Origin of the sequence: Parabacteroides sp. PFB2-10 (assembly GCF_029893085.1) — a bacterium.
Classification (GTDB): Bacteria; Bacteroidota; Bacteroidia; order Bacteroidales; family Tannerellaceae; genus QVMG01.
Genome location: NZ_JARXWI010000021.1, coordinates 1 through 46,495 on the forward strand (window position 1 = coordinate 1; position 46,495 = coordinate 46,495).

The window sequence follows — 46,495 nt, forward strand, 5'->3', positions numbered from 1 at the left end:
AAAACTAATTTCAAAAATATCAAAGAACGAAGCGGTTCAAGTGAACCAAATTTATTTAATTTTTAATCGTCCATTTTTTAGTGGACAGTAGTGAAAATGTGTTTCTGGTTTTAGATTATGTTTTGGCTTGTTGATAGCTGTCTTTGTCGGTTGAATTATCCTTCAGATCCAACACAATGACAAACGGTTGATCGGATGTGTATTTCTCCGGGATGGAGATATAGAAGATCCGCTCGTTTTGTTTGTTGCGTCCGCCGTCGATGATAGGCATCTCCTTTTGGCCATCCAGAAAGTAAGCCTTCTCGGGAATGGATCCGCCACGCGGGAAGACTGTTTTTAGCTTTTTGCTGATGGAAGGGTTAAAGACAAGCATATAGACTTTATTGCCCTTCTGGGTGTAATAGCCCCAACCTTGCTTTTCGAGGCCTGCATGCCCGGCGCCATAGATTGCTTCGTAGTTAATCTTCATCCATTCGCCAATCTCTTTCGCCAAGAGAGTCTCTTCGGGGCGGATATTTCCTTTCCCGTCGGGACCGAAGTTTAAGACAAAGTTGCCATCCATCGATACGGAATGAGCCATCATCTCGATCAAATCGTAGGATGTCTTCACATAGCCCTTCCAATCGGAATGGTATCCCCATTGATTTTCCGGTACGGTCATCACACAATCCCAATCGACCCCGTTCAGGTCCGCCATGCTTTTAGGCAGGTCACGTTCCCAGGTCTGGTCGTAATCGTCGATCAGGTCGCCATTGGTGTCGTAATGGCGCTTGCCATTCTCGTCGGCGCGGAAGCGACTACCGATCACTAAGCCGGGTTTCATAGCCCGAAGCTCTTTCCCCAGTTCATCGACCCAGGCTGCCTCTTCGATCCAGGCCTTATCCCAGGAGCCATCGAACCATAAACCTTTTACCGTGGGGTAGTTGGTCAGAAGTTCTTTTAATTGATTGGCGGTGAAGGTAAGGAACTGCCCATAGTTGTCTTTGTCGTGCTTTGTTAAGGGAGCGGCCGAGCGATAGCCCGGATGATTCCAGTCGATAATAGAAAAGTAAAGATGCACATCGATCCCCTCCGCATTGTAGGCATCGACGATCTCTTTGACGATATCCTTTTTGTAGGGACTGTTAGCGATGGTATAATCGGTGTATTTGCTTGGCCAAAGACAGAAACCATCATGGTGTTTGGTAGTAAAGATCAAGTATTTCACCCCCATCTCTTTGGCCATCTTAGCCCATGCTTTCGCATCAAAGCTGGTTGGGTTAAACTCTTTGTAGAGATTGTCGTAAGCCTCTTTGGGCATCTCTTTCCAGGAACGGATCCATTCGGCTGCCCCCGTATAGAATTTGCCCTCCCAATGGCCACCGGGAATGGCATATACACCCCAATGGATAAACTGCCCCAGGCCATGTTCGCGCCATTGTTGCATATCCGCATCCACACGTTTTCCGATACGGTGCGCCCCATGTTCCAACGCCGTGGAGGCACGACGCTGCTGGGCAAAGCTATCTGCGGTTCCCCAGATAAACAGGGAAGCGATTAATAATAAGAAATATCTCTTTTTCATTCAGATGTGTGTTATGATATTATTTTACAAGTTGATACATTTCACAGGCAGCCATCAGGAAGGCGCCGGTGCCATAGAGTTCGGTCATATCCCGGGTTACTTTGCGCGGATCGGCGCCCACCGGTTGCACCCAACCCAGTTTGCCGTCGCTCTCAACAGCGGCAGTCAATGCCTTCCAGCCTTTTTCGACCACAGGCAAATAGGCCTCTGCCGAAAGATATCCGTTGTTTATGCCATAGGCCAGTCCATAGACGATGAAACCCGTGGCGCTTGTTTCCGGTGACGGATAGCTATCGGGATCCAACAGACTGGCATGCCAGTATCCGTCGGGGCATTGCAATTCGGCCAGGCGGGTAGCCAGTTTAACGAACAATTCTTCATAAAATGGGCGGTAGGTCATGTCGGCGGCAGGCAGTGTTTTCAATATCTCCGCCAGGCCTCCGATGACCCAGCCGTTGCCTCGTCCCCAAAATACCTTTTGACCATTCGCCTCTTGTTGATTAAAATAGCGGCTGTCGCGGAAAAAGAGTCCCTCTTTCACATCAAAAAGATGATAATAGGTCGCTTTAAACTCTCTGTCGGCAAAGGCCATGTATTTATCATCACCCGTAAAAGCATACAGGCGGCTATAAACCGGAGGCGCCATAAACAGCGCATCGCACCACGACCAGCGTTCATAGGTCGAGGGTTGAGCATAATCAATATTCAAACTGCCCAGCGAAGGGTGTTCGATCACCCAGTCGATCCGTGCCAAGGTCGGGAGAATCATCTTCTCTTCTCCGAATTTATGGAACATATCGATATAGGTTTGCGACACACAGATGTCGTCTGCATGATACATCCGGTCGTCGACCTGCCAGTATTGACGATTGAAAACTTTCTTCAACCAATCGAAATAGGGTTCATCGCCGGATAATTCCGCCCAGTCGAACATGCCAAGATAGAGCGCTCCGGCAATCCAACCCTTGGGATCATTTTTGCCATAACGGTTTTCGGCGAAGTGTTCGATTTGCCAATCGGCCACTTTGCGGGCTATTTCTTTTATCTCTTCCTGCCGGGGATTGGGTGTCTGCACAGCTTGCTGCCCGGAAGTGAAAGGAGCAGCCGTTCCCTTTAGGGCCGGAAAGAGAAGAGTGATAGTCAGTAAATAAATGGAAAACAATCTTTGATTCATAAAAAACAGTTTATTTAATGAAGTATAGAGAGGGGACTATCTCTGTGACAGGAATAGTCCCCTTCTGACAAAATAACGAGTTTTTTTAATCTATTTTAGATACAAGGCCCAAAAACAGAATTAATATCCCGGGTTCTGCGGGAACTCAGCTCCTGTATTCGAATCGATAATGGTCTGCGGGATCGGCCACAGGGCATGATGGTCGTCCATGTTCTGCGTTTTGGTGTTATACTTCAACGTGCGTTCTTTTAACTTTCCAAAACGAACCAGGGTGAAGCGACGCAATTCTTCTCCCAACAACTCACGGATGCGTTCGTCGAGCAGGAAGTCTACAGTTGCTTCTGCGGCAGTGATCGGCGTTGCTCCGGCACGTTCGCGCACCACATTGATGGCGGCTGCGGCGTCGGCAGTCTTACCCTGACGGATCAATGCTTCGGCAAGGAGCAGATAGGTTTCAGACAAACGGATTTTCGTACGGTCTTTGTTTGAACCCGAATAAGCCAGGTCGTCCACTTTTCCGTAGAAGAATTTAGTAGGAGCAGGATACAACTGACCCGTATTCCATCTTGTTTCTGTTATTTCAGCCAATTCGCCTTTCTTATCAGATTTCTCGTTGTTATAATACCAGTCGCGTTTGATATTATAAGGAGAGTTACGCATATCGTTCGGAGCCAGGAATTCATCGTTTTCGATCCACCATTTGAGCGGAACAATCTGTGCCAGTCCTCTACCGCCCATAGAATCAGCCAGGGCAAAGTCGGCAATTTCCCAGTATTTCGGTACCCAGGCACGGCGTGACCAGTCATCATTGGCGCCACCACCACCGGTTGTTTTGTATTCATACGGCATGATCCAGATGGTTTCTTTGTTGCCGTTCGGTCTACGCTGGTTGTATTCGATGAACAGGTCAGAGAAAGCATCACCCGGTTTGTCTTTAGCCACCCCGAAACGATCTTTCATCAGGCTGAATTGACCGCTGTTGATCACATTCTTAGCCGATGCTTCTGCTTCTGTATTCTTGCCTGCCAACAGATAAACTTCTGTCAAGATATGTTCCGCAGCCCATTTGGTCAGACGGCCGGCTACTACCTTATCGGGATCACCCGGCAGGTTGGCCACAGCAAACTTCAGGTCTTCAATCATTTTATCCAACACTTCTGCTTTGGGTGTCCGTGTGTAGTCGAGACGGAAATTCGGTTCGATTTTGTCTACATAGGGAACATCGCCATAGAGATATACCAGATAACGATAGGCATAGGCACGGAAGAAACGAGCTTCCGCCTGATAAAAGGCTTTGTCGCCTGCGTTATCCCATTTCACGCCATCCTTTTCGGAATAGGTCAGGATCTCATTCGCAGAAGCGATCATGCCGTACGCATAGTTCCAATAAGAGGTAACGAAGGTAGTACTCGGCGTATAAGAAAGATTCTCGAAAGGCATTAACGAGCCATCTTTATGGCCGGCAAAAACAATATCGGTACCGATCTGTAACGCTTCGTAAGGACAAGCCTGTCCGTGTGAGGCAAACGCTCCGCCCCAAGTATTGAACTCAGAACGCGCCAGGCCGTACAACCCTGTGACACCTACTTCAAACCCATAACTGGAGGTATAGGTATTACTCGGAGCCAGGGAACTTTTCAACTCTTCATCCAGGAAGCCAGAGCATCCTGTATTCAGTAATAATAAAGCTGTAGCAGCTAAAGCAAATATTTTTTTCATGTTATTTATCTGTTTTAATTTAGAAAGTAAGATTTAAACCTAAGATGTAAGAACGGGCAGAAGGATAGGTCGTGATCATATTACGGTATGTTCCGTCGATATCATTCGTGCCATAGTTCAAGACATGTTTCACATTGCTAAATGTATAGAGGTTGTTTACACTTACATTGACACCCAATCCGGCTATACCGATCTTGTTCAGGAAGTTCTTGTCGAACGTATAACCCACCGTAATGTTCTTGATCTGCACATAATTCATTTTCTTATAATAGGTGTGCTTGTCGTAAGGAACATAAGCCGGTGAAGACATCTCGTTTGTCGGGTTCTCCGGTGTCCAGTAGTTCATGCCGCTGATGTAGTTGAAACGAGGCATCCAACGGTCCATGTTCATTTCATGCAGTTCTTTCCATTGCCCGAATACACCATTCAATTGGAAAGAGGCATAGAGTCTTTTATAGCTAAACTGGTTACCCATGGAGAGCAGGAAGCTCGGCAGTTTAGAACCGATCACCACCTTGTCGGCAGCAGAGATAATACCATCAGGTTCTCCATCCTTACCACCCGCGATATCGGCCAATTTAGAAGATCCGGGAACCGCTCCCTTCTGTTGTTTGGCAGCCTGTTCTTCTTCTCCGATTTGCCAGGTTCCGATCACTTTATAGTCATAGAACGCGCGCAAAGGTTTACCGATAAACCATTTGTTAGTGATATCGTCTTTTCCGTCGCCGCGGAGTTCAATGATCTTGTCGCGGTTAAGCGAGAAGTTTACGTTTGTTGACCATTCGAAGTCGTTGGTTTGTACGTTGATCGTATTCAATGCGATTTCGATACCGGTATTTCTTGTCTGACCGATGTTGTCCATAATGGTACGGTAACCGTTCATGATAGGCACAGTGCGGCTCATCAACAGGTCTTTGGTGTTAACAACATAAAAGTCAACATTCCCTGAAATACGACCGTAGTAAAGGCTGAAGTCAACCCCTGCATTGAAGGTATAAGATGTTTCCCATTTCAGGTTCGGGTTACCCACACCGTTTGAAGGAATATACACCCCATTTACAATCGAACCATCGCCCCAGGTATATTTCGCCAGGCTCAGGCGGTTCAATGTCTGATAAGCATTGATGGCCTGGTTACCATTGGCACCGTAAGAGGCACGTATTTTCAACATATCGACAGCCGATACTTCAAAGAAATCTTCGGATGAAAGATTCCATGCCAATGCGGCAGAGGGGAAGAAGGCATATTTGTTGTTGGCGCCAAAAGCGGAATAACCGTCGGAACGAGCCGTCAGGGTCACCATATATTTATTGGCATACGAATAGTTCACACGTCCCATGTAAGAGAGCAATGCTGTTTCCGTAATTTTAGAGGTAACGGTCTGGTTCTTTTCGCCACCTGCCATATTATGGTAGCCAGCATCGTCGTTTACGAAGCTTTCAGCCTTTTGCTCTGCTTCACGCTGGCTGGTTTCCTGCATACTGAAGAGGGCTGTTGCATCGATCTTATGCTTGCCAAACGTATTGGTATACTTCAGGATGTTTTCCCAGGTATAATCATAATAATGCGTGTTGCTGATGCTTGCCGATCCGCCAGCCAGCTTTCCGGTTCTTGTGTCGCGTCCGTAATAGGTACCCGTAAACGAGTTGCGGTAGTTATACCCGAAGTTGGTACGGAAAGTAAGTCCTTTCACAGGCAGCAATACATCCGCGAAGGTAGATACAAAGATATTCCGGCGTGTCTTGTCCTGTTCGGCGTTGATATTAGCCAACGGATGGGCAAACAAGGTTTCATCCATCGGGAACTCATAGTATCCGCCATTCTCGTCGCGGTCGATTCCGTACGGACTCATCTTCAGTCCGTTTTCAAAGCTTGGAGCGATACCGCCCGTTTCGGTTTGAGTCGCTTGCGTACCCATACCCACGGTCAGCCACTTATTCAGAATCTGTGTAATATTCAATGTGATATTCGTACGTTCCATACCGGTGTTCACGGCAATCCCGTCTTCACTTGTATGAGAGATAGAAGCCATGTAGGTAGTGAAATCAGTACCTCCCGACACGCTCAACTGATGGCTGTGCGTCAGTGCGTTGCGGAACATCAGGTCCTGCCAGTCGGTTTCGATGCCGGCTTTATAGTTATCCAACTCACTCGGGTTAAGCACATTCAGCGGATTCAACTGATCGCCAGAGAGTCCGTTTTTCAATCGTTTGTAGTCCTGCACATAGGTCACATACTCCGGTCCTTTCATCACGTCTAAGCGACGTTCAGGCTGTGACATACCGATTTTCCCTTTATAGGCTACAGACGGCGTTCCTTTTTTCCCTTTTTTCGTCTGGATCAGGATCACCCCGTTCGAACCACGTGAACCGTAGATAGCCGCAGCCGAGGCATCTTTCAAGACACTCAAGGTTTCAATAATATCCGGATCGATATCGCCCAACGAACCGTTGTAAGGAATACCATCCAATACGATCAGCGGTGAGTTGTTGGCAGAAAGCGAGTTCTCACCGCGTACGCGGATTGTCTGGCTGTCGCCCGGACGTGCCGTCGTGGCCGTAATGTTCAAACCGGGCACTTGTCCGGCCAACTTATCCAACAGGTTGTTGGTCGATACTCTTTCCAGTTTGCTGGCATCCACCGCCACAATCCCCCCTGTCAGGTCGGACTTGCGCTGTGAACCATACCCGATAACAACAACGTCTTCCAGTCCTACGGCGTCTTCCTGCAATACAATATTGAAGGTACGTTCAGCACCCACTTTAAAAGATTGCGCAATAAAACCAATGTAAGATACTGTGATGGTCGCGTTCTGCGGCACTTCAAAGGCAAAATTGCCATCATAGTCGGTAATGGTTCCGGTGGTGGTTCCTTCAACAAAAACATTGGCGCCGATAACAGGTTCTTTATCAGAGCCAGAGATAATGTTACCAGAGATCTGGACGTTTTGTCCCCAGGCGTTTACAGAAACAAAAGCAAAAAGAATTAGTAAGGTCGAAAGAAACTTTGTCTTTCTTTTTTCTACACTCCCGGCTGGAGGTAGGTTTTCGCAAAGATGCTTTTTCATGCTTTTTGAATTTAATGTTTGACAAATATTAAATGAGTTTTTTTGCAAATAAACCTAAATAGACCTCCGTGCGCGGACACGATCGTCTCATTTGGGAGAATATTTGTCTCAAAGCATGAAAAAATGCAATTTTTATGAAGTAAAATTAACAATTCGATCAGCGAGCATTTTTTGACCGAATAGGTTACAAACAAGAGAGGCCTTGAAGCTGTTGGGGTGTATCTATGTTAAAACGAAAAGTTACTTTGTATAGCTTATTCCAGCCTTAACAAATGTTAATATTCCCGCTTTCAACGAAACCCCCAATTTACGATTTGTAATTTCGGCGGGACTTTGCGCGCAAAAAAGCGGGACTTTGTAGACAAACCCCCGGGAGAAACACTTTTTAACGTATGGATTTGTAAGTAAAACGCCCGTTTTGCTTACAATCGCGATTTTAACATTTCTCTATTCGTTCTTTCTGTATTTCTCCTGATACTCGGAGGGAGACAAGCCGTAGAGCGCTTTAAAATTTTTGGCGAAATAGGAGCGGCTGCTGAATCCAACCTTCTGAGCAACCTCCGATATGTTCATGTCGGCTTCTTTGAGTAGTTGCGCGCCGACTTCAAGTCGGATATTGCGTATCAGGTCGATGGGAGAAAGACCGGTGGCTGCTTTTACTTTTCGGTAGAAGTTTGCCCGACTCAAGCCCAACGACTCGTATATCATGGATATATCTAATTCCTGATTGGAGATATTGGCTTTCACAAAATCGACATATTGGCTGAGGAAGCTGCCCTTGTCGGTCGCCGTGTCGATCTTTATAGTGGCCAGGGTGTTCGATTGGGTTGGCTTCTCTTCATGAAGATGGCGGTTTTTCAACAGGTTCTTGATCCTTGCTTTCACCAGTGTTATCTGGAAGGGTTTGACGATATAGTCGTCGGCTCCGGCCTCGAGTCCCTCTTCAATCTGGGCTATCATCGATTTGCCCGTCAACAGGATCACCGGGATCTGCTGGTAGGGATCGGTTGTTTTTATATATTTACACAGCTCTATCCCGCTCATTTCAGGCATAACCACGTCGCTGATCACCATATCCGGCATTTTTTCCAATGCCGTAAGCGCCTCTTTTCCGTTGGTCGCCAGGATAACTTTGTAATCATCTTCCAGTTGATGCTTCATGTACTCAATGATTTCCGGATCGTCGTCGGCCAGCAACACCGACTGTTTCTGCATCGTTTCCACCTTATCGAGCAACAGATTGATCTTCTTCTGCGTCTCAGGGTTCGATTGGGGAGCGATCAGTTCCTCTTTAAGCGGGGAACTTTGATTATCCGTATCGGGCAACAGAATAATAAAGCGGCTCCCCTGGCTTCCCGAGCTATCGGCCCAGATATAGCCTTCGTGCTGATTGATGATCGACCGGGTCAGGCTCAGTCCGATACCTGTGCCCGGTGATTGCTGATGCAGGTCGTCTTTGAAGCGGTAGAAGGGTTCGAATATTTTCTTTCCCTCTTCTTGTGTAAAGCCTTTGCCGGTGTCGATCACCTCTACCAACAGATAGTCGTTCCGGCCGATCTCCTCTCCGATTGTCTCACGGCCAGGCGGAACAACCGGATTGTCCAGCTGGCTTGTCCGGGAAATACGCAGGCAGACGCTTTCATCGGAAGGGGTGAATTTGAAGGCGTTCGACAATAGATTATAAAACACTTTCTCTATTTCGGCTTCGTCATAGGTGACATAATATATATCGGGGAGGTGGTTCTCCAACAGGAAGGTTATGTTTCTCTTGTTGGCTACGCTTTCAAACGAGAGGTATATTTCACGCACAAAAGCGGAGAAGTTGAATTTTTTCTTGTTGAGCACCGTTTTCCCTGCTTCATACTTTTGTATGTCCATCAGGTTGTTCACCAGGTGGAGCATCCTTTTGCTGTTTTTATTCATCAGGTTCAACGATTGCTTTACCTCCGTCGAAAAGGAGATGTATTGCAAGAGATCTTCCAATGGGTTGATGATGAGTGTCAGCGGTGTTCGAAGCTCATGCGCGAAGTTCGTAAACATGCGGATGCGTTCTTCATTCAACTCTTTCATTCTATCCTGTTCCTTTTGTTTGAAACGCATTTCACGTTCGCGCTCATGCTTCCGGTGCTGATATTGATAGATTAATATGGCAGTAATCAATAAAATCAAGGCGTATAGACTATAGGCCCACCAACTCCTGTAGAAAGGTGGCTTCACTAAAATATGCAAAACGGTTTCATGCGGATTCCATATCCCGTCATTATTGGAAGCCCGGACACGGAAGATATAGTTGCCCGACCGGAGTTTGCTGTAATAGGCCTCCCGTCGGTTGCCGACCATGTGCCAGTCGTCGTCCGCTCCTTCCAGTTTATACATGTATTGGTTGCTTTCCGGATGTATGTAGTTCAAGGCGGAATAGGTAATGGCTATGTTGTTTTGCCTGGCATTCAGGGTGATGGAATAGTCGGTCGGGTAGTTGGCTTTCGGATTGGTTCTCTTCAGTTGATGAATGATGTCCTCATGGTTATTGGTAACTAAGGAGGTAATATATAATGGCGGAATGGTCGGATTCTGTTTGATCTGTTGCGGATTGAAGGCCAATATGCCCTTGCTTGCCGGGAAATAGATGGTACCGTTGGAGGAGACCGAGCCGGCATGGATGGTAAACTCCTGCGTGGGCACCGTGGCTGACTTAACGGGGTAGAACAGATCGTCGTTCCTGTTTAACCGAAAGATATCACTCCCACTGGCCACCCAAAGCTCCCGGTTGTTGTCTAATACGAGTGAGGTGATATTGCTGCTCGTGAGCCCCTCTTCCCGTTGATAGTGTTTTACGAAGGAGAACTGCCGGTCTAATTTGAATAAACCTCCCTTTGTCGTGGCTATCCATATCATGCCGGAGTCCTGGATGATGGAGGATATGATGCCCAGTCGGTCGTACTTGCCTAACGGCGGAAGCTTTTCGTTCAGTGTTTCAACGGTTTGCCGCTTTCTGTCATACCGAAAAATCTCTCCCCGGAAGGTGCCGAAGAGGAATACCTCGGGCTGCAACTCCAGGATGGTGGTCACATAAGGGAACGATCGCTTGTCGCCGTTTGCCTCAAATTCATTTATTATTCGTCCCTTCCGGTCGATCATCACCAGGTTGCTGGTGTTGCTTGTCGGGATCCACAGGTTTTTTTGGTTGTCGACATACAGGGTGAAGATATCATTCTCTTTCGAATCGAAAAGAAGGCTGTATTTTCCTGTGCGCATTGAGAAGGAATAGACGGAACCAAAGTGCGTGCCGCAGTAAATTGTCTCGTCTTCAATCCATATCGATTTAATGATATTCAGTTCATAGTTTCCCTCTTCCGGGTCGGTGATCGGGAAGAGTTTTTGTTTTCGTGTGCGGGGATCATAGAACAATAATCCGGCGCCTTCGGTGGCAAACCACATATTTCCGTTTTTATCTTCCTGCCCTAACCCCATAATACCCGCATATTCATCGGGGGTTATATAATAGATAGATTTGTGGTATGCGCTGTAGTAATTGATGCCTGCCGAGTAGGTACCGATCCAGAGTGTCTGGTCTTTGTCGACAAGCATGGAGTGGATAGAGTAATGACTCAACCCGCCCTGCCCTTCGATATTCATATAAACAGATGAAATCCGGTCGTTGGTGCGATCGAATATGTACAATCCGCTGAAGGTTCCTATCAATAGCGAATCCGGATTCAGGAACACAAGCGAACGCACCCGGTCGTTGCCCAAGCCGGAGTTTTGCTTTGTGTAGTGCGTGAATGTTTTGGTTTCCCGGTGATACCGGCATAGTCCATCCTCTTCGCTTGCCAGCCAAATGTATTCCCGGTCGAAGCAGATCTGGGTGATATAGTTGGCCGGTAGCGAGGTGTTGTTGCCTGCCTCCGGCAGCCATTGCTCGCGCAACTGCCAGTCTTTCGTATAGACGAAAACCCCTTCCGCGCTTGTTCCGATATAAATATCTCCGTTGGCGTCCTGCGAAACGGAGGATATCGACGAGGTTATCTCCGGCAGGTGCATAAAGTAATCGGCTGTTTGGTCGGAACTGCATCGATAAATATGGGAATAGGAAAAGATATAAAGCTCTCCATCGGCATGCGAAAGAAGGTGACTGGTCGCTTTATACGGATTCTCCGGGTGGATATCCGAAGGAAGGAAGCGGGTGATCTGCCCGGAAACATAGTCGATGCAGTTAAAGCCATAGGTAGTTGCCACCCATATATTCTTATTCCTGTCTTGCGCAATGGCCTGGATATAGCTGTCGGATAACGAAAGAGAATCATTCACCTCATTGCGATACACTTTGAATTCGTAGCCATTGTATTTGTTCAATCCGTCGCGGGTACCAAACCAAAGGTATCCGTCTGCGTCCTGAAAGATGCGCCTGACCGATACTTGCGACAACCCATGTTCGACTCCCAGATGAGAAAAAAAGAAATTTATGCTTCCCCACATAGGAAAGCTACACAATAGGAAAAGGGATAGGTAGTAAAACTTACATTGCTTACCCATATTATTTTAGATCAGATTGGCATTCTGATTACAAAGATAGTGAATATGAGATAATTCTATCCTGTTTTGAGATGTTTTTATCCGCAAATAATGGCTCGAACGGGTAGTTTTGTCTCAGAAAATATCTAAATGTCAATACTATGATCAAACGAATGATTTTTTATTTCCTTACAGGACTTTTCTGTATTACAACTCTTTCCGCCCAGGGGCGTGTGGTCGAACCATTCAATAACGGATGGTCGTTTAAGAAGGCGCCCGCAACGACCGAGTTGAGTGTAAACGCCCGAACATGGGATGCCGGATGGCAAGCGGTGGAACTGCCACACACCTGGAACGCCAAAGACATGCAGGTGGTAGCAGCCAATTTCTATGAAGGAGCCGGCTATTATAAGAAGATGTACACACTTCCTGAAGCGATGGAAGGGAAACGCCTGTTTCTGCACTTTGAAGGCGTCGGAGCCTGTGCGGAAGTGTATGTAAACGGCGAACTGGCAACTGCCCACAAAGGCGGCTATTCCGCTTTTGCCTGCGAGATCACCAAACTGCTTAAGGCGGGAGAAGAGAATGAGATTATGGTGAAGGCCGATAATAAAGCGCGCCCCGATGTGATTCCGGTTAATCACCACCTGTTTGGTGTCTATGGCGGGATCTATCGTCCGGTCTGGCTGGTGGCTACCGATCCCTATGCGATCTGTGTAACCGACCATGCCTCTTCGGGTGTCTATATCACGCAAAAGAATGTATCGCGCAAGCAGGCAGAGGTTGAGGTGAAGGTCAAACTCGATAACGGCAGTCTGCAACCGGCACCCGTTACATTGAAAAACACAATCTACGACCAATCGGGCAAATTGATCAAAACGCACAGCCAGTCTTTTGATCTCTCTCCACAAGGCATTCGCAGCTTTACCTCTTCATTTACTATCAAGCATCCGCATCTCTGGCATGGGCGTAAAGATCCTTATCTCTATAAGGTGGTTAGCCAGCTGATTCAGGAAGGAAAAGTGATCGACGAAGTGGTTGAACCGCTGGGACTCCGCCATTACGAAGCCAGAGCAGGCGAAGGATTCTTCCTGAACGGTGAGAAATATCCTATGTATGGTGTGTGTCGCCATCAGGATTGGTGGGGATTAGGCAGCGCTTTGCAAAACGAACACCATGATGCCGACCTGGCAACGATTATGGATCTGGGTGCAACCACCGTACGCTTTGCCCACTATCAGCAGTCGAGCTATCTCTATTCCCGCTGTGATACCTTGGGATTGATCATCTGGGCGGAAATACCTTTTGTGAACCGTGTCACCGGACAGGAGGCCGAGAATGCACGGAATCAGTTGCGTGAGATGATTCGTCAGAACTTCAACCACCCCTCTATCTATGTGTGGGGATTGCACAACGAGGTGTATCGTCCGCATGAATACACCCGCGAGTTGACCCAATCGCTTCACGACCTGGCCAAAACAGAAGACCCCGATCGCTATACCGTTTCGGTCAATGGCTACGGACATATGGAGCATCCGGTCAATATGGTGGCTGATATACAAGGCATGAACCGCTATTTTGGCTGGTATGAAAAACAGTTGCAGGATATCGAACCCTGGGTAGAAGGCCTGGAAAAGAACTATCCGCATCAGAAACTGATGCTTACGGAATATGGGGCGGATGCCAATATCGCCCACCAAACGGAATACCTGGGCGAATCGCTTAACTGGACCAAAGAGTTTTATCCCGAGACCTTCCAAACCAAAACGCACGAATACCATTGGAGTGTGATAGCAAACCACCCCTACATCCTGGCCTCTTATCTATGGAATACGTTCGACTTCGCCGTGCCCATGTGGGAACGTGGAGGAGTACCTGCCCGCAATATGAAAGGGTTGGTCACCTTCGATCGCAAGATAAAGAAAGATTCCTATTTCTGGTATAAAGCGAACTGGAGCGAAGAACCGGTGCTCTACCTGACACAACGCCGTAACCCCGACCGCGAGAAAAAGATCACTTCTGTCACGGTCTATTCCAATATCGGCACTCCTCAGGTCTACCTGAACGGGGTGGAACTGACGGGCATCCGACAGGGCTATACCGAGGTGCATTACGTTTTCGATGAAGTTACCCTGCACGATGGCGTGAATGTATTGAAAGCAGTGGTCACCCATAAGGGCGAGACCCATGAGGATCAGATCGAATGGAACTACAACGGTGAAAAGAAACGCGAAGCAGACACCTACTCGATCAAAGGCGAGCACTGGGGATTCTAACGTGCAGGGTAATTTGCTGTCAATTTAATAATCGCTTAGCAAGCGAAGCGCAAAGCAAAATGTCAATCGAAGATCGCTTAGCCGAAGGCGCAGAGCAAACAGCGATTCACGCTTTTTTCTCTATCGGAAGTATCTGTTTCTTGTAATAAATTCTTTATATTTACCCCGTTATCCAAAGAGAAACAACCCATACACGAAAAAAAATGAAGCATTTTTATTATATCCTGTTTACGCTGCTGGTTGCCGGTTCGGTAATGGCACAGAATAAGAACCAACTACAAAAAGATTCGCTTCGTCGGGTTATTCCACAGACGGAAGGAGTAGAGAAGCTGAAAAACTACAGGAGTTTAGTCACTTTGTATACGGCGGAAGTGCGTAATCCGCATGTATTGGATACGGCATGTGTGCTTCTGGATGAAATGAATGCCGAAGCAGAAAAAATGTCAAACACAGATTATCAGGTAATCAGCAGATACACGAAGCTCTTATTCCTGTCCAATGCCTATAAATATGATGAAGTGATCAAGCAGGCTCCTGCTATTTTGGATTTTATACGGAAACAGAAAAGTTGGAACTCATATTATCATTTGCATACTATATTAGTTTCCGCTTATCTGCGTATAGGCAAAACTGAACAAGCGCTTCAAACGGCACAGGAAATACATGAACAGGCCAAAGAGCAGAATCATGCAGGGGGAATGGCATATATGTTACGTTCTATGTCCAGCATTTATGCAAATCAAAGTCGATTGGAAGAATCAGAAAAATGCTTGAAAGAGTGTATTGAGCTAATACGGGATAGTGTCACCTATTCAGGTGTATTATCGGATATTTACATTAGCTTGATGAAAAATTATACAGTACAAAGGCGCTACGACGAAGCGCTGCGTACGGCCGAGGAAGCGACAGAAATTAATCGGCAATATGAGAAACAATCAGAAAGGGCACAACCGGGAGCATGGGCCAATTTGTACGATGCGTATACTAATATATATATGCAGACAGAGAAGTATGACCTGGCTGAGGTTTATCTGAATAAATATGATAGTATCACGGGGAGAAGCGATATTCGCTATAGCAAAATGGCCCAAATCCTTTACGGTAATAAGCAATACGACAAAGCGCTGGAAATGGTAGATAAAGCGATAGAGATCTCTCGCTCTCCACTACAAGACAAGGGTGTGAAACTAATGATCCTCATCGAAAAAGGAGAGGCGCGGGAAGGCTATCTTTTATTCAAGGATGTCGTTACCGAACTGGAGTCCACGCATAATAAAGAATACAACGCCCAAGTCGATGAGATCCGCACGCAATACGAAGTCGACCGCCATATCCTGGAAAAGGAACGCAACCGCAATTACGCCTATCTGGCGTTGATCGGCCTGGGACTGGCGTTGTTGGCATTGGGTATCTGGATTATTTACTCCCGCCGCCTGTTGGAAAAGAACCGTAACCTGGTACGTCGCCTGCGCGAACAGGACGAACTCGCCCGCCAGCTCGAAGAGGAACGCGCTTCCCTGTCCAAGCTACGACTCGACATAAAAGAGACAGATTTATTGCCCGGAGAAACACCTCTCCCCCCTCCTGCCGATCCGCTCTACGAGCGGCTGATCGAGTTGGTCAACGAACAGGTCTATACCGATCCCGAGCTGAATCGTGCCTCACTGGCTGTCCGGGCAGGAACCAACGAGCGCTACCTCAGCGACCTGATCAAACAGTACTTCAATCAAACCGTATCCAGTTATATCACAACCCACCGCCTGCGCCATGCCCGCCAGCTACTGGGCGATCCGAACACAGAATACACCATTGAGGCAATCGCGCTGGATTCAGGCTTCGGTAGCCGTACCAATTTCCACAAGCTATTCCGCAAAGCGTATGGCCTCTCTCCGTCGGAGTTCCGCCGGCTGGCATTGGAAGAAACGGCTCTTTCCTGAGAGTAAAAAAAGCATTTTTTCCAGATTTAGGACATTCTTTTCCAGATGTAAGACAAGTGTTATAATGCTTTTCTTCACTTTTGCTCCTATCAAAACAGATATGGAGATGAACGATTATTGTTGGATATATATTACACGGGATCCCCAAGCAGGAAACAAGCTGCAGGTGGCTATGGCTATCGATCTGCCTCAATTGCTACGCGAAAGCAGTGGACGGGAAGTAATCTATTACCGGCAGTTCAATACCACCCTCGACGCAATTGCCCATAAACTGCTGCTTATGAATGTAGAAAATGAGACGCTCTATTATATCATTCGGCAGATGAACCCGGCGATGCAGGACTTACGGAAAGACTTTGATACACTAACACTATATAATATATAAAAGAAAAGGAGTAAAGCTAACCCCAATTACATACTTATTTAAAAGTACTCCTTTAAACGCCCTCTTTCTTATATTACCTCCCCCGCTTTGGCGGGTGGAGGTAATTTGGCGCTCAGTGTCTCTCTTTAATGAAAGGCTTTATACCAGGTACTTAAAAAAAGAAAAAAAGAAATAGTTATTCGTTGATTTTCTTGATATGATAGAGTAGTTATTGTTTTATTCTTTACCTTTGCTTTCGTTTGATAAAATCTACTACTCAATAATATTACTCTAATTTAAACACCATGAAATCATGAAACAATCCCTATTTCTATCGTGGGCGCTCGCCCTGGTGACACTGTGTGCATTTACACAATGTAGTTCTACACAAAGCGATGCCGGTGGAAACATGGCCGTAATGGCTACCGCTACCATCTCCCGGCCGGATCTGACGGCAAACGGACAACTTATCGCCTCTTTAAACGATGGTATAACAAACATCGAAACTGGCCCAACAAGAATGCGACAGGGGCAGACGACACCTCCATTGCAGGATCAATGGGTTGAGTACGAATGGGCGCAACCTGTTAAGACAAGCGAAATCGAAGTGTTCTGGTGGAACTGGGAAGGAACGATCACGCTTCCCAAAGCTTATCGGATAAGCTATTGGAACGGAACGGAATTTGTTCCAGTGAGCAATGCCGAAGGGCTAGGCCTTACGGTTGCGGAATACAACAAAACGACCTTCGACGAAGTGGAAACAACCAAGCTACGCTTGGAAGCCGATGCGGCTCAACAGCTACGAGCCTCTCTCCTGGAGTGGAAAGTAATCCAATCGCCGAACTCTCCCAACCTGTCTCCGATTGTAAAAACCAACGGCGACCGTACCGTGATGCGGGGTGGAACCACTTATCTGACGGCCAATATAACCTCTGTTTCTCCCGTTGAGAATACGAGTTGGACAAAGGTGTCAGGACCCGGAGCAGTGACCTTTACGGATAAAGATAAACTGAATGCGACGGCAGTATTCTCCGAAGTAGGTGAGTATGTATTGGCCTTCACTGCTAAAAAAGGGAAAGACAAGGTGACAACAAACCTACAGGTGACAGTTTCCGAACCTCCGGCAGAGGGACGTTTGGATGTTGTCTATACCAAAAACTATTCGATCGACAGCCCACTCTGGGACGACAGAGCCAAAGCGATGATCGTAAACTGGATACCCTGGTGTATCGATCAGTGTGAGAACTCAAGCCTATCCACCGGCGGATTGGATAACTTTATCGAAGCAGCCAAGGCGCTTAATGGCAAGCCTTACGCGGCCCATAAAGGCTATGTGTTCGCCAATGCCTGGGTACACCAGACCATCGAATCGATCTGTATTGCCTTGATGATCGACCCGAAAGGGGATAAAGAGATTATCGCCGCACAGGAAAAGATGAAAAAGACATTGGAGAAATGGATTCCGATCATTCTAGCGGCACAGGAACCCGACGGTTACCTGCAAACGGCCTATACATTGCGCGACCCCGAACGTTGGGAAAAGAGATGGGAAGACCGAAACAGAAGCGCCCACGAAGGGTATGTATCAGGATACTTCATCGAATCGGCCATCAATCACCATACACTCACCAACGGAACAGACCTGCGCCTCTACAACGCTGCCAAGAAACTGGCCGACTGCTGGGCGGATAATATCGGCCCCAACCCCGGACAGATCGTATGGTGGGATGAACATCAGGAAATGGAACAGGCCTTGGTGCGCTTCGGTCGCTTTGTGAATGATATGGAAGGCAACGGAAAGGGCGATCGCTACATTGCATTGGCCAAATTCCTTATGGACAGCCGTATGGGTGGCAACGAATACAGCCAATCACATGTGCCGGTACAACAGCAGTACGAAGCGGTGGGACATGCCGTGCGTGCGGTTTATCTCTATTCGGCTATGTCGGATATTGCTGCCGAAACACAGGATCCTGACTATCAGAGTGCGGTTATGTCGTTGTGGGATAATATGGTGAACAAGAAATATTATGTGACCGGTGGTGTTGGCAGCGGTGAAACCTCTGAAGGTTTCGGCCCGAACTACTCCCTGCGACATAATGCCTATTGTGAGTCGTGCTCGTCGTGTGCCCTGATTTTCTTCCAGCACAAACTAAATCTGGCCTATCACGATGCGAAATATGCCGATTTGTATGAAGAGACCATGTACAACGCCCTGTTAGGCTCGTTGGATATGGAAGCCAAAAAGTTCTATTACCCGAATCCGTTGAACTCCGTGACCGAAAGAACCCCATGGCATGGTTGTCCCTGTTGCGTGGGCAATATTCCCCGGACGCTGTTGATGATCCCGACATGGACTTATGTCACTTCGGAGAAAGGCCTCTACGTGAATCTGTTTGTTGGCAGTACGATCAACGTGGAAAGAGTGGTCGGAACGGATGTGGAAATGGTTCAGAAAACAGACTATCCCTGGGATGGAAAGGTATCTATCACCGTGAATCCGAAAGAAGAGAAAGAATTCACCCTCTTCGTACGCGTTCCGGATCGCAAGACCAGCGAACTGTATGACTCAGAACCGGCTCTCAGCGGCCTGTTATCCTTGTCTGTCAATGGCAAAGCGGTGACTCCTACTATCAATAAGGGCTATGCGGAAATCACAAAGAAGTGGAATAAAGGCGATAAAGTAGAGTTTGTTTTACCCATGGAAGTACAGAAGATCACGGCAGACGAAAAGATCGAAGCCACAAAAGGCCAGGTGGCCTTGCGCTACGGCCCGATGATCTATAACTTCGAAGAGGTAGACAATGGTGCCCACATCAACGAGGGACATCTCGGTACAGGCGTCCTGAAAGCGGAATGGGATCCGAATTTCTATAACGGCATGATGCTTATCAAAGGTACTTGGGCAGATGGCAAACCAATGGTTGCTATCCCCAACTTCGCTCGTATGAACAGGAATGAGCCGCGTGATCCGCAGATCCGCACCTCCAGATCCAATGTGTGGGTGAAGCAATAATCCGTTTCATAACGAACCTATATAACAGAGAGGCTATCCCAAACGTGGGATAGCCTCTCTTGTTCGTATAGCTACTTCCAGCCTTAACAATTCTTCTTTATTCTCTTCCGGCTTTCCGGCGGCTTGTTCAATCGCTTCTCCATGTTCCGGGCTCCCTCTTCTTCCGAGAGCCAATTGTCGCTTTGTTCAATCAGTAAGTCGCAATAACGCTTTGTCTTTTTGGCTAAAGAGATAATATCTTTTTTGTCGGGTTGCTTTGTTACCATAATTCATTGGTTTTATAAAGACAAAGTTCGATACCGAAAAGAGACGGGTCAATAAGTAAAACTACTCAATCTATCTAAGTAATATTACTCATTTCTATATTAACCTTCTAATCGGCCACCTCAGCCCTCAATCGGGTCGGTTCGCAGGTATACCGGTACGAATGGAGGGCATTCAGCCCTACCTTTACCAAAAAATTAGTAAAGGCAATTAGTATGTTTGATAAAATAATACGTTTTTCGGTTAAGCGGAAGCTCTTGATCGGATTTATGACGCTGATACTCCTGGTAGCGGGTATTTATGCCATGCTGACCCTTCCTGTAGATGCTGTCCCGGATATTACCAACAACCAGGTGCAAATTGTGACTGTGTCGCCTACGCTTGCCCCGCAGGAGGTGGAGCAATTGATTACATTCCCCATCGAGGTGGCGATGAGTAACATTATGAATGTGGTGGAGATACGCTCTGTGTCTCGCTTTGGGCTTTCGCTGGTGACGGTGGTTTTCAAGGAAAATGTGCCTACGTTGGATGCCCGGCAACTAATCAATGAACAGATTCAAACCGTTTCGGGTGAGATACCCGCGGACCTTGGCGTACCCGAACTCATGCCTATCACTACCGGATTGGGCGAGATCTACCAATATGTATTGGAGGTGGCGCCGGGGTATGAAGACCGGTATGACGCTATGGAACTGCGGACGATACAGGACTGGATTGTCAAACGGCAGCTTTCGGGTATTCCCGGTATTGTGGAGATAAACAGCTTTGGCGGATACCTGAAACAATATGAGGTGGCAGTTGACCCCGATGCCCTTTATTCCTTGAATATCACCATCGGTGAAGTGTTCGAAGCCCTGCATAAAAACAACCAGAACACCGGTGGAAGTTATATCGAAAAAGAGGGCAAAGCCTATTATATACGTTCCGAAGGGATGATAAAAAGCCTGGCGGATATAGAACAGGTCGTTATCACCAACCGCGGCGGCATCCCTATTCATATCGATGATATCGGCGTTGTGCGTTACGGTTCTCCCAAACGTTTCGGGGCGATGACAAAAGATGGGCAGGGCGAATGTGTGGGCGGCATTGCGATGATGCTGAAAGGTGCCAATGCCAATGTGGTGACTGCCGAACTGGAGAAAAGGGTGGAGCTTGTGCAGAAAATGCTTCCAGAAGGGGTGAGTATAGAGCCTTACCTGAACCGTTCCGAATTGGTCGACCGCAATATATCTACCGTGATCCGCAACCTGGTGGAGGGTGCCTTGATTGTTTTTCTGGTGTTGATTATCTTCCTTGGCAATCTCAGGGCGGGGTTGATCGTAGCCTCCGTCATTCCATTGTCGATGTTGTTTGGTTTTATTATGATGCGTCTGTTTGGCGTATCGGCCAACCTAATGAGTTTGGGGGCGATCGACTTCGGCATTGTGGTCGACGGCTCCATTGTGATTGTCGAGGGCATACTGGCTCACCTCTACACCAAGCAATTCTACGGGCAAAAACTGTCGCCCCAATCCATGGATAATGAAATTGTGAACGGTACGAAAGGGGTGGTACATTCCGCTACTTTTGCTGTGTTGATTATCCTGTTGGTGTTCTTCCCGATCCTGATGTTGCAAGGCATCGAGGGGAAATACTTCACCCCGATGGCGCAGACATTGGTGTTCTGTATTATCGGTGCGTTGATCTTGTCGCTCACCTATGTGCCAATGATGGCATCTCTCTTCCTGAAGAAAACGATCAAGCAAACACGTACCTTCGCCGATCGCTTTTTCGACGGGTTGAACAAACTATATCGCAGGCTGTTGCAACAATGTCTGCGTTTCAGCCTGACCACGCTGGCTATCGCCTTCCTGGCATTGGGTGGCAGTATATTACTATTCACCAAACTGGGAGCCGAATTTATCCCGACCCTCGACGAAGGCGACTTTGCCATGCAGATGACACTGCCTGCCGGTAGTTCGCTCACCCGAAGTATTGAAGCATCGGATCAGGCAGAAAAGATATTGATGGATCAGTTTCCTGAAATCAAACATGTGGTAGCAAAGATCGGTACGGCGGAGGTGCCTACCGACCCGATGGCGATCGAAGATGCAGACATTATGATTGTGATGAAGCCTTTTAAGGAATGGACAAGTGCCGATTCGCGTGCTGAGATGGTGGAGAAGATGAAAGCGGCATTGGATACAATTGCGGATGTCGAGTTCAACTTCAGCCAACCCATTCAGCTTCGTTTCAATGAATTGATGACCGGTGCCAAAGCAGATATCGCTATCAAATTGTATGGCGAAGATATGGAAGAGCTTTACGCTAAAGCCCGCGAAGCATCCCAATATATCAAACAGGTGCCGGGCGCCGACGATGTATTGGTGGAACAGACCATGGGCTTGCCGCAATTGGTGGTAAACTACGACCGAAGCAAGTTGGCGCGCTACGGTGTGGATGTGGAAGAACTCAATAACATTATCCGCACGGCTTATGCCGGAGAGGTTGCCGGAACCGTTTTCGAAAACGAACGCCGCTTTGACCTTGTTGTGCGCCTCGACCACGAGAAGGTGGAGGATTTCAACCTCAATAAATTCTTTGTCCGCACAGCCGATGGTATACAAATCCCCGTGACCGAACTGGCAGAAGTGGAGCTTATCAGCGGTCCTCTGCAAATAAACCGCGATGCCACCAAACGGCGTATCGTGATTGGCGTGAATGTGCGCGATGCCGATATTCAACAAGTGGTAGGAAAGATACAAACCGTATTGGATGAAAACATTAAACTACAACCCGGCTACTATTTCGAGTATGGCGGACAGTTTGAGAATCTGCAAAATGCAATCGACACTCTGTTGGTTGTTATTCCAATCGCCTTGTTGCTTATCCTGTTGTTATTGTTCTTTGCCTTCCGCAGCCTCACCAATACGTTGGTGGTATTCAGCACCGTGCCCCTGTCGATGATAGGCGGTGTATTGGCCCTTTGGATCAGAGGATTGCCTTTCAGTATCTCGGCGGGCGTAGGGTTTATTGCACTGTTTGGCGTCTCAGTGCTCAACGGTATCCTTATGTTGAACCATTTCAAGGCATTATCGAAAGGAACTACTTATAAAATGGCAACAGATAAAATCATAAAGAAAGGAACTCCGCACCTATTGCGCCCCGTATTCCTGACAGGCCTGGTTGCTTCGCTCGGTTTTGTACCGATGGCGATAGCCACTTCGGCAGGGGCTGAGGTACAGCGTCCATTGGCAACGGTTGTTATCGGCGGATTATTGGTGTCGACATTCCTTACGCTTATTATCATTCCGGTGTTTTACCGGCTTATCGGCGTGTTCAATGTATGCATGCGTAAATGGAAGAAAAGAAAGACTCTGCTCGTTGCGGGTCTGATTATTTTCCTGTTGATGCTGTCCGGAGGCGTACAGGCACAACAGACTGTCACGCTGGAGGAGGTGATCAGTATGGCAAAACAAAACAATCCCCGCTTGAAAGCGGCGGCGATGGATATTGAACGCAACAAAGCGGCTCGGGGCGAGTCTTGGGATTTGGGGGTTACCTCGTTCGACTACTCCTGGGGACAGCTCAACGGTACCAACCGCAACGACCGCGAACTGGGCATCTCGCAATCGATCGGTTCGCTTGTCACTCCTTTCTATAAGAACTCGCTTGTAAAACATCAGGTAAACAGCGCTACTTTCTATCGCAATATGGTAGAGAAAGAGGTGACAGCCGAAGCGAAACGCGCTTGGGCATACTACCAGTATGCCTACCACAAAAAGCAAATGTTGGGCGAACAAAACCAATTGGCGGAACTTCTTCTGCGCACCGGCGACCTGCGCTATCAGCAAGGGGAGATCACCTTGTTGGAAAAGAATATGACTGCGGCACAGGCTGCCTCGATGAAGAACAAGGTTTTCCAGGCGGAAGAAGAGTGTAAGGTCGCTGCTGCCCGTTTGCAATGGGTTTGTTTTTCCGATGTTCCGGTTGTTCCGACTGATACCTTATTACATAAATATGAGGCGGATATCATGCAGGCGGAGCTTTCTTATGATCATCTCTCTTACTTCAACAGTAAACAATCCGAATCCGCAGCGCAGGTCCGTGTCGAAAGGAGTCGCTACTTCCCCGAGTTTTCGGTGGGTTACCAGCGACAAAATATCCTGCCCGATAAAGGATTACACTCCTGGACGGTGGGTGTATCTCTTCCGCTTGTGTTCAACGCGCAGTCGAGCCGGGTGAAACAGGCCAAACTCGATGCCCGTATCGCTGGGTATGAAGCGGAGGATAATGTGCGTCAATTGAATAATAAAGTATATGAACTAAAAGCGGAATTGCGTAAGTACGACGAGAGCATCCGTTTCTTCGAAACCTCCGCCCTGCCCGAAGCAGAGGCTATGATACGCGCTGCCGAACTGCAACTGAAACATAGTGAGACGGATATCAGCGATTTTATACAGAGCATGAACAGTGCTTTGGAGATAAAGCAGTCGTATATAGAGATGATTTATCAATACAATGTATCAGCGTTGGAATATGAATTATATAATAATTAATTGAATAAGTGATGAAAACGATTTATATACCTGTAGTAGCTACCCTGTTGTTGACCGTGGGATGCAGTAGTGGCGGAAATAAAAAAGCCGAAGAGGTAAATGAAGTAAGAGCGGAAGTCATTTCGATTGAACCCGAAGTGAACGATGAAGTGATAACAGACGCTGCCACATCCGCCACATCATTGGCGAAAGATGTTACATTCAACGGCACCTTTGTACTTTCGCCACAACGACATGCCTCCGTGACCCTGTCGATCGATGGCATAGTAAAGAACATCTCCCTGTTGCCCGGCCAATATGTACGCAAAGGCGAATTGTTGGCAACGCTTGAAAACCCGGAATTTATCAATTTGCAGCATAACTATCTCGATGCGGCCGCCCAATGCGACTATCTGGAGGCGGAATACAAACGACAGGAGCTGCTCTCCCGCGAAGCGGCCGCCTCACAAAAGAAATTCCAGCAAAGCAAAGCCGATTACCTGTCGATGAAAAGCCGGAAAGAGGCAGCAGCGGCACAATTGAGTATATTTGGTGTATCGACGCAGGCGTTGCAGACAAACGGCATATCGCCTCTACTTGAAGTATATGCGCCCATAAGCGGTTATATCTCCAATCTGCAGATGAATCTCGGGAGACATATCTCGGCGGGAGAACCACTCTGTGAGATCATCGACAAGAACAATACGTTGATCAAACTGATGGCCTATGAAAAAGACCTGGGGAAAATAAAGATAGGGCATCGCATTGAGTTCCGGGTGAACGGTATGGGCGATGAGATGTTTGAAGGTGAGATTATCTCTGTCGGACAGGCTGTCGATAACGTCAACCGCTCACTTGAGGTGTATGCCAAGGTGATGGAAAACAACGAATTGTTTCGTCCGGGTATGTACATTAACGCAAGGATTGTGCAAAAATAACTACTTTTGTCTCTCATGGTCGATGCCGGAAAGAAATACGGAAGTAAATACAGGTTGTCGCTGGTTGTTATATCGGTGGCGGTGAGCTTCCTGATTCATATTCCTGAGATCATCAATTTGTTGGGGGATCTCGAATACCATAATGTTTTTCCAGGCATTCAAACACTGGAAGTGATCAATGAAATATTCTTTTCTTTCATGGCGCTTCTTTTTCTGTTCTGGTTGACTACGGTTGTTTTCCGGTTCAACGAAACAACGGCAAAGATCAGTTGGCAAAAGCTCGTACTTTCCTTTCTACTCTGTTGGCTGGCGAGCACGATATTGAGCAATCTATTCTATCATTTGCATGAATCGTTTGATATACTGGCGGTGCAATCTACCGCGCACCACTATCTGCATCCTATCCGCGATTTTATTATTTCGGGCGTAGTGACCGGTAGCTGTTATATCATTTATATCACCCGCCGGCAACAAAAAATCCTGTTGGAAAATCAGCAACTGAAGCTCGAAAATATCCTAAGCCAGTATGAATCGCTCAAAAGCCAGTTAAATCCGCACATGCTTTTCAACTCGCTCAATACCCTGAGGTCGCTTATACGCGAGGAGCCCGTGAAGGCACAAAACTATACTCAGGAGTTATCTAATGTACTTCGGTATATGCTCCAGGAGAACGACTCAAAGCATACCACGCTTGCCCGGGAACTTGAATTTACCGAAGGCTACACCTTCCTATTGGAGATGCGTTATGAAGACAACCTTGTCTTTGAAATAGAGACCGATAAACATTTTAACAGCTACCTGCTTCCACCAATGTCGTTGCAGGTATTGATAGAAAATGCCGTCAAGCATAATGAGATCAGTAATCGCCATCCGCTGAAAGTCAATATATACACTACCGACGATGGCCTGTTATATGTCTGCAATCTCAGACAACCCAAGCTGACCGATAGTTCGGGCACGGGCATCGGATTAGATAACCTGGTGAAGCGTTACCGCCTGCTTTTTGATAAAGAGATAACGATTGATATGAGTGAAAACAAGTTTTGCGTCAGCATTCCTTTAATACATCCGGGAAACCTATGAGAACACTGATTATTGAAGATGAAAAGGCGGCGGTAAACAACCTGAAAGCCTTGTTAAGCGATGTGGCTCCTCAGTGCCATATCGTGGGCACCACCGATTCGATCGTTGAAAGTATAAAATGGCTACAGGCGAACCCTATGCCGGAGCTTATTTTTATGGACATTCACCTGGCTGATGGTTCCGCTTTCGAGATATTTGAACATGTCAATATAAGCTGTCCAATCATCTTTACTACCGCTTACGACGAATATGCGCTCCGTGCTTTCAAGGTAAACAGCATCGACTATCTATTAAAACCCATTGGCGAGAAAGAGATGATGCGCGCCTTTGATAAATTACGCGTACTCACAGAAACTAACCCACCGGAGAGTCACTCGTTATCGGAACTGATCCAATCGATGAACCGGCAAAAGCAATACAAAAACTACTTTCTTATCCCCAATAAAGGAAGTAAACTCCTGCCACTGTCGACCGCTTCTATCGCCTGCTTCTATATCGACAACGGAGTGGTGAAGGCGCTTACCCAAAAGAACGACTCATTCATTATCCCCCATACCCTCGAAGACTTGACAGACAGCCTGGATCCTGACCATTTTTTCCGTGCCAACCGGCAATATATTATCGCCAAAGAGGCGGTGAAAGATATGGATTACTGGTTCAATGGACGCCTGGCGATCAACCTTATCGTACCCACAAAAGATAAAATCCTGGTGACCAAATCGCGGGTAAGCGAGTTTAAGGAGTGGTTCGGCAGGTAATCTCAGCCTCAATTCTTATTCATCCTGAACCCATGAAATCACATAAGGCAGGCTCTCATTCTCCGGAAACTCTCTGAGAATCTCATACTGTCCACCCACGCCCAGTTCCCGGCAACTAAGTTCAAAGTGACAAAGGGCAATGCCAAGGTCGATAGAATCGAATAAAGGGTAGGGCTTTTTGTAGAAGTGCAAGGCCTGCTCTTCGAGTAAGACACGCCATTCCTGCTTATTATTGGCCGAAGGCGCCAGGCGAACCATTTCAAGGGGTTGAGCGAAAACACCAGCCTGGGCAGCGGTCAACGGATGATCGAAATCTTTCTCAAAGAAAAGCTCCCCAAAAGACTTTCGGGAGTTATGATTCTTATCTGCCCGGACGATGTATTTTTCCAGAAACCGTTTCGCATCAGCCGGGTAACCGACTGGTGAAACAATCCTTAGTTTTTCATTAGCCTCGAGGCGAACCTGCTTTTTGAAGTCGCCCCGACTGAAAGAACCGCCCAGCCAACAGGTGCCTAATCCCAGATCCGTACAAAACAAAACAGCCTCTTCAAACATATAAGCCGCCGCCGTTTCGGCAAAAGGCGCTTCTTCGTATATCAACACCAAATAATCGCACGCCCCTTTCACCCATCCGTAGGTGCCTAATTTAATGGGTTCCGCTTCGGGATTTGCATGTATCAATTCAATCCTCGTCTTCACGCCAAACGGGGCTTGCAGCTGATCTATATATTGCCGGATCGAAATAAGATGCTCCTCGCGCAAAGGCTCACCGGTATATGTGCGAACAGAACGCCGCTTCTGAATGGTTTCTATAATTTGCATATTTTACCTGTTGCGACTGCCGGCATTCCCCAACTCTGAAAGCACATACCGCAGCCATTGTTTGATTTTCAGAACCAAAGATAAGAATAAAAAAAGGAAAATAGAGCGTACGCAAATTATACTATTACGCCAATACATACACCTTATGCGACCTAATACCTGAAGCCACAATCACCCCCTCTTCCACAAAACCCTTTATGTCCTTTCGAGCCTGGTGTCGGGAGCAATCATTCAATAACGCATAGCGGGAGAGGTTGACGAATCCATATTTCTCTAAGTAGCTTATCATCTGATCTTTGCGCTTTATGAGGGATGTTTGCACAGGAGATTGTTCGATCTGTTCCAACTCGGCCTCTTCCACCTTTTCTTTCAGATACTTAACCGGTCGGAAATTCACTCCGTTCGCCTCTACCCGCACAATTCCCTCGGAAGCTTTATCCGCCATCGAGCAATGCAATGACAAAGAGAATGTTCCGATATCTTCCAATTCAAAATTATATCCGTCGACCAATGACTTAGCCATATATTTAGCGACAGCATCCAATACGGCCTTGATCTGCGCGGAGTTGACACCTAAATCGCGCAACTCGTCGCAAATATTCTGTAAACGGATGGTTCCTTTCGATTGTACACGTGCCTGCGGGCGGCTTGTTTCCGACTGTTCCCCGGGAAGAGGAATCTCATAAAGACTAAACTTTACTTTCATAGTTAATTGTTTTGAATGTTAAACTGTACGGATTATTCTATCGTCCATGCGCCTCGACAGTACTGTCCATGCCCTTCGACAGTTCTGTCCATGCGCTTCGACAGTACTGTCGAGGCGCATGGACGATAGAATTTCCGCTACAAATATAAAATATATATGCACAAAAAAAATGGCTTTTTAGCAAAACTCGAAAAAAAGTGAAGCATAAATAGTTGAGATTCCATATCTGTTTTCAAAACAAAACGTAATGTTTACTTTACATTTTGTCAATTTACTTTGTTTAATTGTAAAATACACTTTACATTTGCAATCTCATTTATTTACACCTTAAAACGACTTGCATATGAAAGCGAACTTATTATTTCCGAATAAATTCAAGCTGATCGGCTGGATTTTGTTAGTACCTGCAGCTTTGCTGGGCTATTTTGTGATCTTCCATGACTTTGAGTTTTCTTTTCTGGACATTTCGGTATTAAGTCTGTTTCCAGGGAAATTCAACGCAACACCGGGAATTCCTTCGGCAGAAACGTCGGTATTCTGGGCGATAACAAAAAACAATCTCACTAACGAAATAGTGGGCATATTGTTTATTGTAGCCGCTTTGTTTGTGGCATTTGCTAAAGAGAAACATGAAGATGAATACATCGCGAAGATAAGACTTGACTCTTTATTATGGGCGACCTATGCCACTTACGGAATTCTACTATTTAGCCTGTTGTTCATCTACGACTTCTCTTTTCTCTATGTCATGGTGATAAATATGTTCACTCTGCTGATCGTCTTTATTTTCCGGTTTAATTACCTCCTTTTAAAAATCAAACGACAAAACAATGAAAAATAACCTGAAAGTAGAACGTGCCATTAACAACCTGACACAGGAAGAACTGGCCAAAGCAATAGGCGTCAGCCGGCAAACAATCAATGCCATCGAAGCCAACAAGTATGTACCTTCCACCCTACTCGCCCTTAAGATCGCCCGTATCTGCAAGAAACCGGTCGAAGAAATATTTATATTGGAGGAAACAGATTAACCTGCTATTACGAATATGAAACAATAATTTCCGGACAGACTGATTCCGTGGATTGAAATCATAGTTAAAAAATGTAAGTTATTTTATCTATTTTGTTCGATATATAAGCGATAATTGTATAATTGCACACGATTTGTAAGACAAAACACCGAATCATTTAGAAAATATTTCTTAAATCCCTTGATTCTCTTGCAACAACTACAATATCGCCTTATATTTGCCGTTCTGAATGTAATCTAATGACTACTACATTGCGCAGATGAGCATATCTATAAAAGGGTTGAACAAAGTCTATCCGAACGGCAATCATGCATTGAAAGATATAAACCTGGAAATACCAACCGGCATGTTTGGTTTATTGGGGCCTAACGGAGCCGGGAAATCTACGTTGATGCGTATCCTTGTTGCCCTGATGGAACCCAGTTCAGGGGAAGTCAATATTTTCGGGCATGATCTGTTGAAAGAGCGCCAGGAGATTCGTAGCCTGTTGGGATACCTGCCACAGGATTTCCGTTTCTTCGCCAAGTATAAAACCTATGAATTTCTGGACTATGCCGCCCGCCTTTCGGGTATGAACAATCGCCGCAAACGCAAGGAGGCGGTCGATGCTATGCTGGAAAGCGTTGGTTTGTTTGATGTGCGCGAGCGTTATGCCAACAAACTGTCCGGGGGGATGAAACGTCGCTTGGGTATCGCGCAGGCGCTGATCCATAATCCCAAAGTTATTATTGTGGATGAGCCTACCACCGGATTGGATCCGGAGGAGCGTATCCGTTTTCGCAATCTATTGACGGCCGTCAGCGAACAGGATGTAACGATCATCCTTTCGACCCATATCGTAGGGGATATCTCGAGTAGTTGTAAATGTATGGCTTTGATGAACAAAGGAGAGGTGGCTTATTACGGTTCTCCGGAAGATATGCTCAAACAGGCTGAGGGCAAGGTATGGCGCATCCAGATCAATGGCGACCAGCTGCACGATGTAGACAAAAAATATCCGGTTATCTCCACCATTCCATCCGGTACGGGCTGGGAGGTACAGGTCGTGGCCGATGAGATCAAAGGCTATGATGCCGAACCCTTTCCTCCCAACCTGGAGCACGCCTATGTTTATTATATGGAAAGTAAATTAAACCGGTGGACGAATGACTAATTTCATACATAACATAGGATCCGTATCGAAATATGAAAGCAAACTGCTGCTTAGGAGTTGGTTTTTTAAGATATTTACCATACTGGTACTCTTCATTCTTACCATCTGGAACCTGGCGATCTTTGTCTTTCCCGATGGTGGAGGAGTATGGGCGATAACAGCCATTCCTTCCAATATTCCCTACCTGAACCTGCTTATGCTCAATATGGGTCAGGCGGTGATCGCCATCTTCCTGGCGTCCGACTTCCTGAAAAGGGATAAAAAACTCGACACATCGGAAGTCTTCTATGTACGCCCGCTCAGTAATGCGGAATATGTGATCGGCAAGATTTGGGGCAACCTGCGGGTATTCCTAGTTCTCAACCTCATTGTCATGGGCTTGGCTCTGTTCTTTTCTTTTATCGGAGGGGTAACAACGGATTGGGAAAGCTATCTCATTTACTTCTTTTTCATAAGCATACCTACCTTAATTTATATTATAGGCCTGTCGATCTTTCTGATGTTATTATTGGGAAATCAGGCATTGACCTTTATCCTGCTTCTGGGATATGTAGGACTGTCTCTTTTTTATATAAATGATAAATTCTATTACCTCTTTGATTACATGGCTTTCTACCTGCCACTCATGAAATCATCGATTGTAGGATTTACCAACCTGGATGCCATTCTCACGCATCGTTCGATCTATTTGTTTGCCGGCTTGGGATTCATCTGCATTACTATCTCCCAGTTCCGCCGGTTGCCAAACTCCTCCCGGAGTCATTATCCCTGGTTGATTCTGGCTGCGCTATTGTTAGGAGGCACAGGCTATTCCGGCTACAAGCATGTACAAAACATACTGGATCAAAATGATATCCGGAAAGTCTATGTAGAGATTAACAACCAATATGTAAACAGCCCCAAGATGGTGGTCGACGAATACCAGATCGATGTAGAGCAACATCCACAGACTATCTCCTCGTCGGTCACTATGCAGGCCATGGCATTGGAAGAATCATCGGTGTTTGCTTTCTGCTTGAATCCGGGACTTCAGGTCAAAGAAATCCGCGCCCTTGACCAATCGCTTTCCTATGAACGCGAAGAGCAGATCTTATTGATAGACTTCGGACGCAAACTATCAGCAGGAGAAAAAGTATCTTTACAGATCACCTACGAAGGAACGGTAGAGAATTCTTTCTGTTATCTCGACATACCGGAAGAGGATATGCAAAAAGAAAATCGCACATTTCTATTCAGTGCCGACAAAAAATATACTTTCCAGACACCTACTTACCTATTGTTTACTCCGGAATCGTACTGGTATCCCCGTCCAGGCACAGCGTACAGCGATCAGGATCCCAACTGGCAACAAAGCTATTTCAGCCGTTTCCAATTGCGTGTAAAACCCTTACCCGGTCTCACGCCTATCTCTCAGGGTGCGGGAGTAGCCGAAGAAGACGGCAGTTTCACCTTCCAACCCGAATACCCTGTGCAGGCAATCACTTTGCTTGCCGGACGTTATGAGCAGAAAAGTGTGGTGGCTTCCGACAGCATCGAATACAGTGTCTGGCATTTGGAAAAACAGGACTATTTCGTAGCCGTATTCGATTCTATCCGTGATACGATTCCACATTTATTGGTCGATTTCAAAGAAAACATGGAGCGGCAATACAAATTGCAATATCCCTTCTCGCGTTTCTCACTGATTGAAGTGCCGGCTCAATTCTCTACCTACCCGCATGCCTGGTCGGAAGCGCAGGAAACTATTCATCCGGAAATGATCCTGATGGTAGAAAAGAACTGGAAAAATGATAGTTTTGATTTCAAAAAACGGGTAGATCTCCAGAAACAAATGGCCAAAAGACGTGGTCAGGAGATCAACGACGAAGAGGCACAAATACGCACAGTGAACAATGTATTTTATTCATTTTCACGGGCAGAAGGCACTTATAGCTACCAATCCAGTGGACGAGGCGAAATGAATATTACTTCGGAGGCCAATCCCTATTTCCTCTTTCCTTTGTTATATAATTTCCGGTATAATATTTACTCGCCGGAATGGCCGGTTGCCAACCGCCTGGTGGAGCTTTATCTGCAGAACAAGACCGACAATTCGGGATGGGAGCGTGAGGTGAATGGTATCAGCAACAATGAGAAGGCCAATCTATTGATGGAAAAACTCTCGTTTCGCGAACTGCTTGCCGACAAAGAACACCGCGACCTGATGAGTAGTATAATCGGTTTGAAGAGTAACAGATTGTTTGCTCCGGCAGAAATCAACATCGGTATAGCCACATTCCGTGACTCAGTCTATGCTTTCCTCGATCGGAACATGTTCAAGAACATTCAGTTTGAATCCATGCTCGATACGCTGGAACAAATAAGCGGTGCTTCCATGAGGCCACACATAGCAACATGGGACAAACCGACTGCGCTTCCTGTCTTTACGATTGTTCCGGCTGATATAGCCAAGTATTCCCACCGCGGTGAGGATGCCTTCGTAATGAGTATACTTGTTAGCAACAACTCCGACCAGGAAGGAATTATTCATCTCGACATACTAGACAACAGCCGGATGGTGGAGAACCGGGATCCACGGACTAGCCGGAAAATATGGCTTGCCCCCCAACAGACCAAAGAGTTGGTATCGGTTTGGGAAGATGCGCCCCGAAATGTAACAATCCATACAATGATATCCGGAAATCTGCCGAACAGCATGACGCAACCGATCAACAACATTCGTCAGGAGCGAGGAGTGTCAATGGCACAGGAGGGCGACTATATCCTGGAGGGAGGCATTCCCGAAGTATGGGGTGAAGTGATTGTCGACAACGAAGACAGTACGTTGTTTGTGCTCTCTGAACCGGAAAGAGTGGGTCTGTTGACTAAACTGCTCGATGAAACGGAGGAGACTTCATTCAAATATGCAGGCGTATCCTGGTGGCGTCCGCCTTATCAATGGACACCTACAACGAATGCAGGCTACTATGGCAAGTATATCCGCTCGGCTTACATCATAAAAAGCGGTAATGGCAACCAAACAGCCACATGGAAAGTGCCGGTTCCGTCGGAAGGGCATTACGAGCTTTATTATTATGTATACAGAGATGAAGATATACGACGTGGTCGTGGTGGAGACGGGGAATATCACTTTAAGATTGATTACGACGGAGAGTTGGAAGATGCCTACCTCAACCTACGGCGTGCTAACGACGGATGGGAGCAGCTCGGGGTCTATTACATTGCTTCCGATACGTTGAAAGTGACATTGACTAATGAGAGCCGCTTGCGTAATGTGTCGGCGGATGCAGTAAAAATTGTAAAACGATAATTAAATAACTGATTCTATTATGAATAGGAAGTTTTTATATAAGGTATTAGCAATAGGCATTTTCCTGGCAGGAATTTCATTCGAAGGGAAAAGCCAGTTAATGCTAACGATTGATGAGGCATTGAACCTGGCAGAGCAACAGAATCCGTCACTGCGTGATTCACGCATGGAGCTGGAACGATATCAGCAAAACCTGATTGCACAACGAGCTTCGTTGAAGTCTCGCTTTTCATTGAATCTCAATCCTGTCAACTATCAAAGAAACCGTCAGTTCGAAACACGCCTTTCCCAATGGTATACCAATGAATCGTTTTCAACGGGAGGAACTTTTCAGGTCGATCAACCGATCCTGTTGACTGACGGGGTGATTTCATTAGTAAACAGCTTTGAGTGGAGAGACAGCAAATCGACTAACACAGAAGGGTTGGAAACAAGCAACCGTGCCTTCCAGAATTACCTGTACCTGCAACTCTCTCAACCCATTTTCACCTATAATACCCGGAAGATGGCATTAAAGGAGATTGAGTTGTCGTATGAAAATGCGCATATCAATTACGCATTGGAAAGATTGAGAGCAGAATTGAGCATCACGCGTCAGTTTTATAGTGTTTATTCGGCTCAAAGCAACCTGGAAATAAGTCGCGACGAGCTTGAGAATGCACAACAGAGTTATGATCACATAAAGAATAAGGTGGAAGCGGATCTCTCTGCCCGTGATGAGTTGTTTCAGGCTGATTTGAATCTGGCAACAGCCAAGTCAAATGTGGAATCCCAAATCACTACATTGGAAAACGAAAGGGATCAGTTGAAAAAGATCTTAGGAGTTCCTCTGCATGAAAATGTGATTGTGGTAACGGAAGTTACCATACACCCTGTCGATATTAACCTGGATCAGGCCATCCAGAACGGACTCGCCTCGCGCCTGGAATTGCGCCAGCGGGAAATGGAATCCGAAAGACTGGATTTTGATATGATACGCACAAAGGCTGATAATGAATTCAAAGGAGACATTCGTCTGTCTATTGGTTTGACGGGAGACAATCCGGCGTTCAAAAACATTTACGATAATCCGACGCAAAGCCCACGGGTATCTGTTTCGTTTTCAGTTCCCATCTTTGACTGGGGAGAGAAAAAGGCACGCATAAAGGCACAAAAGATTGCCCAGCAGATACATCAATATCAAACACAGGATCAAGAGATCGACATTGAACTGGAGATCCGTCAGGCCTGGCGCCAGCTCGAGAACTACCGCACACAGATCGGTATTGCCGAGCAGAATGTGGAAAATGCGCAACTGACCTATGACCTGAACCTCACTCGCTACCGGGAAGGAGACATTACCGGTATGGAGATGAATCAGTTCCAGACACAGTTGTCGAACAAAAAGATCTCCTATACGCAGGCCTTGATCAACTACAAGGTACAACTGCTCAATATGAAGATTCTCTCGTTGTATGATTTTGAGAAACGTTCGCCGATAGTTCCTTTGAATGATTTAAATGAAAATAAATAGAAGCCATGAAATATAACAAACAAACCATTGCAGCTTTTTCCCTGACGCTTCTGATGCTGACGACAGGATGTGGTAATCAACAGCAAAGTTCACAAAACGATATAGCGACGCCTGTATCGGTTACCGAATTGAAGAAAGGTTCTATCAGTAAGTTGATCAATACCAGCGGAACCGCTCAGCCCACCTATGGGGTTGAATTGACTTCGGAAATGAGCGGAGCTTACCAGCTTATGAATAATCCACGCACCGGACGCCCTCTTAAGTTGGGGGATCGGGTGGTGAAAGGGCAGACTATTATTCGCCTGGTTGATCAAGAATATGAAAATGGCATTGCGCTCGACTCGAAAGAATTAAGCTTGGAAATTGCCGAACAGGAACAGAGTAAACAAAAAGCCTTGTATGAAAAAGGAGGCGTAACGCTGAGTGAAATGCGTAATACGGAGGTTCGGGTGACCAATGCACGCTATGATGTGGAAAATGGAAAATTGAGTCTTGCCAAGATGGAAGTCAAAGCTCCTTTTGACGGAGTTATTGTGAACCTGCCACATTATACACTTAACGTAAAAGTAGCACAGGGGCAACCAATGGTGGGCATTATGGCCTACGATCAAATGTACCTGGATATCAATCTACCAGAAAGCGCTATCAGCTATGTGCAGCCCAATCAACCGGTTCACATCACCCATTACACACTTCCGGAAGATACCTTAAAAGGAGTGATTAGCGAACTTTCTCCGGCCATCAGTACCGAAACGCGTACCTTCAAAGGAAAGCTATTAATTGATAATAAAGATCTTCTGTTGCGTCCGGGTATGTTTGTAAAAGCAGATATTGTAGTTGACAAAGCGGATGCTTCGATTATCATACCGAAAGAGGTGATACAAAGCAACCGTCGCCGCAAATATGTCTACATTGTGGAAAGAAATACCGCCATTCTGCGGAATATAACAACAGGGCTGGAAGACGAAAACTATGTAGAGGTGCTTGAGGGATTGAAGGAAAATGACAACCTGGTCATCCGTGGCTATGAAACATTGAGAGAAAACAGTAAAGTGAAAGTACAACGATAAGGACATAGCCTTACCGAACAAGAAGCTGATATGAGAAACATTGTCAAATTTGCAGTCAACAATCCGGTGACGATCACAATGGTCGTATTGGCCGTATTACTGCTCGGTAAGATCTCTTACGACCAGTTGAGCGTTGACCTGCTGCCCGACCTGAATAACCCGCGTCTCTTTATCGAGATAAAAGCGGGAGAAAGGCCTCCGGAAGAGATAGAAAAGCAATTTGTGCGCAACATAGAATCGATGGCTATCCGGCAGAGTGATGTTACGGAGGTATCGTCGGTAATCAAAGCGGGGTCGGCACAGATCACGGTTGAGTATGCCTGGTCGAAAGATATGGACGAGGCATTCCTGGATCTACAAAAGGCCATGAGCTCGTTTGCGCAAAACAGAGAGATCGAAGAACTGAAGATCACACAACACGATCCGAATCAATCGCCTGTTATTCTGATAGGCATGTCGCATCAGAGCATTACCGATATGGCGGAGCTTCGGAAAGTAGCCGAAAGCTATATCCGCAATGAATTGATTCGTTTGGAAGGAGTGGCTGAAGTTTCCTTGTCGGGACAGGAGATCAATACCCTGACGATCGAAACCGATCCGTATCGCTTAGCGGCTTTCAACCTGACGATTGACGATATTGCCTCACGCATTGAGACCAATAATCAAAGCATTTCCGGAGGACGTGTAAGCGAACTGGGATTACAATACTTAGTGAAAAGCGCCAGTTTGTTTACTTCTGAAACAGACTTTGAGAACCTAATCGTAGGATATCGCCCCATCACGGCACAGCAAAACGCTACTGCTACAACAGGAAATGTAGAAAATGCCCCCATCTATCTGCGGGAGGTAGCCAGTGTACGTTTCTTGAATGCCCGTCCGGAGAATATTGTCCGTATCAACGGCGAACGAAGCATTGGTCTTTCTATCTATAAAGAGATGCGCTTTAATACGGTTCGCGTTGTCGATCAGGTGAATAAACAGCTGGCTGTAATCGAGCATGCCTTGCCGGGATATCAATTCCGTGTAATCACCAATCAGGGAACCTTTATCAAAAAAGCCATTGATGAAGTGAAAGAGAGCGCAATTCTCGGCGTTATTCTGGCTGTCATCGTGCTTTTTATTTTCTTACGCCGTGTAGGAACTACGCTTATTGTCAGTGTGGCTATCCCCATCTCTATTGTAGCTACGTTCAACCTAATGTTCTTCAATGGGCTTACGCTCAATATCATGACACTGGGAGGATTGGCCTTAGGAGCCGGTATGTTGATTGACAACGCCATCGTTGTCATCGAAAGTATATTCCGAAACCAGGAAAAAGGATCCGACATCAAAGAGGCCGCCATTACCGGAACGTCGGAAGTGGCCGGTGCTGTCATTGCGTCTACATTGACCACCGTCGTGGTGTTCCTGCCGATTGTCTATCTGCATGGAGCAACCGGTGAGCTGTTTAAAGACCAGGCATGGACTGTTTCTTTCTCTTTATTGTCCTCTTTGGTGGTGGCCATTATGGTGATCCCGATGCTTTACTTCTGGACGGCTCGTCGCAAAATGGAAACAGTGCAGGAGGTAAAAGCCATTGGCATGAAATGGTATTCACCCTTATTGCGTAATCTGTTGCATCACCGTTGGCTGGTAGTCGGCATTGCAGCTTTGATTATCGTAGGTACTGGCTTACTATTGCCTTTTATCGGTACGGAATTTATGCCGCGTGCGGAGAGTAAAGCGTTTACCATCGATATAAAAATGCCCGAAGGCACCCAATTGGAGCGCACTTCATCGGCTGTAGCCAATCTGGAAGAACTGTTGCAAACCATCACAGAAGATCCGGGCTTAACCCTTTATAGTCATATCGGAACGGGAAGTGGTTCGGAGAATGCCGTATTCGAAGGCGAAAACACCGCCATGATGAAAGTGATACTTTCGCCTGAATGCAAACTTTCTCCCGAAACAGTCATTGCCCATTTCATACAAACGGCGGAGAATCCCGATATAGAGCTTACGATCGGTCAAGACGAGAACTCACTCAGTTCGCTACTTGGAAGTGAAGGTGCTCCTATCGTGGTAGAAGTGAAAGGGGAAGAACTGGATGAAATAGCAGATATCACCGAAGAGGTAAAAGAGCGTATGCTTCGCGTGGACGGTCTTTACAATGTAATGTCTTCCGTTGAGGACGGTGCTCCGGAAATCACTATTTCTATCGATCGCACAATAGCGGGGATCAATAACCTGAGTGTATCGACTGTGATCGAACAGATTCGCCAGCAACTCAGTGGCCGGGAAGCCGGACAAATGGAATACCACGGAGAGATGCGCGACATTGTTATCAAATTGCCGGATATAGGGCTACGTGAATTGAATGCTCTTATAATCAAAAGCGGCGACAAGGAGTTTCGTTTGCAGGAGATTGCCACCCTGGAACAGACACAGGCTCCCAAAGAGATATTCCGTCGCAACCAGCATCGCATCAGTAAAGTGACAGCGAATATGGAGAGTGCTTACTCCTTAGATAAGATGGCGCAAAACATCAGAAGCAACTTAAGCGATATAGAGCTGCCGCTGAATTATACCGTGACCGTGACCGGTGAGGAAGAAAAGCGCCAGGAGTCTATGCGAAGTCTGATGTTTGCTCTAATCCTGTCGGTTATCCTGGTGTATATGGTACTGGCCTCTCAGTTCGAGTCTCTGCTCCATCCGTTCACCATTCTGTTGACCATTCCCCTGGCTGTTGTAGGGGCTATCCTGTTGTTCTTCTTTACCGGAACAACAATCAACATGATGGGCTTTATCGGTATTGTGATGTTAGTAGGTATAGCGGTTAATAATTCCATTATCCTTGTCGACCGTATCAACCAATTGAAGCTGGCGGGTATGGAACTAACAGATGCCATTGTGGAAGCCGGACAACAACGTATACGCCCTATTATCATGACCAGCTTGACCACTATCCTGGCATTGCTTCCGATGACGTTTAGCTTTGGCGACGGTGGTTCGCTGCGTACGCCGATGGCTATCGCTGTGGTGGGTGGTTTGATCACTTCTACCCTGATGAGTTTGATGGTTATACCTTGCGTATATTATCTGTTGGAGAAGATGAAAAGAAGCTTACTTAAGAAAGACAAAATATGAATTTTGTACTACATAGAAGGATAACTATTTGTATGTTGTTCATCGCACTTACTCTGTTGGGGTATGTGTCGTATAAACAATTACCTGTTGAGCTGTTGCCCAATGCCGAATTACCCATGTTGTTTGTGCAGGTCTCTTCTCAACAGGATAATGATCCTTCGTATGTTGAATCGGAAATAATTATCCCATTAGAGGGAGCGATCAGTTCCATCGGTGGTGTAGAAAAAATCGAATCAACGGTCGACAGCCGTCAGTCTCATATTCAAGTTGATTTCAAAAAGAATATCAACTTCAAGATGACCTCTCTTCGCCTGGAAGAAAAGATCAATGAAGTAGCTGCTGGTTTCCCGGATGGAATCAATGTGTCGGTGCAGAAGGTCGATATGCAACAGTTGGCCAACAACTTTATGGTGCTCCAGGTGCGTGGCTCGGGAGGAACCGACCGTGTACGCAATGTGGTCGACAACGAAGTGCTTCCCCGCCTGGAAAACATCGATGGGGTAGCGGCTGTGAATGTCTATGGAGGACGTGAGCGGGCGATTGAGATACAATTGGATCCCGATGCCTGTAAGGCATTGAACCTTACCCCTTCGCAAATCAGCAACCTACTGTCGCAGAATACACGCGAAAAGGAATTCGTAGGGTATGTAAACGAGCCTTACGGCAAGTTCTTTGTGCATATCAATTCGCTCTACACCCATGTGTCGGAGCTCGAGAACATCGTCGTGGCTCCCGGTCCCATTCTATTGAAAGATATTGCTACCATTTTCTTTGACCTCAAAGAAGAAACGACCTACAGCCGCGTCAACGGGAAAGAAGCCGTATCGGTGTCGTTGACCAACGATTCACAAACAAACCTTATTGAACTCTCGCACCGCACGCTTGAGGTGATTGAACAGTTGAATGAAGAGCTGATTCCTTGGGATGTCGAGGTGGTCGTGCAAGAGAATACGGCAGAGATCATGGAGAACAATATCGATCAGATTATTGAACTGGCTCTTGTCGGTGGATTGCTTGCCGTTCTTATTCTCTGGATTTTCCTAAAAAACCTGCGTTTGGTATTCTTTATTGCCCTGTCCATTCCTATCTCCGTCTATACAGCATTCAACTTTTTCTATGCTTTTGGAATCAGTATCAATAGTTTGACACTGGTAGGTATGGCGTTGGCTGTCGGTATGCTACTCGACAACAGTGTCGTTGTTCTGGAAAATATTTACCGGCTCTCGGGAGCCGGTGTGCCACCCGACCGTGCCGTCACGCAAGGGACTAAAGAGGTGTGGCGTTCGATCCTGGCGGCAACGCTTACGACAGTGACCGTCTTTCTGCCTTTTGTCTTCTCAGAGAATTTCCTGATTAAGATGATCGGCCACCATATCGGGGTGTCTATCATATCCACACTGACCATTTCTCTTTTCGTTGCTTTGCTGTTTATCCCGATGGCCACCTACGTCATCCTCAAACGAAAGAAAGGAAAAAGTGTTTTCTATGAAAAGGTATCAATCAGCCAACGGGCAGTTCAGATCTATCTCGTATTTCTGAAAACCTGCATGCGCAACCCCGGGGTTACCGTTTTGGGAGCCATCGTTGTGCTTTTCGTGACCCTGATCCTTTCGATCACACTCAATATTCAGCAAATGCGCGATGTCGACTCCGACCGCTTCAGTATTTATGTCACCATGCAGACAGGGAGCACACTCGAAACAACCGACCTGGCTGTTAGAGTCATGGAAGATCGCCTGAGCGATCTGCCCGAGAAAGAAGAATTGGTTTGTCGCATACAGGAAAAAGAGGCCGTACTCACCCTTATCCTGAAGGAAGACTATCAAAAGATAGGAAAACGGAAAATTGCTGACATCAAAGCCGATGTGCAACGCCTGCTCAATAACATCAGTGGAGCAGAGGTGTCTGTTTCCGAAGCATCCGGTGGAGGCGGAGGCGGTGGCGGTTCTGCCATGGGAGGCATGGATAGCTTCATGCGTCTGTTAGGTATTGGCGACAACCGGGAACGTATTGTTATTAAAGGTTCCGATTTTGATATGATGCAATTGGTAGCAGAAGATATTCGCTACTATATCAACGAACAGGATTTCATCCGTAGTTCCCGTGTATCTTATAATCGTCGTCAACCGGAGGTACTCCTTAATTTCGATCCGATCTTGCTTACCTCTTATGATATTTCCCGGGCGAATATTTCTTCCGGCTTGACACAGCTCAACTCGGACTTCTCTTCCGGAAGTACATTCAAAGTAGGCGACGAGAGCTATGATATTATTATCCGTAACACGATTCCTCCCGAAGAGGAAGAGGAGGAAGAAACTCGTCGTAGTAAAACCGTAGACGATCTGCGAGCCATTCAGGTGCAAAGCAGTTCCGGCGGACTGCATAAAGTAGAGGATATCGCCACCATTAAATACGGGCAGGGACGCTCTCAGATTATGCGTGTCAACCAAGACAAGCAGATCGAGGTATTCTATAGTTTCTCGCGCGATGTGGAATCGTCCAAATCGCTGTTGGAAGGATACCGGGCTGATATCGACCAACTGATTGCCGATTACAACCTTCCTTCGGGCGTGGCCGTAGAGGTGTTCCATGAAGAGGATGAATTTGCCGACTTCAAATTCCTCATCTTTGCCGCCTTTATCCTGATCTTTATGATCCTGGCCTCGGTATTCGAATCGCTGAGTACCCCTTTCGTACTCCTGTTTGCCATTCCATTGGCCGCCATCGGTTCGTTATTGGCACTGTTATTGACCAACAATAGCCTGTTGAATGCCAATACCCTGACCGGGTTCCTTATCCTATTAGGGGTGGTAGTCAACAATAGTATCATCCTCATCGATTATACCAATATCCTGCGCAAACGCGGATTCCGTCGCAGCCGCGCTCTGATGACGGCCGGACTCTCGCGTATCCGCCCGATTCTGATCACTTCTATCACGACGATTGTGGCTATGATGCCGCTCGCCATGGGTGACTCCGAGTATGCCGGAGCGATAGGGGCACCTTTTGCCATTACGGTGATCGGCGGGTTAGCCTTCTCAGCACTGCTCACACTGGTCTTGGTGCCGACCGCTTATATGGGCATGGAAAACACCCTGCAATGGTATCGTACGCTCTCGAAGAAGATCTGGCTCACGCATCTGCTCTTGTTCCTGTCCGGTGTCTTCTGTATCTATTTCTACGCCGAAGGAATGTTATGGCAGATCATCTATCTGGTAGCCCTTATTATCGCCATCCCGGGTATGACCTATTTTGCGCAAAACAGCTTGCGCCGGGCACAAGCCAAAGTGATCGATCCCAATGCGGAGATTGAAATTACCATCCGCAACCTGGTGAAGATATACGACTGGCCGGGACGTTTCTCCCGTCAATGGAAAAGCGGGCTGGCGATACGCAAACGCTTAGGTTTGAGCAATGAATACCATTCGCTGAAAGACTTCATTCCTGCCCTATGGCAGTATGCTTTGTTCGGATTCGGTATTTACTTCACCTATTTCTTTATCGAGAGCCGCCTATGGCTATTCCTCTTGTCGTTTGCCATCTATTTTGCCGCCATGAACCTCTGGCGCAAGATCCGTCAATACCTATTCTTCCGTTTCCCTGACAGCCGTCTGGTGAAGGAGGTAAACCGGATCATATTCTGGAGCATACCTCCACTCGTTCTGTTCGGTATGTTCCAAAAGATGGATAGCCCGAATCTGGTTATTGCAATCGGAGCGCTTTGGGCTATTGGCATTGCAATCTATGTAACTTCACACTATCTGTACGATAACAACATCAATATCGAACGAGTGAAAGGCCGCTTTGCCGGTATGAAACGTTCCTGGTTCCGCCTGGTGAAAAGCATTCCATTGATCGGCAAACAGCGCAAGCCATTCAAGGCATTGCGTGGTGTCTCCTTTACGATCAAGACAGGCATGTTTGGTCTGTTGGGACCAAATGGTGCCGGGAAGTCCACCCTGATGCGTATCGTTTGCGGTATCTTGGAACAGAGCTACGGTAGCATCTGGATCAACGGGCTCGACACGCGCGTCTATCGTGAGGAATTGCAAAGTCTGATTGGCTTCCTCCCGCAGGAGTTCGGCACCTACGAGAATATGTCGTCCTGGGAGTTCCTCGATTATCAGGCTATCCTGAAAGGGCTTACCGACAATGATCTGCGCCGTGAACGCATCGAATATGTTCTGAAAGCCGTTCATATGTACGACCGCAAAGACGACAAGATCGGTTCTTTCTCCGGCGGGATGAAACAACGTATCGGTATTGCCCTGATTCTATTGCATCTACCACGCATTCTGATTGTGGACGAACCGACTGCCGGGCTCGACCCGCGCGAACGTATCCGCTTCCGCAACCTCTTGGTAGAGTTGAGCAAAGAGCGTATTGTGATCTTCTCAACCCATATCATCGAAGACATATCAAGCTCCTGTAACCAGGTAGTGGTCATCAACAAGGGTGATCTGAAATACTTTGGTGATCCGGCCGATATGGTGGGTATGGCAGAAGGAAAAATCTGGAAATTCCCTATTGGAAAAGAGGATTTCGAAACGAAATTAGATCCATCGTTAATCATCCATCATATGCAGGACGATGATATCATTCAGGTACGCTATCTCTCCGATGAGCAACCATTCGACAACGCTGTATTGGTAGAGCCGAACCTGGAGGATGCCTATTTGTGCCTATTAAAAATGAAGAAATAAAATAATTATGAATTTTGAATTATGAATTATGAGTTACGACTTGAAGAGCGCTTAGTCCTTATGTTTGTAGCAAAACATAAAGCAATTATGTGGCACCCTTTCAATTCATAATTCATAATTCATAATTCATAATTAACAAACGAACATGACTCTGAAACAATTCATATCGCTTGCTCCGAAGGTGGCCAAATACAATCTGAAGGTGATCTTTGCCGGAAAATTCATCTGGTTCTTCCTGGCTGCGCTCGGCTTCTTTTGTTTTTTTATGTTCCAATTAGCCTGGAACCGTGCGGAAGTGAATGAAGGTATCTTGTATGAGTTATTGAATTTCCCGGCTGTCCTTTTGATCTTCTACCCGGCCGTTTTCGGCATTCAGAACGATGAGGACGCTCGCATACTGGAACTTCTGTTCGGCATACCCGATTATAAGTACAAAGTCTGGGGCATACGCCTGTTGATGATCTATATCGCCATCTTTTTTATTCTCGTACTCTTCGGCTATCTGGCCGTTATATTGCTCTATCCGATCAATCCTTTCGAGATGGCCATACAGTTGATGTTCCCATTATTGTTCTACGGCAACCTAGCCTTTATGTTTTCGACGATCACCCGCAGCGGTAACGGAACCGCTGTCGTGATGATCGTGATCAGTATTCTTTTTATTTTTAGTTCGGATATGGATTTCATCCGGCGCACCTTCTGGAACATTCTATTGAATCCGTTCACTGTTCCTAATAACTTCTTGCCCGTTATCTGGGAAGGCATCATCATCAAAAGCCGTGTATTCCTATTGATCGGCAGTATCATCTGGATGATGATCGGATTGCTTAATCTGCAAAAACGGGAAAAGTTTATTGGTTAATTCAACCTCTCTCTCGTGATTATTTCTTCAGATGCTTCGCAAAGAAGGCGTCCATGGCGGGTTTGGTCACTGCCAACCCTACATTATAAGCCACATCATGCCCGCCTTTGATTCTAACATATTCAATATCAGCATCTGTCGCGCGCATTTTTTCAACATAATCATCCGTCAACTCCACCTTCACAATAGGATCTTCTATACCCTGGCAAAGCAATAGAGGAGAAACCTTTGCCGATATATAACCGATAGGCCACCATTCGGGATGTTGCGACCAGGGATTATTCGGATTGCCTATCTCGGTAGGAGGAGCGCCCCCTACGGCACAAGCCACTTTGCTCGAATATTCTTTCCAGGGACCATCGCCCTCCAAGTCAGCATTATCGGAAGATACCCCTAACATCATCGCCAAATGAGCGCCGGCCGAATGGCCATAGGTGCCAATACGTTCCGGATCCACCCGAAGCTCTTTCGCATGAGCCTTCAGCCAGCGTACCGCACACTTCACATCCTCGATACAGGCCGGGAAAGCGGCTTCCTGGTCAAAACGGTATCCGACAGACAGGGTCACATATCCTTGTAAAGCGTAGTCAATCAACAAATTCCTAAACACTATGTCTTGTTTGGATCCGGCTCTCCATCCACCGCCATGCACAAGAACAATTGCCGGTCGCAATCCTTCGTCGCCAAAATTCATTGGCACTGCCAGGTCGAGCACCCATGATTTACTATCGCCCTCGCGATAAGAGATGTCGCTTGTCAAAGCCACAAACGGTCTTTCCGGCTGTTTTTGACTCTGATTACTATTACAGCTTGAAAATGCCACAATAGAAAGGAATAAGAGTACATACATGTTTTTCATAATATAACTATTAAAAAGTGAATAAATGAACCATACAAAAATAAGATTTTATCTAATCACTACTGTCCACTAAAAAATGGACGATTAAAAATTAAATAAATTTGGTTCACTTGAACCGCTTCGTTCTTTGATATTTTTGAAATTAGTTTTG

Annotated in this window: 26 protein-coding genes; 17 read left to right on the plus strand and 9 right to left on the minus strand. The window is 46.5% G+C overall.

Annotated features, from left to right (window positions below):
- Positions 1–115: 115 nt before the first annotated feature.
- The 5 genes from M2137_RS13505 to M2137_RS13525 form a co-directional block, all read right to left on the minus strand.
- Positions 116–1,564 (minus strand): alpha-L-fucosidase, encoded by a 1,449-nt coding sequence (locus M2137_RS13505; RefSeq protein WP_280766978.1) that lies wholly within the window; start codon positions 1,562–1,564, stop codon positions 116–118.
- 19 nt (positions 1,565–1,583) lie between these two features.
- Positions 1,584–2,738, minus strand: coding sequence for a glycoside hydrolase family 88 protein (locus M2137_RS13510; protein WP_280766979.1), 1,155 nt, complete (start codon positions 2,736–2,738; stop codon positions 1,584–1,586).
- A 120-nt stretch (positions 2,739–2,858) separates the two neighbouring features.
- A complete protein-coding gene (locus tag M2137_RS13515) occupies positions 2,859–4,457 on the minus strand; it encodes a RagB/SusD family nutrient uptake outer membrane protein (protein ID WP_280766980.1) in 1,599 nt (532 codons plus the stop codon).
- Positions 4,458–4,476: 19 nt separating this feature from the next.
- Complete coding sequence (locus M2137_RS13520) at positions 4,477–7,524, minus strand: TonB-dependent receptor (RefSeq protein WP_280766981.1); 3,048 nt, start codon at positions 7,522–7,524, stop codon at positions 4,477–4,479.
- 447 nt (positions 7,525–7,971) lie between these two features.
- Entirely contained in the window at positions 7,972–12,057 is a 4,086-nt protein-coding gene (locus tag M2137_RS13525) for a hybrid sensor histidine kinase/response regulator transcription factor (protein WP_280766982.1), read from the minus strand.
- A 140-nt stretch (positions 12,058–12,197) separates the two neighbouring features.
- On the opposite strand from M2137_RS13525, the gene M2137_RS13530 reads away from it, so the two are divergent.
- From M2137_RS13530 to M2137_RS13545, 4 genes are all read left to right on the plus strand, one after another.
- A complete protein-coding gene (locus M2137_RS13530) occupies positions 12,198–14,312 on the plus strand; it encodes a glycoside hydrolase family 2 TIM barrel-domain containing protein (RefSeq protein ID WP_280766983.1) in 2,115 nt (704 codons plus the stop codon).
- A gap of 203 nt (positions 14,313–14,515) precedes the next feature.
- Positions 14,516–16,249, plus strand: a complete 1,734-nt coding sequence (locus M2137_RS13535; protein WP_280766984.1) for an AraC family transcriptional regulator — start codon at positions 14,516–14,518, stop codon at positions 16,247–16,249.
- 106 nt (positions 16,250–16,355) lie between these two features.
- Positions 16,356–16,634: a hypothetical protein gene (locus M2137_RS13540; RefSeq protein WP_280766985.1), complete on the plus strand. Its 279-nt coding sequence runs from the start codon at positions 16,356–16,358 to the stop codon at positions 16,632–16,634.
- Between the two features lie 292 nt (positions 16,635–16,926).
- A complete protein-coding gene (locus tag M2137_RS13545) occupies positions 16,927–19,629 on the plus strand; it encodes a beta-L-arabinofuranosidase domain-containing protein (protein ID WP_280766986.1) in 2,703 nt (900 codons plus the stop codon).
- 83 nt (positions 19,630–19,712) lie between these two features.
- On the opposite strand, the gene M2137_RS13550 is transcribed toward M2137_RS13545, so the two are convergent.
- Positions 19,713–19,895, minus strand: a complete 183-nt coding sequence (locus tag M2137_RS13550) for a hypothetical protein (RefSeq protein ID WP_280766987.1) — start codon at positions 19,893–19,895, stop codon at positions 19,713–19,715.
- A gap of 213 nt (positions 19,896–20,108) precedes the next feature.
- On the opposite strand from M2137_RS13550, the gene M2137_RS13555 reads away from it, so the two are divergent.
- The 4 genes from M2137_RS13555 to M2137_RS13570 are packed head-to-tail and all read left to right on the plus strand — an operon-like array spanning position 20,109 to position 27,189.
- Entirely contained in the window at positions 20,109–24,431 is a 4,323-nt protein-coding gene (locus M2137_RS13555; RefSeq protein WP_280766988.1) for a CusA/CzcA family heavy metal efflux RND transporter, read from the plus strand.
- Between the two features lie 11 nt (positions 24,432–24,442).
- Positions 24,443–25,348, plus strand: coding sequence for an efflux RND transporter periplasmic adaptor subunit (locus tag M2137_RS13560; RefSeq protein ID WP_280766989.1), 906 nt, complete (start codon positions 24,443–24,445; stop codon positions 25,346–25,348).
- Between the two features lie 15 nt (positions 25,349–25,363).
- Positions 25,364–26,431, plus strand: coding sequence for a histidine kinase (locus tag M2137_RS13565; RefSeq protein ID WP_280767003.1), 1,068 nt, complete (start codon positions 25,364–25,366; stop codon positions 26,429–26,431).
- Positions 26,428–27,189, plus strand: a complete 762-nt coding sequence (locus M2137_RS13570; RefSeq protein WP_280766990.1) for a LytTR family DNA-binding domain-containing protein — start codon at positions 26,428–26,430, stop codon at positions 27,187–27,189. Before M2137_RS13565 ends, M2137_RS13570 begins: the two co-directional genes overlap by 4 nt.
- A 15-nt stretch (positions 27,190–27,204) precedes the next feature.
- On the opposite strand, the gene M2137_RS13575 is transcribed toward M2137_RS13570, so the two are convergent.
- A complete protein-coding gene (locus tag M2137_RS13575) occupies positions 27,205–28,011 on the minus strand; it encodes a nitroreductase family protein (RefSeq protein WP_280766991.1) in 807 nt (268 codons plus the stop codon).
- A gap of 124 nt (positions 28,012–28,135) precedes the next feature.
- Entirely contained in the window at positions 28,136–28,717 is a 582-nt protein-coding gene (locus M2137_RS13580) for an HU family DNA-binding protein (protein ID WP_280766992.1), read from the minus strand.
- Positions 28,718–29,060: 343 nt separating this feature from the next.
- Between M2137_RS13580 and M2137_RS13585 the strand changes: the two genes are divergently transcribed.
- The 9 genes from M2137_RS13585 to M2137_RS13625 all read left to right on the plus strand — a co-directional run bounded on the left by M2137_RS13585 (position 29,061) and on the right by M2137_RS13625 (position 45,485).
- A complete protein-coding gene (locus tag M2137_RS13585) occupies positions 29,061–29,558 on the plus strand; it encodes a hypothetical protein (protein ID WP_280766993.1) in 498 nt (165 codons plus the stop codon).
- A complete protein-coding gene (locus M2137_RS13590; protein ID WP_280766994.1) occupies positions 29,548–29,748 on the plus strand; it encodes a helix-turn-helix transcriptional regulator in 201 nt (66 codons plus the stop codon). Before M2137_RS13585 ends, M2137_RS13590 begins: the two co-directional genes overlap by 11 nt.
- 259 nt (positions 29,749–30,007) lie before the next feature.
- Entirely contained in the window at positions 30,008–30,901 is an 894-nt protein-coding gene (locus M2137_RS13595; RefSeq protein WP_280766995.1) for an ABC transporter ATP-binding protein, read from the plus strand.
- Positions 30,894–34,211: an ABC transporter permease subunit gene (locus tag M2137_RS13600; protein WP_280766996.1), complete on the plus strand. Its 3,318-nt coding sequence runs from the start codon at positions 30,894–30,896 to the stop codon at positions 34,209–34,211. Before M2137_RS13595 ends, M2137_RS13600 begins: the two co-directional genes overlap by 8 nt.
- A 19-nt stretch (positions 34,212–34,230) precedes the next feature.
- Complete coding sequence (locus tag M2137_RS13605; RefSeq protein WP_280766997.1) at positions 34,231–35,724, plus strand: TolC family protein; 1,494 nt, start codon at positions 34,231–34,233, stop codon at positions 35,722–35,724.
- A gap of 5 nt (positions 35,725–35,729) precedes the next feature.
- Positions 35,730–36,794: an efflux RND transporter periplasmic adaptor subunit gene (locus tag M2137_RS13610; protein WP_280766998.1), complete on the plus strand. Its 1,065-nt coding sequence runs from the start codon at positions 35,730–35,732 to the stop codon at positions 36,792–36,794.
- 30 nt (positions 36,795–36,824) lie between these two features.
- A complete protein-coding gene (locus tag M2137_RS13615) occupies positions 36,825–39,920 on the plus strand; it encodes an efflux RND transporter permease subunit (RefSeq protein WP_280766999.1) in 3,096 nt (1,031 codons plus the stop codon).
- The gene (locus M2137_RS13620) at positions 39,917–44,623 is read left to right on the plus strand and encodes an efflux RND transporter permease subunit (protein WP_280767000.1); all 4,707 of its coding nucleotides are present in this window, start codon (positions 39,917–39,919) and stop codon (positions 44,621–44,623) included. The genes M2137_RS13615 and M2137_RS13620 overlap by 4 nt, the downstream gene beginning before the upstream one ends.
- Positions 44,624–44,768: 145 nt before the next feature.
- A complete protein-coding gene (locus M2137_RS13625) occupies positions 44,769–45,485 on the plus strand; it encodes a hypothetical protein (protein ID WP_280767001.1) in 717 nt (238 codons plus the stop codon).
- Positions 45,486–45,504: 19 nt separating this feature from the next.
- Here M2137_RS13625 and M2137_RS13630 read toward each other — a convergent pair whose 3' ends face one another.
- The gene (locus M2137_RS13630) at positions 45,505–46,344 is read right to left on the minus strand and encodes an alpha/beta hydrolase (protein ID WP_280767002.1); all 840 of its coding nucleotides are present in this window, start codon (positions 46,342–46,344) and stop codon (positions 45,505–45,507) included.
- Positions 46,345–46,495 lie beyond the last annotated feature (151 nt).

Bases quoted from the DNA above. Each gene is read 5' to 3' on its own strand.
- M2137_RS13505 (WP_280766978.1), bottom strand. From the start codon at position 1,564: ATGAAAAAGAGATATTTCTTATTATTAATCGCTTCCCTGTTTATCTGG.
- M2137_RS13510 (WP_280766979.1), bottom strand. From the start codon at position 2,738: ATGAATCAAAGATTGTTTTCCATTTATTTACTGACTATCACTCTTCTC.
- M2137_RS13515 (WP_280766980.1), bottom strand. From the start codon at position 4,457: ATGAAAAAAATATTTGCTTTAGCTGCTACAGCTTTATTATTACTGAAT.
- M2137_RS13520 (WP_280766981.1), bottom strand. From the start codon at position 7,524: ATGAAAAAGCATCTTTGCGAAAACCTACCTCCAGCCGGGAGTGTAGAA.
- M2137_RS13525 (WP_280766982.1), bottom strand. From the start codon at position 12,057: ATGGGTAAGCAATGTAAGTTTTACTACCTATCCCTTTTCCTATTGTGT.
- M2137_RS13530 (WP_280766983.1), top strand. From the start codon at position 12,198: ATGATCAAACGAATGATTTTTTATTTCCTTACAGGACTTTTCTGTATT.
- M2137_RS13535 (WP_280766984.1), top strand. From the start codon at position 14,516: ATGAAGCATTTTTATTATATCCTGTTTACGCTGCTGGTTGCCGGTTCG.
- M2137_RS13540 (WP_280766985.1), top strand. From the start codon at position 16,356: ATGAACGATTATTGTTGGATATATATTACACGGGATCCCCAAGCAGGA.
- M2137_RS13545 (WP_280766986.1), top strand. From the start codon at position 16,927: ATGAAACAATCCCTATTTCTATCGTGGGCGCTCGCCCTGGTGACACTG.
- M2137_RS13550 (WP_280766987.1), bottom strand. From the start codon at position 19,895: ATGGTAACAAAGCAACCCGACAAAAAAGATATTATCTCTTTAGCCAAA.
- M2137_RS13555 (WP_280766988.1), top strand. From the start codon at position 20,109: ATGTTTGATAAAATAATACGTTTTTCGGTTAAGCGGAAGCTCTTGATC.
- M2137_RS13560 (WP_280766989.1), top strand. From the start codon at position 24,443: ATGAAAACGATTTATATACCTGTAGTAGCTACCCTGTTGTTGACCGTG.
- M2137_RS13565 (WP_280767003.1), top strand. From the start codon at position 25,364: ATGGTCGATGCCGGAAAGAAATACGGAAGTAAATACAGGTTGTCGCTG.
- M2137_RS13570 (WP_280766990.1), top strand. From the start codon at position 26,428: ATGAGAACACTGATTATTGAAGATGAAAAGGCGGCGGTAAACAACCTG.
- M2137_RS13575 (WP_280766991.1), bottom strand. From the start codon at position 28,011: ATGCAAATTATAGAAACCATTCAGAAGCGGCGTTCTGTTCGCACATAT.
- M2137_RS13580 (WP_280766992.1), bottom strand. From the start codon at position 28,717: ATGAAAGTAAAGTTTAGTCTTTATGAGATTCCTCTTCCCGGGGAACAG.
- M2137_RS13585 (WP_280766993.1), top strand. From the start codon at position 29,061: ATGAAAGCGAACTTATTATTTCCGAATAAATTCAAGCTGATCGGCTGG.
- M2137_RS13590 (WP_280766994.1), top strand. From the start codon at position 29,548: ATGAAAAATAACCTGAAAGTAGAACGTGCCATTAACAACCTGACACAG.
- M2137_RS13595 (WP_280766995.1), top strand. From the start codon at position 30,008: ATGAGCATATCTATAAAAGGGTTGAACAAAGTCTATCCGAACGGCAAT.
- M2137_RS13600 (WP_280766996.1), top strand. From the start codon at position 30,894: ATGACTAATTTCATACATAACATAGGATCCGTATCGAAATATGAAAGC.
- M2137_RS13605 (WP_280766997.1), top strand. From the start codon at position 34,231: ATGAATAGGAAGTTTTTATATAAGGTATTAGCAATAGGCATTTTCCTG.
- M2137_RS13610 (WP_280766998.1), top strand. From the start codon at position 35,730: ATGAAATATAACAAACAAACCATTGCAGCTTTTTCCCTGACGCTTCTG.
- M2137_RS13615 (WP_280766999.1), top strand. From the start codon at position 36,825: ATGAGAAACATTGTCAAATTTGCAGTCAACAATCCGGTGACGATCACA.
- M2137_RS13620 (WP_280767000.1), top strand. From the start codon at position 39,917: ATGAATTTTGTACTACATAGAAGGATAACTATTTGTATGTTGTTCATC.
- M2137_RS13625 (WP_280767001.1), top strand. From the start codon at position 44,769: ATGACTCTGAAACAATTCATATCGCTTGCTCCGAAGGTGGCCAAATAC.
- M2137_RS13630 (WP_280767002.1), bottom strand. From the start codon at position 46,344: ATGAAAAACATGTATGTACTCTTATTCCTTTCTATTGTGGCATTTTCA.